The organism is Ochrobactrum sp. CGA5 (assembly GCF_006345815.1).
Classification (GTDB): domain Bacteria; phylum Pseudomonadota; class Alphaproteobacteria; order Rhizobiales; family Rhizobiaceae; genus Brucella.
Genome location: NZ_VCIG01000038.1, coordinates 502,735 through 560,405, shown reverse-complemented (window position 1 = coordinate 560,405; position 57,671 = coordinate 502,735). Strand labels below are relative to the sequence as shown.

The window sequence follows — 57,671 nt, the reverse complement described above, 5'->3', positions numbered from 1 at the left end:
AAAGTCCGGAAGAAGTCCTCGGCACAGTCTTCGAGGAAGTCGGCGGCTATAACGATCTTGTCCTCGTAAAGGATATTTCGTTCCATTCGCATTGCGAGCACCATATGGTGCCGATCATTGGCAAAGCCCATGTCGCCTATCTGCCTGACCACAAGGTGGTGGGTCTCTCCAAGATTGCACGTGTCGTCGATATTTTTGCGCGCCGTTTGCAGACACAGGAAAGCATCACCGCGCAGATCGCTGACAGCATCCAGCGCATTCTGAAGCCCCGGGGCGTCGCTGTCATGATCGAGGCTGAACATATGTGCATGGCCATGCGCGGTATCCGCAAGCAGGGTTCGACGACCATCACCACCACATTTACCGGCGAAATGCAGGTGAATGCGGAGGAACAGGTTCGCTTCATGACCTTGACCCGCAGATAAGCCGCAGACAATGAGCTTTTTTCCTGTCCAGACTTCCGACAAGAAGGCCATCGAAGAAGGCGCAGCATTCATGCCGCGTTTCGATACATCGGGGCTCATCACTGCTGTTGTTACCGATGCGCGTGATGGTGAATTGCTGATGGTGGCCCACATGAACGAGGAAGCGCTGCAGCTTACCCTCGAAACGGGAATTGCGCACTACTGGTCCCGTTCGCGGGACAAGCTCTGGAAGAAGGGCGAGACATCCGGCAACCTGCAAAGCGTGGTCGAACTACGTACTGACTGCGATCAGGACGCGCTCTGGCTGAAAGTGCGCGTCGCGGGCGATGGCCCGACCTGCCATACCGGTCGCCGCTCCTGCTTTTATCGGCAGGTATTGTCAGGCGATGGAAAAATATCGCTGACGCTGGACGAAGCGGACTGCGATCACGGGCATTAACCTGGCTCAAAAGGATTTGATGGCGCGAATATGAGTCGCGCCATCAATTCGCAGCATTTATTCTTTGGATACTATGTTTGGCTACTCTGAAGCGGTTCCTGTCAAACGGAACTGTCGGAATCGCTTTAGCTATTTGTTCTACGCATTTCCTGATGCAACCAGTTTTTGTCTTTTTGCCGGAGATGCTCGAAATCGAGACGAAGAGGTGTCCATCGTCATGCTTGCATGGGGGCAGAGGCGGAAGGCTGCGAACAACGACCTTGCACCGCCGACAGAAGAAATCATTGAAAAGCCAAACGTCAGGCGTGAGCCGCGCCGGATAGCCTTGGCGCTCGGAGGCGGAGCTGCGCGTGGTTGGGCGCACATCGGCGTTTTGCGCGCGTTGGACGAAGCCAATATCGATATCGAGATGATTGCCGGGACTTCTATCGGCGCGCTTGTCGGCGGCTGTTATCTGGCCGGTAAACTGGATGAACTGGAGGAATTCGCCCGTAGTCTTACCCGGCGGCGCATGTTCAATCTTCTCGACATCACATTTCGCGGCAGCGGGCTATTCGGCGGAATGAAGCTGGACGGTCGTCTACGTGAGCATCTGGACGGGCTGAGCATTGAGGAACTTGACCGTCCCTTCGTTGCTATCTGTACCGAATTGCGGACCGGTCATGAAATCTGGCTGTCAACAGGTCCGCTTATCGATGCCATGCGCGCATCCTATGCCCTGCCCGGTGTTTTCGAGCCTGTTCGCTGGCAGGAGCGTGTTCTGGTCGATGGAGCACTCGTCAATCCAGTGCCCGTATCCGTGTGCCGTGCTTATGAACAGCGTCTCGTTCTGGCGGTGAATCTGCATTACGATCAGTATGGACGCGCGGCGGTCATCAAACATGCGCAAACGCGCCAGGAAGGGCTTGCTGATGCCATTCATGGCGAGAAGGAAGCACGTCTCGGTATTACCGGCGTAATGATGGAAGCCTTCAACATCATCCAGGATCGTATCTCCCGCGCACGCATGGCCGGAGATCCACCGGACGTGACGCTCATGCCGATCGTGGGACAAATCGGGCTTGCCGATTTTCATCGCGCATCCGAAGCTATCGATGCCGGTTATGCAGAAACATTGAAGCGGCTTGAGGATATCAAGCGCTTGCAGGGCATCGCGGGCTAAATTTACTGGCTGGTGCGAATCCAAATGAATCGGATTCGTATATTTGCTCCCCGCACTTTTCTATTCCACCACAACGCTACCTCCAGACGATGTTTTCTGGAAAAGTTTTTGTTTTGCGGAAGCCTTTGAAAAAAGCCTGGAAAACCGGGGTTTCAACTATGTCATCAATGATTGCGTGCTGGCTTATTCACATTCTTTTCCAAAAAGATTGCCGGAAGATGCAGATGGGGCTTGTGCACCCCAAAGTGATTTGCTAAATGCCCACTCGCCGACGGAGTTCGGCTCCTACCACGGGCGGTCGTGGCGGAATTGGTAGACGCGCAGCGTTGAGGTCGCTGTGGGGCAACCCGTGGAAGTTCGAGTCTTCTCGACCGCACCATCTTCTTTCAAGGACAGTTTAAAATACTTTCCCCGTAAGGGGTTTTCGTTGTTTCTTGGTTTAAGATTTTCACTTTTCTCCGATGCATTACAAACGAAAACGCGCCCTTGGAAGAAGAGCGCGTCTGGTTGATGCTACCATTTCGATCAGCTTTTACCTATCTCCGAACGGATTGCATTGCTGTGCTCTCCGAGCTTAGGCGAACGCTTGTCGAGCTTCAATTCAGCATCGGAGAAGCGAATAGGCGTCCGCAAACCGGGAACCCCTTGGGGATCGATTTTCATGGCCCTCGCCTCAAATTGCGGGTCTGCGAATACGTCAGCCACCGTATTGATCGGACCGGCGGGCACGCCGATTCTGGCGAGTTCCGTCAGAAGATCGTCACGCTTCCAAGCTTGGGTCTTTTCTTCCAGAAGTGCCGACAATACCGCGCGATTGGCTACACGCGCCGAATTACTGACGAAACGTTCGTCGGCTGCGATGTCACCAATACCAAGCAACGAAGTCAGTTTTCCGAACTGCCCGTCGTTGCCGCAGGCTATGATGAAATAGCCGTCGGAAACGGGCAGCGTCTGATAGGGCGCGATATTCGGATGCGCATTTCCCATGCGCTTTGGCGAAACACCTGAGGCCAGAAAGTTCATCGCCTGATTGGCAAGGACCGCCGACATGCAATCGAAGAGCGCCATGTCGATATGCTGGCCAGTGCCGGTGCGTTCGCGCATTATAAGCGCGGACTGGATCGCAATCACGCTGTAAAGACCGGTGAAAATGTCCGCAAAAGCGACGCCGATTTTCTGCGGCTCACCGTCAGGTTCGCCAGTGAGATCCATGATTCCGCCCATACCCTGGATCATAAAATCATAGCCTGCCCGCTCGGCGTATGGGCCAGTATGGCCGAATCCTGTAATCGAGCAATAGATCAGACGTGGATTAATGGCCTTCAGGCTTTCATAGTCGAGACCATACTTGTCGAGCCCGCCAAGCTTGAAGTTTTCGATGACAACATCAGCCTCAGCCACAAGCTGGCGCACCAGTTCCCTACCCTCTTCTGTGCGGAAATCGGCCGTGATCGAGCGTTTGCCCCGATTGCAGGCGTGGAAATAGGCCGCGGACCGTTCGCCCTCCACATCGATGAATGGGGGGCCCCATTTGCGCGTATCGTCTCCTTCAGGACTTTCCACCTTGATGACATCGGCTCCAAGATCAGAAAGTGTTTGTCCTACCCATGGCCCGGCAAGAATGCGCGCCAGTTCTATAACTCTGAGACCATCGAGCGGCGTGTTCTGCATTTCCAGTAATCCCGTACAAATAAGAAAGAGGCCCGCCCGCGAACTGCGAACGGGCCTGAATGGAAGGCTTGGCGGTATAGCGATCAGAAGAAAGCCTGAATGCCGGTCTGGGCGCGGCCCAGGATCAGTGCATGAACGTCGTGCGTACCTTCATAGGTGTTCACCGTTTCCAGATTCTGCGCATGGCGCATGACGTGGTATTCGATCTGAATACCGTTGCCGCCGTGCATGTCGCGCGCCTGACGGGCAATATCGAGTGCCTTGCCGCAATTGTTGCGCTTGACGATGGAGATCATTTCGGGAGCCATCTTGCCTGCGTCGAACAGACGGCCAACGCGTAAGCTCGCCTGAAGGCCAAGAGCGATCTCAGTCTGCATGTCGGCTAGCTTCTTCTGATAAAGCTGCGTCCCAGCCAGCGGCTTGTCGAACTGCTTGCGGTCGAGGCCGTATTGACGGGCACGGAACCAGCAATCTTCTGCAGCGCCGAGCACGCCCCAGGAAATGCCATAACGGGCGCGATTGAGGCAGCCGAACGGACCCTTGAGGCCGGAGACATTCGGCAGAAGCGCATCTTCCGAAACCTCTACACCATCCATGACGATTTCGCCGGTGATCGATGCACGCAGCGAGAGCTTGCCGCCGATCTTCGGCGCGGAAAGGCCCTTCATGCCCTTTTCGAGCACGAAGCCGCGAATGGCGTTGTCGTGCGCGGCAGACTTGGCCCAGACGACAAACACGTCGGCGATTGGCGAATTCGATATCCACATCTTCGAGCCGCTGAGACGATAACCGCCGTCGATTTTTTCGGCGCGGGTCTTCATGCCTGCGGGATCGGAGCCTGCATCCGGCTCGGTCAGGCCGAAGCAGCCGATCAACTCACCGGAGACCAAGCCAGGAAGATATTTCTTGCGCTGTTCGTCTGAACCGTAGGCATAGATGGGGTACATCACGAGCGATGACTGCACGCTCATCATCGAACGATAACCGGAATCAACCCGCTCGACCTCACGCGCCACAAGACCATAGGCAACGTAACCGGCATTGGCCGCGCCATATTCTTCAGGAAGCGTCACGCCCAGAAGACCAGCCTGTCCCATCAGACGGAACAGTTCTGGATCGGTGGTCTCATCCAGATAAGCCTTTTCAATGCGTGGCAGCAAAACGTCCGTCGCGAAAGCCTTGGCCGAGTCTCGGATCATGCGTTCGTCTTCGGTCAGCTGGTCATCCAGCAGAAACGGGTCTTCCCAGCTAAAAGCCGCACGTGACATCAGTGTATTCTCCTCAATGAAAATTTGCAGGGAATATGAACTGTGCCGAAGTTCGGCGCAATCGACGTTTACTCATCGATCTATTCCATTTAGTAATGGATCATGACTTCTATTTCTCGCCGTCTGCTTCCCTCTACCAGCGCGCTTGCCGCCTTTGATGCGGTTGCGCGGCATGAGAGCTTTTCGGCTGCAGCCGAAGAACTATCGCTCACCCAAGGCGCAGTGAGCCGACAGATTGCAACACTGGAAGAGCAGCTCGGGACAGCACTGTTTGACCGTACCAGCCGTCAGGTGGTGCTATCCGATGCAGGACGGGCCTATCTGAAGACGGTGGGGCCGGCGCTCGCTTCTATCCGCGCTGCTTCACTGCAGATGATGTCGCAGATGCGAGGCTCCACGCTCAATCTCGCTTTCCTGCCGACATTCGGGACGCGCTGGCTGATACCGCGCATACCGCGTTTCGTGGCAAACTATCCCGATATTATCCTTAACTTTGCGACACGTATCGGACAATTCGATTTTGATCGCGAAGGACTGGATGCTGCAATCCATATCGGCCAGCCAGACTGGCCCAACGCCGATAGCGTTTTCCTGATGGATGAAACGGTGGCGCCTGTCTGCAGTCCCGCTTTTTTACAGCAGAATCCGGTTCAGACCCCAAACGATCTTCTGACGCTTCCCCTGTTCAACATGGCTTCACGCCCTGGCGCATGGGACCACTGGTTCAAAAGTCTCGATATCGCCGCCCCGGCCTCTCCGGGGATGCGTTTCGAGCAGTTCTCGAATGTATCGCAGGCCTGCATTGCAGGCCTCGGTGTTGCGCTGATGCCGTCGTTTCTCATTCGCTCCGAGATTGAAAGCGGTCAGCTTGTAGTCGCCTGCCCGCATACAGTCAAAAGCCCGAGCAGCTATTATTTTGTGACGCCGAAGTCCCGCTCGAACACTCCTGCGGTATCGGCTTTCCGGGATTGGCTGCTGATGGAAATAAAAAGCGAGAGTGCAACTCAACCCGCAACAAATCCTGCATAGCCGTCCTGCAGTGCCTTGCGCAGGATCGCCGAATAGTTGGCGAAGGACTGATGGTCTGGCCTAATCCGTCCGAACGACGGACCGGCGAACTGCCTCATGGGTACGAGCGCAAGCGGCGCCGAAACTGGCGTCAGGTGCGCACCTTGTCCAGCGCGCAAGGTCGTCAGTAGGCCAAACATTTCGCCTGTAATGCTTGGGCGGGACAGCACGGCCATACGATACTGGCCCGATGTATTCGTGACCAGATAAATATGTCCCGAAAGATGTGGAACGGAGACTGCTCCCTGTTGCGAGAACGAAACATCGGAACGTTCACACTCACGAAAATTGAGATGCCCAGCATCAAGATTCCAGCCAATTTCCGTGATGTAAGCGAAGATGGCCTTGTCCTCACCAAAGGACGGACGCAATGTCAGGTAATCGCCTTCGAGCCATGAAACAGAGGCCCGTGAATAGGCGCCGAGTTCCTCCGCTGCATGGCCATTACCATTCGTGGCAAACAGGGCGGGAGCTTCTACTGACTGCTCGCGCAGGGCGACGCCCATTGCCTGTTCAAGCCGGATAATCGTTGGGAGTGTGAAGGGTCTGTGGCCCGACAGCGCTTTTTCCAGGGTTGAAAGGCTGATCCGCGCTTCATCCGCTAGAAGCTGACGCGAAATGCGCCGTCGGGCTATTTCTTCACGTACCCGTACGGCAACGCGAGCATTGATCTGGTCGGGAAGTTGAGAGCCCTGATCGGACATGGCACATCCTGAATTGCGTACTTTTCTTCACAATTCCACACATATGCGTAACCGGCAAGGCGGTTTGCGGAAAGTGACGGCTGAAACTTGGCAAAGCTTACGCTGGAGTGGAAACAGTGGCTCCAGCGACAATGGCTCCAGTTCTTCGAGGTGAACAAGGAGCACATCATGTCACCCGCGATACATCTTACAAATCATAATAATAGCTGCCGGATACTCTCCCGCTTCTGTTCGTTCGTCTGGTTTTGCAACATGGCGTTTCTGCCAGCGCTGGCTGTCATTTTCTGTCTGTTGCAGATTGTGCAGGCTCGTGCTGAAACACCCACGTTGGTCACACCGAACGAGGTTCAATCCGGTAGTCTTTTGCTAGAGACAAGCGAAGCCGGGCGTTATGTCGAAGCGCCTCGGATCGCAACGGACATCAATCTCGATGTGAGCGGGCCGACGGCCCGGGCCCGGCTGACGCAGGCATTCGAGAACCCGACCGACGGTTTCGTTGAAGCCCTGTATGTTTTTCCATTGCCGGAAGAAAGTGCGGTCTATTCGCTGAAGATGGTTATCGGCGATCGTGTGATTGTCGCCGAAATCAAGGATAAGCAGGCCGCGCGCGAAATATATGAACAGGCGAAAAGCGAAGGAAAAAAGGCCACGCTGATCGAACAGCAGCGGCCCAACGTGTTTACCAATGCGGTTGCCAATATCGGCCCGCATGAGAAAGTCGTCATCCAGATCGAATATCAGCAGGCGGTGCGGCTTTCCGATGATCGTTTCTCGCTGCGTGTGCCATTGGTCGTCGCGCCACGTTACAATCCAGATAATGCCTCACCTGTTGTTCAGGAAGTCGAAATGAAAAGCGGCTGGGGTAAGTCGAGCGATACTGGCAAGCCTGATAGCTACAATGCACCGCTTGTGACGCCATTGACCCCACCGGCTGCCCTGCGAACCAATTCTGTGACCATCAAGGTCAATCTGAAGGCGGGCTTCCCGCTTGGAGAGGTCGAAAGCCTTTACCACAAGGTCAGGATCGACGCGACGAACGACACGACACGAGAAATCACGCTGGATGGAACGGCTGCTGCTGATCGCGATTTCGTTCTGGAATGGAGCGCCGTCGCCAGTGATGCACCGCAGGTCGGGCTGTTCCGCCAACATATCGGCAAGGACGATTATGTGCTTGCTTATGTTACGCCGCCGGCTGTTGCCAACGCAAAAAAGGCCCAGCGTGAGGTCATCTTCGTGATCGATAATTCCGGATCGATGGGCGGTACTTCCATTGAACAGGCAAAGGCCAGCCTGGATTATGCACTGTCGCATCTTCAGCCCGGAGATCGGTTCAATGTGGTCCGCTTTGATGACACATTGACCAAATTCTTCGAAGATCCTGTCGATGCCAATCAGCAGAATATCGCCTCCGCCCGCCGTTTCGTAACGAGCCTTGAAGCGCAAGGCGGTACGGAAATGCTGCCTGCCCTTCATGCAGCTCTTGATGACAGCCATCGGGGCAATGGATTGCGCCAGATCGTGTTTCTGACAGACGGTGAGATCAGCAATGAGCGGCAATTGCTGGATACCATTGCGGCACGCCGGGGGCGCTCGCGTATTTTCATGGTCGGCATCGGCTCCGCCCCGAATTCCTATCTGATGAACCGTGCGGCAGAACTTGGACGCGGAACCTATACCCATATCGGAACGGCGGCGGAAGTGAACGAACGCATGCGGGCTCTGTTCGACAAGCTTGAAAGCCCGGCTGTTACCGATCTGAAGGCCAATTTCTCGGAAAAGAATGTGAGCATGACACCCTCCCTTCTGCCCGATCTTTATCATGGTGAACCGCTTGTTATTGCTGCACGAATGGGCAAGGCAACCGGAAGTCTTGTTATCAAAGGCCAGATTGATGGCCGTCCGTGGAAAGTCAATCTGCCGCTCGACCAGGCAATGGATGCGGAAGGCATTTCAAAATTGTGGGCACGTCGCAAGATTGATGATGCGGAAGTAGAACTTACCCTTGGTAAAATTACTCAGGACGCAGCTGATGCGCGCATTCTTCGCCTTGCACTGGAGCATCATCTGGTCAGTCGATTGACGACCCTCGTGGCTGTCGACAAGACACCGTCGCGACCGGCCAATGCGCCGCTGACCAGCGCCGATATTCCACTGCAACTGCCTGCTGGGTGGGATTATGACACGCTGTTCGGTATCCGTGCAGATCGCAACGCCCAGGATAATGCAAGCATGGACATGAATGGGGTAAGCGACGCTGTTCGCAGTCATGAAAGCCCTGCCTCCCCATCGTCACAATCGCAGTCGATCCCGCTGCCGCAGACGGCAACGCCAGCGACACTGCTGCTTTTGCAAGGCTTGGGTTTGATGCTGGTTGGCCTGTTCGTCGTCTGGTTCTTCCGTCGCAAGGAGAGTGTGTGATGCCTATCAATCAGGTTGTTATGGGGAGCGCGCTGAAGCGCTCCCTTCTCCCCGCACTTGGCATTGTGCTTATTGCGATGGGGATGGCAATTGCCGGTCGGGGAATCTGGATTCATGCGAAAGCGCTTGCGGCACAGATTCTGCTTGAAAGTGCCTTCTCTGTAAGCATTCAAACGGGTACTCCGGTCAAACCCTGGTACTGGGCGGATACTTGGCCGGTCGCCCGTATCGCAGTTCCACGGCTCAATGAAACAACAATTGCCTTGAAAGGCGCAAGTGGACAGGCATTGGCTTTCGGTCCCGGTCATCTGGACAATACGCCGATGGCCGGCGAACGGGGAACGGCTGTCTATGCTGCGCATCGCGACACGCATTTCGCATTTCTGAAGAATATCGAGAAGAATGACCAGATACTCGTCACTCGCAGCGACGGAAAGACGGTTTCCTATCGCGTCAATCATATGGCCGTGATGCGGTGGGATGAGGCGAAAATCAATCCGGATAGCGAAGGCCGCCACCTCGTGCTGGCGACCTGCTATCCATTCGATGCAATCACTCCTGGTCCGCTTCGCTATCTGGTCTATGCGGATATGGAAACCGGCGGGTCAGGCGATTGATCGACTTGCGATCTCGTATGAATGCAGGCGTTTCTTGTGATCGTGGATCATGCCGGTCAGCATCAGCTCATCCGCACCGGTGCTTTCCGCAAAGGTCTTGATGCCCTTCGCCACAGTCTCCGGTCCACCGACCACGCGACATGACAGCATCTGGCGGACGAGCGCCTGCGCTGCCGGATCAAGCTGCTCCATATAGCCTTCGACTGGCGCGGGCAGCTTGCCAGGGCGACCGCTGCGCAGATTGACGAAAGCCTGTAGCTGCGAGGTGAAAAGGTAGTTCGCCTCTTCGTCCGTATCCGCTGCAATCACATTAAGGCCCAGCATTACATAAGGCTTCTGCATATATTCCGATGGCTCGAACCGCTCGCGATAAAGAGCGATGGCGCGTTCCATCTCTGCAGGCGCAAAGTGCGAGGCGAATGCGTAAGGCAATCCCAGCATGGCAGCAAGCTGCGCTCCGAACAGGCTGGAACCGAGAATCCAGACAGGCACATTCAACCCCTCGCCCGGCACGGCGCGCACGCGCTGGCCCGGTTCGGCGGGTTTGAAATAGTTCAGTAACTCGACCACATCTTGCGGAAACGCATTGGCATCGCTGTCGAGATTGCGACGAAGCGCATGAGCAGTAATCTGGTCAGTGCCCGGAGCGCGTCCTAGGCCTAGATCGATACGTCCCGGGAACAGCGAGGCCAGCGTGCCGAACTGTTCGGCGATAACCAGAGGAGCGTGATTGGGCAGCATGACGCCACCTGCGCCGACGCGAATAGTAGAGGTGCCATTGGCAACGTAGCCAATGACTACAGATGTCGCAGCACTGGCAATGCCCGGCATATTGTGGTGTTCGGCAAGCCAGTAGCGGTGGAAGCCGAGCTGCTCGGCATGTTGCGCAAGTTCCAGCGTGTTGTGCAGCGACTGTGCGGCATCGCTACCTTCGGGAACAGGCGAAAGATCGAGAACGGATAAGGGTATCATACTGGCTCATATGGGTTGCAACGCGGCGTTTGCAACGTTGGTAAAAATCAAAAAGGGCGACCTATTTCTAGGCCGCCCTTTGTTGATGGTTCAACGCAAGTTTCAGTGATGTTGCGCTGGAGCCGGTTCGCCATCGTCTTTCGGCGACGCAACATATTCGCCTTCCACATCCTTCTTGGCGATGAAGGTGTAGAACATCGGCACCACAAACAGGGTGAAAATCGTACCGATCACGATCCCGGTGAAGATCACCAAACCCATCGAGTAACGAGCGGCTGCACCGGCGCCGGTCGCAATAATGAGCGGCACAACGCCAAGTGCCATTGCGGCGGTGGTCATCAGGATCGGACGCAGGCGGGTTTCAGCCGCGACGACGATTGCATCACGACGTGAAAGACCATGCAGACGGCGTTGCTGGTTGGCGAATTCCACCATCAAAATGCCGTGCTTGGTAATCAGCCCGACAAGGGTAATGAGACCAACCTGCGTATAGATGTTGAGCGTACCAAGGCCGATATTCAGCGGTACAATGGCGCCAAAGATCGACAGCGGAACCGACATCATGATGATAAACGGATCGCGGAAACTCTCGAACTGCGCTGCAAGCACGAGATAAATCACAATGACTGCAAGGCCGAAGGCGATCAGGATCGTGTTGCCCTGCTCCACTTCCAGACGCGACTGGCCGGAATAATCCAGGAAGAAGCCTTCCGGCATCTTGGATTTGGCCAGATCGACCAGAGTTTGCAGGCCCTGCCCGGTTGTGACGCCCGGCAGCGGCAAGGCTGAAATCGTCGCCGAATTCAACTGGTTGAACTGTTCGATTGCCGCAGGTGATGCGTTCTGGTTGATCGTGATGACCGAAGACAGCGGGATCATCGAACCCGATATGCTGCGTACGTAGAAATCACCAAGCTTCTCAGGGTTCGAACGATATGCATCAGGCACCTGCGTGATGATGTCATAGCTGTTCGAATCGCGGTCGAACTTCGCAACCGATGCGCCGCCTGTCAGAAGACCAAGTGTCGAACCGATATCACTGATCTGCACGCCCAGCGTTGCCGCGCGGTCACGGTCGATTGTGATCGTGATCTGCGGTGCGTTGAAGGAGAGCGAGTTCTGCACGATAATGTACTGACCGGAGGCCTGCGCTTCGTTTTTGATTTCCTCTGCCAGTGCGAAGACTTGATCGGCCGGACCGGTCGATTGCAGAGCAATCGATATCGGTAGACCGCCGCCTGTTCCCGGTAAGGATGGAGGCGCAAAGATGAAGGCCTGGACGCCTGCAACCTTTGAGATACGTGCGGTCAGGTCTTCCTGAATCTGCTTCTGCGAGCGGGTACGCTCGTTCCAGTCATTCAGAACCCAAAGCGCGATACCCGACGTCGTGCCGCCGTCCATACCGACGATCTGGAAGCGGGTCTTCAGTTCGGGAAGATCCTTGGTCAGTTCGTCGATCTGTTCGGCGTAGAGATTGGTATAGGCCGAGGTAGCATATTGCGGAGCCTGGAACATCGAGAACAGCGCCCCGGAATCTTCTTCCGGTGCCAGTTCGCTTGACGTGTTCATGAACAGGAATCCCGTCAGCCCCATCAACGCTACAACGATCATCAGCGTGATGCCGCGATAGTTGAGCGAATTGGAAACGCGGCGGTGATACCACTTTTCGAAGCGCGAGAAGGTCCGGTCGATGAACTTCTGGAACCGCGTCTGGTCGCCATGCTTAAGCATGCGCGCGCACATCATCGGCGAAACCGTCAAGGCGGCAATACCAGAAATGACGACTGCGCCGGCCAGTGTGAAAGCGAATTCACGGAACAGGGCGCCAGTCAGTCCGCCCGTGAAGCCGAGCGGTGCAAACACGGCGGCCAGCGTGATCGTCATGGCGATGATCGAGCCGGTGATTTCCTTCATGCCCTTGAATGCGGCATCCATGGGCCGGAGGCCCTCCTCGATATGCCGGTGTATGTTCTCCAGAACCACGATGGCGTCATCGACCACCAGCCCGATGGCAAGAACCATGGCAAGCAGCGACAACAGATTGATCGAGAATCCAAGCGCATAGAGGAAAAAGCACACGCCGATCAGCGAGATCGGGATCGTGACAATCGGAATCAGAACCGAGCGGAAAGATCCAAGGAAGAAAATAATAACCAGAATGACGATAGCCACGGCTTCGCCGATAGTCGTGAAAACTTCCTTGATCGAAGAGCTGATCTGCTCGGTCGCATCATAGACGAGGACAAGTGACATACCTTCTGGCAGTGAAGCCTGAATAGACGGAAGCTCCTTGCGGACGGCAGCCGCCATGTCGATGGGGTTTGCGGCCGGTGTTGGGAAAACGCCAAGGAATGTACCCGCAGAACCATTGAACGAAACGATGGTGTCAGTGCTTTTCGCTGCCAGTTCGACCCGCGCTACGTCCCGCAGCCGAACGACATCGTCACCCGAAGCCTTGATCGGCATGGCACCGAAGGCTTCCGGGGTCTGCAAGGTGGACTTCAGTGTGATCGAAGACGCCACATATTCATTCTTCGTCGTGCCCGGAGCCGACAGGAAGTTCGAGGCTTTGATTGCTGCCAGGACTTCCGGCGCAGTTATCCGGCGGGCTGCAAGCTGGATCGGGTCCAGCCAGACGCGCATCGAGTAGACTTGTCCGCCCAGAATTTCGGCCTTTGCAACACCCTGAATGGTGGACATGCGTGGCTGGATAACGCGCTCCAGATATTCGGTGATCTGTTCGCTCGTCATGTTTGGGTTCTGCGCTGCCAGATACATGGTGGCGAAGTTCTGGCCGGTTCCCTTGACGATGACGGGGTCGTCGGATTCGTCCGGCAGATCGCCACGCACCTGATTGACCTTGGCGATGACTTCCGTGAGCGCCGCATCAGGATTTGCGCCGAGTTTCATCTGCACGGTAACCGTGCTCGACGAAGGACGGCTCGACGACGTTACATAGTCGATGTTTTCGGTAGTCGCGACTGCTTCGGCGATAGGTGCCGTGATGAATCCCTGGATAAGATCGGCACTCGCCCCGGCATAGTTCGTTGTGACTGTGATAACCGTTTCGTCGACCTTTGGATATTCGCGCACTGTCAGCTGCGCGATCCCCTGAAGGCCCAACAGAATGATCATGAGGGCGACCACCGTGGCAAGCACGGGGCGCCGGATGAAAATATCGGAAAAGCTCATCGGATCGCCTATTGCTTGTCAGCCGGTTGGCCGGCCGGGATCGGATTGACGGTATTGTCGATTTTCACTGGCACGCCAGGCGAAAGACGGTTCTGGCCTGCCGTGATGATGATATCGCCAGCCTTGAGGCCACTGGTCACTTCGACAAGACCGGCGTAGCGGCGTCCCAGCTTGATGAAGACCTGTTGCGCGACCTGCTTTTCGCCGTCTTCCGGCTTGGCATCGGCGGTCGTCGTCTCTGCGCCTTCCTGCTTCTGTTCCGGGCGGACCGCATATACGTAGTCACCATAAAGACTGGAAATAACCGTGGTCTGCGGCAGGGCGATTATGTTGCGTTCTTCAGGCAATTCAACGCGAACCTGTACGAATTGCCCTGGGGTCAGCTTGTGATCCGGATTCTGTACCTGGGCGCGCACCGAGACAAGACGGGTCGCAGGATCAATCTTTGGGTCGATACCGACAACTGTGCCAGTGAAATCGAGCGCATCCGCAGTTGAACCAACTTTGACAGTCTGTCCGAGATTTATCGATGACAGCGACTGTTCAGGAACAGTGAAATCGATACGCATCACGTCGGTGTCCTGTAGCGTGGCGATGACTGTGCCGGGCGTCAGATACTGACCGAGATCGACCTTGGAGATGCCGATGATGCCAGAGAATGGAGCCTTGACGGACTTCTGGGCCAGCGTTGCTCGCATCTTCTCCACAACAGCGACAGCGGCATTCGCAACCGATGCGGTCGTGTCGACGTTTGAGACGGCGCCGACGCCGCGTGTGCGCAGTGTATCGGCTCGCTTCAGGTTCTGTTTGGCAAGAACGGCTTCCGCTTCGGCTGCTGCGAGGTCTGCCTTTTGGATGCTGTCTTCGAGCTGAAGCAGTAGGTCGCCTTGTTTGACCTCTTGATTGGCCTTGAAGTTGATCTTCTGAACGATGCCGTCAAGCTGCACGGTGAGATCGACGCCATTGAGCGCATTGGCAGTACCGATGGCTTCCACACCCGGTTTCCAGACTCCGGGCTCCACCGTGACGGTCGAAACCGTCTGGGCGGGCTGCTGCATGTTTGCGAAAAAGTCTTTGATTGCCTGTGATCGGAACAGATTAAAGCCAACGAGGCCTCCAACGACGATCACCAGAAATATTATTGCCAGAATAAGGCGCTTGATCATTGCGGATACACTCCAGATGGCTCCCTGTTCGAACAGGGGTGGGGGATTGGCCGCGGCGCCTTCTTTCGCATTCACGCAAAGGTCGCGCGTATTTTACTTGTATGAAAGTGGCGAATAACTGTACCGTCTGGACGGTATTGTCAACACACGAACTGTCAGGAGACACCGGTAAGTTGCTAACAAAAAAGAAAGTCTCGTCGCGCGAACGTATTTTGCGCGCTGCTACCGAGCTTGCCCGTGAGATCGGACCCGCTCATCTCTCTCTCGATGCCGTAGCAGCCCGTGCGGGGCTTTCAAAAGGCGGACTGCTTTATTCCTTTCCGACAAAGGCCAAGCTGCTCGAAGCGGTGGTCGAAGAATATATGAAAGAGCACGAACGTGCCATGGAGGTTCAGGAAACACTCCAGAAAGGCGAAGAAAACCGTGTCGCGCGGGCTTTTCTCGATGTTTACCGGGTTCAGGCCGATGATGAGCCGCCAGCTTGCGGTGTCCTTGCCGCGCTTGCCGAAGATCCGGGTTTCATGGTGCCGGTTCGGCAGTATCACAGGGCTCTTCTTGATCGCATGATCAAGGACACAACCGATTCCCATACAGCGCTTATTGTCTATCTGGCCGTCGCAGGTCTCGAGTGCTCCAAATTGATGGAGTGTGAAATTCTGAACGAGGAGGAACAGCGCGCCGTTCTCGTCCGTTTGGAAAACATGCTGACAGAAAACTGACAGCAATGAAGGAAATGGAGCGCTAGACGCCCCATTGTTTTCGCTGTTTGCGAATCATAGGGGGACTATATCGCCTTTCGCCCACCCTTCCGAGGTTTCGGCGGAAAATTCGCGAAAGCGTCCGTCGGCAATCGATGCACGGATGCCCTTCATCAGATACTGATAATAAGCCAGGTTGTTCCAGGTCAGGAGCATGGCGCCGAGCGCTTCACCGGATTTCACCAGATGGTGCAGATAGGCGCGACTATAATCGCGCGATGCTGGGCAATCCGATTCCGGGTCGAGTGGACGATGATCGTCTGCATGTCGCGCATTGCGCAGGTTCACCTTGCCGAAGCGCGTGAACGCGAGGCCGTGGCGGCCTGCGCGCGTTGGCATCACGCAATCGAACATGTCGATCCCGCGCGCTACCGACTTCAGAATATCGTCCGGCGTACCGACACCCATCAGATAGCGCGGTTTTTCGGGCGGCAGGATCGGGCAGACAACTTCCAGCATGTCGAGCATAACGTGCTGTGGTTCGCCGACCGCAAGCCCGCCGACCGAATAGCCCTTGAGATCCATGGCCTTCAGCGCTTCAGCTGATTTCTCGCGCAACCGTGGGGCGTCGCCGCCTTGCACGATACCGAACATCGCCTTGCCCGGTTGTTTGCCGAACGCGACCTTGCAGCGCTCGGCCCAGCGCAGCGACAATTCCATCGCGCGTTCGGTGTTCTTTTCCGGTGACGGTAGCGCCACACATTCATCGAGCTGCATTTGGATATCGGAATCCAGCAGCCCCTGAATCTCAATAGACCGCTCCGGCGTCATTTCATAAGGCTTGCCATCGATATGCGAGCGGAATGTCACGCCGTTCTCGTCGAGTTTGCGCAGTTGCGCGAGCGACATGACCTGAAAACCACCAGAATCTGTCAGGATCGGGCCTTTCCAGCCTCCGAACTCATGCAAGCCGCCCAGTCGCGCCACACGCTCGGCACCCGGCCTCAGCATGAGGTGATAGGTATTGCCAAGGATGATATCGGCGCCAAGTTCTTTCACCTGCTCCATATACATGGCCTTGACCGTACCAGCCGTACCGACCGGCATAAAGGCAGGCGTACGCACCATGCCGCGTGGCATGGAAATTTCGCCCCGACGAGCAGAGCCGTCCGTTGCCAGTACTTTGAATTCGAAATTTTCGGTTGTCTTCAGGTTTTCCGGGTTCATGCGGTGTCTTTAGCTCTGTCGGCTCGCTCAAGCAAGCTGCCGTCACCATAGGAATAAAAGCGATAGCCATTGCTGATGGCATGGTCATAGGCGGCGCGCATCGTCTCAAGACCGCTGAAGGCTGATACCAGCATGAACAGCGTCGAGCGCGGCAAATGAAAATTAGTCATCAGCAAATCGACGGTACGGAACTTGTAACCCGGCGTGATGAAGATATCGGTCGCACCGGACCACGGACGAATGACGCCATCATCTCCCGCGGCGCTTTCGATCAGACGCAGCGAAGTCGTGCCAACACAGACGATTCTTCCGCCCCGCTCATGCACGGCATTGAGCGCATCGGCAGTCTTCTGCGACACATGACCGATTTCCGAATGCATCTTATGGTCGGTAGTATCGTCGGCCTTGACCGGTAAAAACGTTCCCGCCCCCACGTGCAGCGTTACGAAATGTTCTTCGACGCCCTTGGCCTTGATCTTTTCAAGGAGGTCCGGCGTGAAATGCAATCCGGCAGTGGGAGCCGCGACGGCCCCCTCCTCACGTGCGTAAACCGTCTGATAGTCCTTGCGGTCGCGCTCGTCTTCGGTGCGCTTCGATGCGATATAGGGCGGCAGCGGAATATGTCCTACCACCGCGATAGCCTCGTCAAGAACGGCGCCTGAAAGGTCGAACACAAGAAGCGCTTCGCCTGCATCGCCCTTTTCCGCCACGGTAGCGTCAAGTGTGCCAACGAAGCAGCTTGAACCGGAATGGCCGAAACGAATGCGGTCGCCTTGCTTCACACGCTTGCCCGGACGCAGAAAAGCCTTCCAGCGATCAGGCCCAGTGCGCATATGCAGTGTGGCGCTGACCTGTGAAATATTGCCGTCGCGCTCGCGCATGCCTTCAAGCTGCGCGGGAATGACTTTTGTGTCGTTGAACACTAGCGCATCGCCCGGCTGCAACAGATCGGGCAGTTCGAATACCTGTCGATCCTCGAATGGCAGGCCGGGACGAACACGCAACAGTCTGGCGTGGTCGCGTGGCTCGACCGGGCGCAAAGCAATGCTCTCTTCCGGCAAATCGAAATCGAAAAGATCAACACGCATGGAGAACCTCTAGAGCATTTCCAGCAAAAGTGTGAAACGGTTTTGCGTTCGGAAATGCGGTAAACGAATCACGGCCCCGGTATAGACCGGAGCCGTAATTTCTCAATGAATCGTCAGGATCAGATGTCGGCAGCGATGCGTGCTGTCACGATCATGTCTGGATCGGCAACAGGCTCTCCGCGCTTGATCTTGTCTACATTGTCCATGCCTTCGATGACCTGGCCCCAAACGCTATACTGGCGGTCGAGCCACGGAGCGTCGGCAAAGCAAATGAAGAACTGTGAATTGGCTGAATTCGGGTTGGCCGAACGGGCCATCGAAGCAGTACCGCGCTTGTGCGGCGTGTTGGAGAACTCAGCCTTCAGGTCTGGCTTATCAGAACCGCCCATGCCTGCACGCGAACCGTTGAAATTTGCGCCGCCAGTCTTGCCGAACTTCACGTCGCCAGTCTGGGCCATGAAGCCGTCGATCACGCGGTGGAACACGACGCCGTCATAAGCGCCTTCGCGGGCCAATTCCTTGACGCGCGCAACATGATCCGGCGCGAGGTCCGGGTAGAGTTCTAGAACGACATTGCCCTTGGTGGTTTCAAGAACGAGCGTGTTTTCTGGGTCTTTGTAAGCCATTGAGCCTCTCCTTGTATTCTACTTCTTATCGGCCTGAAGCGTTGCCTTGATGATCTTGTCGGGGCTTTCCACGGCGCCATTATCGGCTTCGCTCCCCTTCTTTATCTTGTCGACGACATCCATGCCGCTGACAACCTTGCCGACTACGGTGTATTGGCCGTTAAGGAACGCGCCGTCCGCAAACATGATGAAGAATTGCGAATTGGCCGAGTTCGGGTTCTGGCTGCGAGCCATGCCGACCGTGCCGCGCACGAAGGGTTCCTTCGAGAATTCTGCCGGAATATCCGGGTAGTCGGAACCGCCGGTGCCGACGCGCGAAGCGTCGAAGCCCTTGTCCATGTTGCCAAATTTCACATCGCCGGTCTGGGCCATAAAACCTGGAATCACGCGGTGGAAAGCAACGCCGTTGTAAGCGCCTTCGCTGACCAGTTTTTCAATCTGGGCGACGTGCTTTGGCGCGAGATCAGGGCGAAGCTGGATGGCAACATCGCCATTCTTTAGCTTGAGAACCATGGTGTTTTCGGCATTGGCGGCGAAAGCCGTCTGGACCGCGCCTTGCGACAGCGCGATAAAAGCAACAGCGGCAAGCGCCGAACGAATGAAAGACATAATCGAAAAACTCCCTGTGGTCAGGATTTGAATTTGGCGTTCAGGGCGGCCGCAACAGCCGCCGGAACGAAGGGCTTTATATCGCCGCCCATGGAGGCAATCTGGCGAACCAATGTGGCGGTAATCGTGCGCACTGCCGGATCTGCCGGAAGGAACACTGTCTGCAATTCCGGCGCCATGGTACCGTTCATGCCTGCCATCTGCATTTCATAGTCTAGATCGGTGCCGTCGCGCAAACCACGCACCATCAATTGAGCGGCATTTTCGCGTGCCGCATCAATGACCAGGCCGTCGAATGAAATGACCGAAACCCGACCTGAATCATCGCCCAATATGGCCTTGGAGCTTTCACCGATGAGCGTCACGCGCTCCTCGAAGGTGAAGAGCGGCTTTTTGCCGGGATGAACCCCAATCGCGACGATAACCTTGTCGGCAAGGCGCAGTGCACCTTTGAGGACATCCATATGGCCGTTTGTCACCGGGTCGAAGGAGCCCGCATAAATCGCGATTGTCATTTCTTCCAGCTATCCTTTTCTGACAGGATTTTCAACAAGAACCACTGCGATAAGAAAACAGAAACCAAGAAACCAGATGAACGCGTTATGACCAGCGATTTCACGACAAGTTCACAACCGATTTACCAAGATAGGTGCAAGGTTGGTGCAACCTTTTCGCTGTTGAAGCGTATATATGTCGAAAGGATAACACGATGATGATCTTTCTTCTGGCATTATCCATGATGGTCGCGATGGCCGCATCGGCAATCATACTGCTTCTCGAAGAAAATGAAGCCAAGCGTCAGCGCGTGCGTCAGGTAGCATTCGACATCAATACTTTGCGCAACATGCGTTCGCGCTGAGATGCAGGCAGTCGAGTTCACGCTCGAAGCGTTGGAGCTCGCTGTGAGATAGTTTCTGTGATCGCCAATTCCTCCAGTCTTGGCATCTGAAAAAGGCCGATGGTTCCCACCATCGGCCTTTTTCATTGTTGATAACAAAGAGCCCAGACTCTTTGGTTATTCCTAGGCTTCGGTCGACGGCGCTTCGCCTTCGGAAGCCGCATCGCCGCCATTGCCGTTTTCTTCGTCGCTATCCGCTTCGGATATGCGTTCGACCGAGACTACCTTTTCGCCGTCTGCGGTATTGAAGATTGTGACACCCTTCGTGGAACGTCCAGCAATACGAATACCGTCAACTGGAACACGAATGAGCTGTCCACCATCCGAAACAAGCAGAATCTGATCTCTTGCCTCGACCGGGAACAGAGCGACCAGCTTGCCGATCTCGTCGGTTTTCGACGTATCGGTTGCGCGGATACCCTTGCCACCACGGCCAGAAACGCGGAACTCATAGGATGAAGAACGCTTGCCGTAACCGTATTCGCTGACGGTTAGAACGGTTTCTTCACGGGCTTTAAGTTCCTGATAGCGTTCGTCGTTGAGTTCTGTTTCGGTTCCGACTTCTTCACCCACGACCACAATATCATCCGCGTCATCCGCGCCTTGCGCCCGTCGCTCGGCAATCGAACGCTTGAGATAGGCGGAGCGCTCGGAAGCGTCGGCATCGACATGATGCAGGATCGCCATGGAGATGACCTTGTCGCCATCGGCCAGATTGATACCGCGCACGCCGATCGAATTGCGGCCTGCGAAGACGCGCACATCGGTCACGGGGAAACGGATGCACTGGCCACCGGCGCAGGTCAGAAGCACGTCGTCGAATTCCGTACAGGTGTCGACCGAGAGGATTTCATCGCCCTCATCTTCGAGCTTCATCGCGATTTTGCCATTGCGGTTGACCTGAACGAAGTCCGACAGCTTGTTGCGACGAACCGTACCGCGCGTCGTAGAGAACATGACGTCGAGGTTTGCCCAGGATTCTTCATCCTCCGGCAGTGGCATGATGGTGGTAATGCGCTCCCCCTGCTGCAATGGCAGCATATTAATGAGCGCTTTGCCACGAGACTGCGGTGTGCCAACAGGCAGGCGCCAGACCTTCTCCTTGTAGACAATGCCACGTGAGGAGAAGAACAGAACCGGCGTATGCGTATTGGCGACGAACAGGCGAGTGACAAAATCCTCGTCCTTCGTTGCCATGCCGGAACGGCCTTTTCCGCCACGGCGCTGCGCGCGATAGGTCGTCAGCGGCACGCGCTTGATATAGCCTGCATGGCTGACGGTAACGACCATATCCTCACGAGCGATCAGGTCTTCGTCGTCCATTTCTGCACCACCGAAACCGATTTCGGTGCGGCGTGGCGTTGCAAACTCGTCGCGAACCGCAATCATCTCTTCCTTGACGATAGTCATCACGCGCAGGCGCGAACCGAGAATGTCGAGATAGTCGCGTATTTCCTCACCGATCTTGTTCAGCTCATCCGCCACTTCATCGCGGCCCAGCGCTGTCAGGCGCTGCAGACGCAGATCAAGAATGGCGCGCGCTTGTTCTTCGGAGAGATTGTAGGTGTTATCGTCGTTCAGCGTATGGCGCGGATCGTCGATAAGACGGATCAATGGGGCCACATCGACCGCTGGCCAGCGACGTTCCATCAACTGCTCGCGGGCTGTCGACGGATCAGGCGCGCGACGAATGAGTGCGATCACCTCATCGATATTGGCGACCGCAATCGCAAGACCAACCAAAACATGCGCGCGGTCGCGCGCCTTGTTGAGCAGGAACTTGGTACGGCGTGTCACCACCTCCTCGCGGAAGGCGACGAATGCGCGCAGCATATCAAGCAGATTGAGCTGTTCCGGCTTGCCCCCGTTCAGCGCCACCATGTTGCAGCCAAACGAGGTCTGCAGCGGCGTATAGCGGTAAAGCTGGTTCAGCACGACATCGGCAACGGCGTCACGCTTGAGTTCCACCACGACGCGATAGCCTTCGCGGTCGGATTCGTCACGCAGATCGGAAATGCCTTCGATGCGCTTGTCGCGCACCAGCTCGGCCATCTTTTCGATCATCGAAGCCTTATTCACCTGATACGGAATCTCGGTGATGATGATGGCTTCACGGTCACCGCGCATCGGCTCAATGGTGGCGCGTCCGCGCATAACCACCGAACCGCGTCCGGTCGTGTAGGCGGAGTTGATACCGGCACGTCCAAGGATAATGCCACCGGTTGGGAAATCCGGCCCCGGAATGATATCCATCAGTTCTGGAAGCTCGATGGCCGGGTTATCGATTAGCGCAATGCAACCGTCGATGATTTCACCAAGATTGTGCGGCGGAATATTGGTCGCCATGCCGACTGCAATACCGCCCGAACCGTTGACGAGCAGGTTCGGAAAGCGCGCAGGCATAACCACAGGTTCCTGCTCGCGGCCGTCATAGTTATCCTGAAAGTCGACCGTATCCTTGTCAATATCCGACAGGATAGACTCGGTAAGCTTTTCCAAACGGCATTCAGTATAACGCATCGCCGCTGGCGGATCACCGTCGATGGAGCCGAAATTGCCCTGCCCGTCGACAAGCGGATCGCGCATGGAAAAATCCTGCGCCATACGTACGAGGGCGTCATAAATGGAAGCGTCGCCATGCGGGTGATATTTACCCATGACCTCACCCACCACACCCGCCGACTTACGATAGGGGCGGTTATAGGCGAGGTTCATCTCGTTCATGGCGTGGAGAATGCGGCGATGCACGGGCTTTAGGCCGTCGCGCACATCGGGCAGCGCACGACTCACGATAACGCTCATCGCGTAATCGAGATAGGAACGCTGCATCTCCTCGATAATGGAAATCGGTTCGATACCGCTAGGGCCGCCGTTTGGGCCACCATTCATATCGTCGGAACCGGGTGGAGGCGTTTGATCTGACACTATTCAGATTTCTTTCTCAACAGAATCGATAAAGTCACTTTATAACGGAAACCAGCAGAAAACGCCAATTTCACGACCGTTTCGACGACCTATTTCCGTATTGTGATTCAATGACTTAAAAGATATTCACATAAAGATTGAGCCATGATGTTGCTCATACTGGCGCTTTGCGTCGACCATGGGCCGCCGATCGTCTACAATTCATGTATCCGATTGAGCATAACATGCCAACTAGAAGGGCGCGTGCAGCATGGGGTTCTACGATACGGTTTTCAGCGCGTTCGTCACCCTGCTTGTAACAATCGATCCGCCTGGACTGGCGCCGTTGTTTCTGGCGCTGACGCCGGGCATGGAGCGGCATCACCGCGGACAGGTGGCGCTGCGTGCCTCTATCATCGGCTTTATCGTGATGGCGCTGTTTGCCATTGCGGGCTTACAGATACTTGGCATGTTCGGCATTACCATAGGCGCGTTTCGCGTAGCAGGTGGCCTGTTGCTGTTCTGGATCGCTTTTGAAATGATTTTTGAGAAACGCACGGAGCGCAAGGAAAAGAGCGCCGAGGTTGCGATAACCAAGGACCATATCCGAAATATTGCGGCGTTCCCCCTCGCCATCCCGTTGATCGCCGGTCCGGGAGCGATTTCGGCTATCGTACTGACGTCGAATTCCTTTGAAGGCGTCGGGCCGAAAGCAGCCCTTCTCGGAGTTATCTTCGTCTGCCTGCTGATCACCTATCTCGTTCTGTTACTGGCGGAGCGCGTCGACCGGTTTCTCGGTGAAACCGGCCGTTCCATCCTGACTCGCCTTTTGGGCGTCATTCTGGCTGCGCTTGCCGTTCAGTTCGTTGCAGACGGCGTGAGATCGCTGATTACTGGTTAAGCCGATTTGTGCGCTTTCTTGCCGATCATGGCGTGACGAAGCTTGGACGAGAACCAGTCGATTACGGCGACGGCGATCAGGATCATGATGATCAGGAAGGAAACGTCCTGGAGGTTCAAAACCTTGATCTGTTCCGCCAGATGCGCACCAATGCCGCCTGCCCCGACGATGCCTATAATCGTCGCCGAACGGGTATTCGACTCGAAGAAATAAAGTACCTGACTGCCGATCAGCGGCAGTACCTGCGGCAAAACACCGAAGCGATAGCCGTGCAGCCTGCCGCCACCCGATGAGACCACGCCTTCGACAGGCTTCTTGTCGGCGCCTTCAATAGCTTCCGAAAACAACTTGCCGAACGCGCCGAAATCCGAACAGGCAATGGCGAGAATACCGGCAAACGGTCCAAGCCCCACAACCGAAACCCAGATCAGCGCCCAGATCAGTGTATCGACGCCGCGAATGGTGTCGAGGAAGCGGCGAATGCCGAAATGCAGGAACACATTCGGGATGATGTTCTTGGCGGCCAGAAAACCGAAGGGAAAAGCCAGGATCGCCGCGAGCAATGTGCCGAGATAAGCAATCGCCAGCGTTTCCATCATCGACCACAGATAGAGACTGAAACGTCCCCCGGACGATGGCGGCATCATCATCAACGCGAAATCACCGAGGCGACCGAGCCCGTTCAGAATGCGCAACAACGAAAAATCAAGCCAGTAGAAGGCGAACCAGACCGAAGCGATAATAGCGACGGTTAAAATAGCGACATTGCGCCATGTGCGCCCATTGCCGAACAGATTGGCATATTCGGCCCTCAATTCCTTTTCGTTGGCGTGCGCTTCTCGGGAGAGAGTTTGTGCAATATCGGTCATAGTTCTCTCCTCAACCAATACGGCCAAGCAGTGCGTGACGCACGCGCTGGGTGACAAGATCGATCACGAAGATCGTCACGATAATCAGAAGCAGGATCGCACTGACATCGCTGTAATAGAACTGACGTATGGATGTGAGCAATTCCTGCCCGATGCCGCCTGCCCCGACAAAACCCATGACTGAGGCACCACGCACGTTGACCTCAAAGCGCAGCAGGCCATAGGACGCAAAATTCGCCGCAACTTGCGGCAGCACCGCAAAGCGTATGACTTGCAGGCCGGAACCGCCCGACGCGCGGATAGCTTCCACAGGGCGCATGTCGATATTCTCGACAACTTCCGAGAACAGTTTGCCCAGCGCCCCTGCCGTGTGAAGCATGAGAGCCAGTACGCCGGCCATTGGCCCAAGCCCGAAGGCGATAACGAAAAGCAGCGCGAAGACAATTTCAGGCACCGTGCGTAGCAGTTCCAGCACGCGACGGACGATGAAGCGAACGGTCGAATTGGGAGCCATGTTGGATGAGGCTGCGAAAGAAGCAGCAAAAGCGACCCCAGCACCGATCAATGTCGCCAGATAGGCGATCAGCAGAGTCTCAAACAACATTTTGAGCCAGCCACCGAGATTCCAGTACCAGGCAGCGAGGTCACCCCAGAAATTGGCAATCGTCAAATCCGGCAAGATGCGACCAAGATAGCTTGTAAAGCGAAAGAGATTTTCGACCAGTGTGCCCGGCCGAACGTCGGCAACGACGGAGGCAGCAATGGCGACAACGACAAGCGCGAGGAGTAGCGCAATACCGTAGAGACGCCGTTTACCAACTTCTCTTCGATAATCGGCAAGCAGGCTTTTTGCTCCGTTGCCGTCGAGTAAGGATACCGTCATGCGAGATTCCCTAACAAAAATGCCCGAAGCTGGTTGGGCTTCGGGCATCTCGATTACTTTGCGGATTAGGACTTGCGAGCCTTGTCGTTGAACTTGAGCATCTCGATAATCGGCTCATATTCCTTGGCTTCGGTCGCTACGAATTCCTGATCCTTGCCATCGGAAAGGGCGTCAAAACCAGCCTTGTCCTTCTTAGGCATATCGAGGAAAGCCTGCTTGATATCGGCCTTGAGCTGGTCTGGCAGGGTGCTGAGAACAGCGAACGGGCCTTCTGGGAGGAAGTCCGACTTGAAGATGATACGGAAATCATCCTTTGTCATCGGCTTACCATTGGCATCTTTCAGAACGCCGCGGCTGACCATGCGGGTCAGGTTCGAATCGTCTTCCGAATTCCAGGAATTTGCAGCAGCGTCTGCGGTGCCCTGTGCGAGAGCGAGAACAGCGTTTTCATGGCTGCCAGCAAAGAAGTTCTTACCGAAGAATGTATCGACGCTATAGCCTTCGCGGTTGAGGAAGAAGCGCGGCGCATTGTTGCCGGAAGTGGAGTTCGGATCGACAAGAGCAATGGTCTTGCCTTTCAGGTCTTCCATGGTCTTGTACGGGCTGTCAGCGCGAACATAAACGACCGAGTAATAGCCGTTGACGCCGGTGTCGTGGCGCTGATTGACAAGTGGGGTGGTCTCAACACCGGTCATAACGGCGCGGGAATAAGATGCCGGGCCATAGAATGCGATCTGGATGTTACCGGCGCGCTGGCCTTCGATGACAGCAGCATAGTCGTTGGCGACGCGCAGCGTTACTTTGGTGCCGAGTTCCTTGCCGAGATAGGCAGCCAAAGGCGCATAACGGTCGGAAGTGGTCGAGGCGTTTTCAGCCGGAATAACACCCAGAACGATTTCAGGGTAGTCCTTGCTCCAGTCAGCAGCCTGAGCAGTGGAGGCCAGCATTGGCATGGTCAGCGTTGCGGTAAGCGCAGCAGCCGCCAGAAAGTTTCTACGGTTAAGCATAGGTATCTCCTGTTAATCCCCGATTTTGGAGCGTAATTTTCCGCTCAGGCGGAAAGCTGGCGCAGAACGGCTTCAGCCGACCGCGGAACTGGCATTGGCATTGGTTCTGCCTGCTGCTCATTGGTATTGATGACGTCAGCGGCTTCCATGCCGTAAAGGTCGCGCGCTGCCATTTCGGTCAGCATTGATGGCGTGCCACGGAAGACGATCTTGCCGGCAGACATGCCGACAAGGCGGTCGCAATAGCTGCGCGCAATATCAAGCGAGTGCAGATTGCAGAGAACCGTTATGCCGTAATCCCGATTGATGCGGCGCAGCGCGTCCATAACGCTGCGGGTGTTGCGCGGATCAAGCGACGCAATCGGCTCGTCGGCGAGAATGATACGTGGCTGCTGAACGAGCGCGCGGGCAATTGCCACGCGCTGCTGCTGCCCCCCCGAAAGCTCATCGGCACGATGTGCTGCAAGATGCGCAATGTCGAACTGTTGCAATGCGGAGAGAGCGATCAGACGCTCTTCATCACTCCAGATACGCAGAAGGGACTTTGGCGTCGATACATAGTTCAGACGTCCCATCAGAACATTGGTGAGAACATCAAGACGATCGACCAGATTGAAGTGCTGGAAAATCATCGCGCATTGCGCGCGCCAGTCGCGCAGTGCTGCTCCCTTGAGTCCGCTAACGTCGCGGCCATCCCAGTGAATTTTTCCCTCGGACGGCTCGACGAGCCGATTGATCATACGCAGAAGCGTTGACTTGCCAGCACCTGAGCGACCGATAATTCCTACAAACGTGCCCGGCTCGATTTCAAGGTCAACGCCCGAAACCGCGACCTTGTCATTATAGCGGCGCGTTATGTTTTTCAGTTGAAGCATGAATTCGTCTCCATTCATGCCCACTCTGAATTGCTTCCATGACACTGCAATGAAAGCATAATGACGTTTGTGTAAATTTACACATCGCTGGAGAAAATTCGACTAAACCGCTGATTTAACAGCTATTCCTTCCAGGTGGTAAAGGAAAGCCTCTGTGGAGGCACGGACGTCACCGGAATTGTCAATTGTGACAACGTCCCCGGCACTGTTATCGAAGTTCACTTCACGTGCCAGCCGCAAGGCAATTTCTTCCCGGCTTTCACGACCACGCAATGCAAGCCGTTCAGCGAGAACGTCTGGTCGGGCCGTTATGACGACCACAGAACGCGACGTATAGAGCCTGCGGATATCGCCCAGAACCCGGCGTGAAACGTTGGCGATCACCACCGTACCGTTGGCGATTTCATCTTCAACCGATTTCGGCAGCCCGTAGTTCAAGCCATGCGCCTGCCAGTGCAGGGCGAAAGCTCCCTCACTTGCCGCTTTTGCAAATGTCGCTTCATCCAGACTGTCATGATCTTCCGTTCCTGACATTTGCGGGCGGGTGATGATCCGACGTACAAAATGAAAGCGCGTGTCGCCTGAAAGAGCGGCACGCGCTGCATCCATGATCGTATCCTTGCCGGCCCCACTGGGGCCAACGACAGCGACGAAACAGCCTTTCGGCGACATGTATTGCATCTGCATCACAGCACCCGCTCGCCTTCACGCCAGACGGTGCGGACAACCGGTATGGCACCTTTTGGACGTACGCGAACCAGATCGGCGCGCTTGCCGATAGCGATTTCTCCGCGATCATCCATGGCCATTGCGTCAGCAGGATTCTTGGTCACAAGGCGGATCGCATCCGGCAACGCAATCGGGCGTTCGCCGGAAGCCAGGCCAAATGCCGACTGAATGAGACTGAAAGGGATATAATCCGACGAGAGTATATCGAGACTTCCATTGTCCACCAGATCACGCGCCGCGATATTGCCGGAATGCGAACCGCCGCGAACGATATTCGGCGCGCCCATCAGGATCGAGAGACCTGCGCCTTTCGAGGCATTGGCGGCTTCCATCGTGGTTGGGAATTCGGCGATCCGCACGCCATGGTCGAGCGATTCATCAACATGCGCACTGGTCGCATCGTCATGGCTCGCAAGGACAATGCCGCGCTTCGCAGCCAGTTCGGCAATAGCACGGCGATGTTTGGCCGAGTAGACATCCGAATCCGCCATACGCTTTTCACAATGCACCCGGAACTCCTCATCCGTGAGCTTCATCTTACGCATGTAATAGCTGCGATAGGTCTCGAGATCAACGAATTGACGCTGTCCCGGCGCATGATCCATCAGCGAAGCGAGTTTGACGCGGTCATCGCCTGCGAAAAGCTCAAATGTTTCAAGGCAATCCACCGAGGAAACTTCGCAGCGCAGATGCAGGAAGTGGTCTGCACGCAAGCGATTTTCGCGAACGCCACTTTCGATGGCATCCGCAAGCATCCGCATATCCTTGCCGACAAAATCGCGGTCATAGTCGGAACCGACGCGCATGGCATCGAAGACCGTCGTGATGCCGGATGCTGCGACCTGTGCATCATGGGCCTGAACCGCTGCGTCGACATTCCAGCGCACTTTCGGACGCGGTGCATAATGGCTTTCGAGCTGGTCAGTGTGCAACTCGATCAAACCCGGAATGACATAATCGCCTTCCATGTCATCGCCACCATTGCTGTTGCCCTGGTCAATTGCCGCAATTGTACCGTCGCGGACGAGGATGGAACCGGAAACAATCTCGTCAGCGAGCACGATGTGCGCATTTTTCAGAACGATTTCATTAGCCATTTGATAGCTCTTTCATGACCGCATTCGTATTGGCGGCCGTTTCATATTTCGAGAGGAAGGCTTCGATGTCGAGCGCGCGGAAATCATCAAGCGCTGCCCGCAGGCGATCATGGCTCCAGTCCCACCAGGTCAGCCGGTCGAGACGATTACCGGTCGCAGCGTCGAAGCGTTCGCGAATGAGACGCGCAGGCACGCCGCCCACGATCGTATAGGGCGCTACGTCCCGGCTCACTACGGCTCCGGCGCCGACAACCGCACCATTGCCGACCGTCACGCCCGGCAGGATTGTCGAGCCATGGCCAAGCCAGGTGTCGTGACCGATTTTCACGGCATTGCCACGACGCCAATCGAAAAACTCCGTCTCATCCTTCTCTTCGGGCCAATAATCACCGGCGCGGTAGGTGAAATGATGCAGGGTCGGACGCCATGTCGGGTGGTTTGTGGCGTTGATGCGCACGTGGCTCGCGATATTGGAAAATTTGCCGATCTCCGCACACCAGATCTCGCAATCGATGCCGAGATAGGAATAATCTTCCAGCACGGTTTCTGAAACGCGGCTGCGCTCACCAATCTCCGTATAGCGGCCGAGTGTGCATCCGCTGACAATAGCAGTATCGTGGATAAGCGGTTCCACCGAGAGTTTGGTCATACCAGCCCCCTTGGAGAGAAAGCCGTTACGTCAATAATCCGGTCGGCGACTTCCGTTCGCACGTCTTCATCGTGGAAAATGCCGAGCATGGCGACGCCTTGCTCTTTCTTGGTTTTGATGAGATCGACCACGACCGCGCGGTTCTTCGCATCGAGCGAGGCCGTCGGTTCGTCAAGCAGCAATACCGGGTGATCCGTGATAAAACCGCGTGCGATGTTAACGCGCTGCTGCTCACCACCGGAGAACGTAGCAGGTGGCAGGGTCCACAGTCTCTCCGGCAGATTGAGCTGCGCCAGAAGTTCGCGAGCACGGTTCAGTGCCACGTCGTGATCGACGCCGCGTGCGACCAATGGTTCCGCAACCACGTCGATTGCTGCGACGCGCGGCAGCGTCCGCAGGAACTGGCTGACATAGCCAATCGTGTCGCGACGCACCGCCAGCACTTCCCGCGGGTGGGCGGTGGCAAGATCGACAACCGTGTCGGCGTGGCGGATCAGGATCGAGCCACCATTGACCGCATAATTTCCGTAGACCATTTTCAGGATCGAGCTTTTGCCCGCGCCTGATGGGCCACCGAGCACTGCGCACTCACCGGAATGCAATTCAAAATTTACGCCGCGAACGACTGGAAGTTCGATGCCGCCTTGCAGATGCATGACAAAGGTTTTTATGACATCTGTGACGGCAAGCGGGGCTGATGTTTGCAACATAGATAATTCCACCTCGCGCATGAAGTTCAGTTGATTTACAAACAACATGCAATAACTAGCTGTTTTAACTCGTCTAAACCTGCAGAATTGATGAGACGAGCAGTTGCGTATATGGCGCTTGTGGGTCGTCCAGCACGCGGTCGGTCAGGCCCTGCTCGACAATATGGCCGTCTTTCATGACCATGATACGATGAGACAGAAGCCGGGCTACGGCGAGATCGTGGGTAACAATAATCACCGACAGGCCGAGATCGCTGACGAGACTGCGCAGAAGATCGAGAAGACGCGCCTGAACGGACACATCGAGCCCACCGGTCGGCTCATCCATGAAGACGAGACGCGGAGCGGTCACTAGGTTGCGGGCAATCTGCAAGCGTTGGCGCATGCCGCCAGAAAAAGCGCGAGGCTGATCGTCGATACGATCGGATGCAATTTCGACACGTCCCAGCCAATCGGTGGCCGTCGAACGGATATTGCCGTAATGGCGTTCACCAACTGCCATCAGGCGTTCGCCGACATTGGCACCGGCCGAAACCGTCATGCGCAAGCCATCCGCCGGGTTCTGATGAACAAAACCCCAGTCGGTCCTCATAAGGAATCGGCGCTCCGCCTCCCCGATCTTGTACAGATCGCGGAATTCACCGTCACGCATGCGGTATTCGACCGTGCCTGAGGTCGGTTGCAGACGGGTTGCCAGACTGTTCAGGAGCGTCGTCTTGCCGGAACCGGATTCTCCAACAATAGCCAGCACTTCGCCCGGCCACAGATTGAAGGAAATATCTGCGCAGCCACGGCGATTTCCGTAGAATTTCGACAGGCTGTTCACTCTCAGCAGAGGTTGCTCGTTGATTTCAATGCTCATTTCTGGGCTCCCTTGGCTGCGGCCCCATTGTTCGCTGCCAGATGGCCGAAATGGCCTTTGGCCTGCCGGTCTTCGCAAAAATCTGTGTCGGAGCAGACGAACATTGAGCCGCCGCGGTCATCCAGCACGACTTCGTCGAGATAGACGCCTTGCGCACCGCAGAGCGCACAGGGTTCCTTGAACTTCTGCACTTCAAATGGATGATCCTGGAAGTCGAGGCTCACCACCTGCGTGTAAGGCGGGACGGCATAGATGCGCTTTTCGCGACCGGCGCCGAACAGTTGCAATGCCGGAGACATGTGCATTTTCGGATTGTCGAATTTCGGCGTCGGCGACGGTGCCATGACATAGCGACCTTCGATCATCACCGGATAATCATAGGTCTTGGCGATATGGCCGTGACGCGCGATGTCTTCGTAAAGCTTCACGTGCATGAGGCCATATTCGGCCAGCGCGTGCATCTTGCGGGTCTCGGTCTCGCGCGGTTCCAGAAAACGCAGGGGTTCCGGGATCGGCACCTGGTAGACGATCACCTGCCCTTCGGTCAGAGGATATTCCGGGATGCGATGGCGGGTCTGGATGATGGTCGCCTCGCCCGTATGGGTGGTCACGGCAACATTGGCTGTCTTCTGGAAGAAAGCGCGAATAGAGACGGCATTGGTTGTGTCGTCGGCACCCTGATCGATGACCTTCAGCACATCATCCGGCCCGATGATCGAGGCTGTTACCTGCACGCCGCCTGTACCCCAGCCATAAGGCATCGGCATTTCACGGCTGGCAAAAGGCACCTGATAGCCGGGAACGGCAATGGCTTTCAGGATGGCGCGGCGGATCATCCGCTTGGTCTGCTCATCCAGATAGGCGAAGTTGTAATTGGCCAGATCGCTCATTCTGCGGCCTCCTTTGCCAAACGTTCAGTCTGGATGTGGGCTTGGTCATATTCGGCGCGCATGCGACGAATGAAATCGAGTTCAGCCTGGAAATCCACATAGTGCGGGAGTTTCAGATGTTCGACGAAACCGGTGGACTGCACGTTGTCTGAATGGGAGATCACGAACTCCTCATCCTGTGCAGGTGCGGTCACATCCGTCTCGAACTCACGAACACGCAGTGCGCGGTCGCAGAGCGACATCGACATGGCCTTGCGCTCGCTCTGGCCGAAGACCAGCCCATAACCGCGTGTGAATTGCGGCGGCTGCTTGGCCGACCCCTTGAACTGGTTGACCATCTGGCATTCGGTCAGTTGCACGCGACCAAGTGAAACGGCAAAGCCGAGTTCCGGCACGTCGAACTCGACATCCACTTCGCCAATGCGGATTTCACCGACGAACGGATGCGTATTGCCATAGCCGCGCTGAGTGGAATAACCGAGTGCCAGCAGAAAGCCTTCGTCACCGCGCGCCAGCGCCTGAAGACGCAGGTCGCGCTCCATCGGAAATGTCCAAGGTTCACGGGTGAGGTCGCCCGGTTCGTGACCTTCCGGCAGCGAACCATCATCCTCAATCATTCCGTTGGCACCGAGAATATCGGTTACACGCGGGGTTTCCTGGATTTCAGCTTCACGCAATTCCGGCTCTGGCACCGTCACATCACCAGCCAACTCAGGATCAAGAAGACGATGGGTGTAATCGAAGGTCGGACCAAGTAGCTGGCCACCGGGCAGATCCTTATAGGTCGCCGAAATGCGACGCTCGATCAACATTTTCGCCGTTTCCATCGGCCGGGAATAACCAAAGCGCGGCAAGGTGGTACGATAGGCGCGCACCAGAAAGATTGCTTCGATCAGATCTCCACGCGACTGACGAACGGCAAGTGCAGCCAACTCGCGATCATAGAGCGAACCTTCTGCCATCACGCGATCAACCGCCAGCGCGAGCTGCTCGACAATCTGATCGAGACGAAGCGCCGGAACCGAACGATCACCGCGACGGCGATCATCGAGAAGACGGTGGGCATTGCGGATGGCCGTTTCGCCACCCTTCACTGCAACATACATGATCAGCCCTCCAGAGCAGAAATTCTGGTTGTACGGGGAAGTGCTGCGATAGCGCCGTCGCTAACCAGAACAAAGTCAACGCCAAGCGGATACTGCGCACCATTCTTGCGCCATTGTTCAATGAAGTCCTGTGGGAGGCCTTCGACGTGAAGAACACGTTCACCGTCAATGCCGGGGCCCTTCAGTACGAGACCCTGCCCTTTCTTCATTGACGCAACAGCCAGCACAATGGTGGTGGAACGATCAGGAAACTCGGCATTACCTTGTGAAAACTCCGCCAGAGACGGGAGCAGCGACACATCGCTTACCAGAGCGAATTGTGCGGAATCGGCATTTTCGACAAGCGGCGCGCCGGTATGGAACGTAAGCCAGGCGGTGGCGATTTCGTTGGCCGTTATGGCCGCATCGCACCAGAGCGTCGTATCGTGATCGAGCAGGGTTGCCGCGATGCCCCCCAGTTCTGGCGTCAGCGGTTGAGGCGGCGTCGCTGCATGGGCCAGCGGATAGATGCGTCCAGGATTGGCCATGGCGTGCATGACGGCATGAAAAACCGAATGCGCATCCGTCACCGGATTAGCCAGACCGCCTTCAAATGCTGGAGAAGAAGGAAGCATCAATTGTCTCCCCGAACCATTGTAAAGAAATCAACCTTGGTAGCAGCGGCTTCGCCGCGCAGCGTGGCGTCGGCATCGTCGTGCCGTTTGCGCAGGACACTCAGCACCTGCGTTTCCACCGCGTCACGGCGGCGATCATCCAGCCAAAGCGCATCGAAGAGAGCGGCAAGGCGCGCCTTTTCCTGATCGCGGCCAAGCGCATAAGAGTGACCGACCGAACCGTCGGAAAGTCGCACAGTAGCGCGAGTCACTGTCGCCTCGCCGACATTGAAGGCTGAGCCGCCGCCGCCGATGCGGCCTCGCAGCATCACAAGGCCGGTTTCCGGCCCGCGCAAAACCTCAAACTCCGGCTTGTCGGGCCATGCCTGCCAGAAGGCCTGCAATTCTTCGCTGCTTGCGCGCGCAAGAACCGCCATGCTTGCTTGCCGTGCGGTCTGTATTGCATCCGGCGCCTTTCCGCTTTCAGTGGCAGAACCCGCTCCGCCTCTCTTCGTACTTTGCTCCGTACCGTACATTAGCTTCCCTGCTCTCAGATTCTGTTGACTCTGATTTTCAAGTTGTCTAGTTATATAGACATTTATACAATATCAGAATGAGTACACCCTGCCAATGACAGGACTATGACAGTTGATGACAAAGACCAGGCGAATTGAGAGAAACAGCGGCGTGGCAATCTGGCGGCAGATTGCGGACGAGATACGCGGCGACATTATGGTAGGGAAACTTCAGTCCGGGGCGCGCATGCCTGCTGAGATGGAACTTGCTGACAGGTTTGGGGTTAATCGCCATACCGTGCGCAGCGCCATTGCCGCCTTAACACAGGAAGGCGTGTTGCGTGCCGAGCAAGGTCGCGGCACCTTTGTCGCCAATGCGAAGCGTCTCACCTACCAGATCGGACGTCGCACCCGTATTTCTCAGTCGCTGGCAACGCAGGTGCGCGAAATGCATGGGATTTTGTTGGCATCAAGCACCGAAGCCGCGACCCGGGAGATCGCAGCCGCGCTTGAATTGCATGCTGGCAACGAAGTGATCCGGCTCGAAACGATGCACAACGCCGATGGCTACCCAATATCGATAGCGACTCATTGGATTGATGCCATGCGCTTTCCTTCCTTTGTGCAGGATTATGCGGAAAGCGGGTCAATTACAGCTGCTTTCAAAGCTGTCGGCATCGCCGACTATCTGCGAAAGTCCACAGTCATATCGGCCCGTCATGCCGACCCTGAAGACCTGAGAAATCTGAAATTGTCTCCCGGTGCCATCGTGCTTACGGCCCGAGCGGTGAATATTGATACGGAAGGAAGGCCGATCCAGTACTCGTTGACCCGCTTCTCGGCGGATCGCATGGAGTTCTCCATAGAGAACGACGAGAGCAATTAAGCGAGTTATATCATCCCATCATTAAGGTGCGGGATCAAATCAGATCGTGGCTTGACTTGATTGATATATCCGTTATTCTGGATATATGGAAAACGAAACAGCAATCACAGCCTTGGCTGCTCTCGCCCAACCGACGAGGCTCGATACTTTTCGGTTGCTTGTCAAAGAAGAACCGGCTGGCATACCTGCTGGCGAATTGGCGCGTATGTTGGACATACCGCAAAATACAATGTCTGCACATCTGGCTACGCTCTCGCGGGCTGGCCTGGTGAAAGGCGAGCGGCAAAGCCGCTCGATCATTTACCGCGCTGATCTGGATCGGTTTCGCGAACTGACACTTTTCTTGATCAAGGATTGTTGCGGTGGCAGCGCCGAACTGTGCGCGCCTCTCATTCAAAGCCTTACACCTTGCTGTCAGCCCAAGGCGACTACAGCAAACTGATAACCGCTGGCTGGTGATGCCAGCCCATTTCAACGGATGGAAAAATGATGGATCGGTTTTACCAGACGCTCCGGCGGCTGCGCGGACAGTTACGCTCACATGAGATCAAAGCCTTGACACGCAACATGCGAAGAGCCGCGGAGAAACTCTGATGTCTGTTTTTGAAAGGTATCTGACCGTCTGGGTCGCCCTCTGCATTGTTGCGGGCGTCGCGCTTGGGCATTTTTTTCCGACGATATTTCACGCTATCGGCTCTGCCGAGGTTGCCAGGGTAAATATTCCTGTCGCGCTTCTCATCTGGCTGATGATTATTCCCATGCTTTTGAAAATCGACTTTGCGGCATTACGGCAAGTCGGGCAGCACTGGCGGGGAATTGGGGTTACACTGTTTATCAACTGGGCTGTTAAGCCGTTCTCAATGGCGCTTCTTGCGTGGCTGTTTATAGGCTGGCTTTTCCGCCCCAACTTGCCCGCAGAGCAAATCGATTCTTACATTGCAGGTCTCATTATCCTTGCTGCAGCGCCATGCACTGCTATGGTTTTCGTATGGTCCAGCCTGACAAAAGGAGAACCGCACTTCACGTTGTCCCAGGTCGCATTGAATGACGCCATCATGGTGGTGGCCTTTGCGCCGATTGTCGGCCTTTTACTCGGGCTTTCGGCAATCACCGTTCCCTGGGATACGCTTGTCCTGTCCGTTGTCCTCTATATCGTCATTCCGGTCATCCTCGCGCAGCTCATTCGGCGCAGCCTTCTGGCAACGGGGGGACAAAGTGCGCTTAATAAGCTATTGAAAACGCTGCAACCAATTTCTCTGGTCGCGCTTCTTGCTACCCTCGTCCTGCTTTTCGGTTTCCAGGGTGAGCAGATCATCGCCCAGCCGCTCATTATTGCAATGCTTGCGGTGCCGATCCTCATTCAGGTCTATTTCAATTCTGGACTGGCCTATCTTCTCAACCGCTGGTCGGGTGAAACACACAGTGTTGCCGGACCATCGGCCTTGATAGGCGCGTCGAATTTCTTTGAACTAGCCGTCGCCGCTGCGATCAGCCTTTTCGGATTTTCATCCGGCGCGGCCCTCGCCACCGTGGTCGGCGTTCTGGTGGAAGTGCCAGTTATGCTTTCTGTTGTCTGGATCGTGAACCGCTCCAGAGACTGGTATGAACGCGGCACAGATCAAAAGCCCGCAACACAGACAGGAAACTCCCAATGAGCGTCACCATTTTTCACAACCCGAAATGCGGCACTTCACGCAATACGCTGGCGATGATCCGAGCCAGCGGCGAAGAACCCGTCATTGTCGAGTATGTGCAAAATCCACCCACGCGGGAGCGTCTGGTCGGCCTCCTTGCAGCAATGAACCTGACTCCGCGTGAACTGCTGCGCGAGAAGGGCACGCCCTATGGCGAACTCGGCCTGTCCGATCCGAAATGGACCGACGACCAGCTGATCGATTTCATGATGGCTCATCCAATTCTCATCAACCGGCCGATCGTCGAAACGCCTCGCGGCACAAGGCTGTGCCGTCCATCCGAACTGGTTCTGCCGCTTCTGGATAACCCTGTTGCTTCGTTCACCAAAGAAGACGGCGAACAGGTCACATCTGGAGAGAGGACATGATTGACGCAGACTTGCCGAATCTGGACCAGGAATCCTTTCTTCTCCCGGATTATGATGCTCTTCGCGCACCTTTCCCTGAACATAAGCCTCGTATTTTGCTGCTCTACGGATCGTTGCGCGACCGTTCCTATAGTCGTTTCCTGACGCTGGAGGCTCAAAGATTACTCGATGAGATGGGAGCGGAAACGCGCATTTTTCATGCCAATGGACTGCCCTTGCCGGATGATGGTACGCCGGACCACCCCAAGGTTCAGGAACTGCGCGAGGCAATGCTTTGGTCGGAAGGCCAGGTCTGGACAAGCCCTGAACGCCATGGCGCGATGAGTGCCGTCATGAAGTCGCAGATTGACTGGATTCCGTTACCCGGCGGCGCTGTCCGTCCAACGCAAGGGCGTACGCTGGCCCTGATGCAAGTTTCCGGCGGTTCGCAAAGCTTCAATGCTGTCAATCAGATGCGCATTCTGGGCCGGTGGATGCGGATGATTACCATTCCCAATCAGTCATCGGTTGCAAAGGCTTGGCAGGAATTCGATGATGCAGGCCGTATGAAGCCCTCATCTTTCTACGATCGCGTGGTCGATGTCATGGAAGAACTGATGAAATTTACCCTGCTGACACGGGGGATTTCAGAGCATCTGACAAATCGCTACAGCGAACGGAAAGAAGCCGCTGCCCAGCTCGAAAAGCGTGTTTCTCTAAAATCTATCTGACATTCAAGCTGGCTTTTCGCAGGTACGAACCATGGCATTTCCGGCGATCCAAATGGCAGAATATCAGCAAGATGAAAAACGAAAAGGCGCTGTTTTACAGCGCCTTATCTTAATCTTCTGATATACTGAGCTATGACGGTTCTCAGAACGGAATTTCGTCGTCCAGATCGCGTGAGAAACCACCGCTGCTGCCGCCGCCCGAAGACGGGCCTGACGAACCAAAATCACCGCCGCCACCGGAATAATCGGACATCTGGTTACGGTTGCCGCCACCGCCGCCGAATGAGCGGCCTTCACCGCCACCTTCACCACGGCTGTCGAGCATCTGCAGTTCGCCGCGAAATTTCTGCAACACGACTTCCGTCGAGTAACGGTCATTACCGTTCTGATCCTGCCATTTGCGGGTCTGGAGTGCGCCTTCGATATAAACCTTTGCGCCCTTCTTCAGATACTGTTCTGCGACCTTGGCGAGGTTTTCATTAAAAATAACGACACTGTGCCATTCGGTGCGATCCTTGCGTTCGCCGGTCTGACGGTCACGCCAGCTTTCAGACGTTGCGATGCGCAGATTGGCAACCACATCGCCCGAATTCAGACGACGAATTTCTGGATCGGCACCAAGGTTGCCGACCAGAATGACTTTATTGACGCTACCAGCCATCGAAAAACTACTCCGGGTCTTGCATGCACACTCTTTCCGCACGACTTCGCACAGACATGAGGCACGTTCCAAATGAAAGATCAGGCGCAATGGTGCGCCATCAGCAGAAACTCATAGGTTCACCTTAACAGGACTGGCTCAAAGCGTGCTCAATCGTGGTCAGTGAATTTGTCAATGTCCACAGAGTTTATGTTCTTGTTTTGTTCAAAAAACAACCTCTAACTTAAAAAAGCCATGCGCTTGCCGCAATTATGGGGGGCGTTTTGCACCGTTTCCTGTGCTGAAAGTGCAATCCACCTCAATTCGGGGGCTGAAACTGCATCTGCCTTAATCTAGAAACAACCTTAGCGGTCTTCCTCATGAAGCCCCCCTGAAGCATTGGCGTCCGTGCTTCGCTAGCCGGTCCACCTTCCAAGGAAAAGCCCTGCCGCTCACTGTGTCTTTGGCGCGCAGGGCTTGGGGTTTGAGCGATGCTCATGTGTCGACAATAATTCGTCGGCAGATTTTTTCGGATCACAAAGGCGCACGGCCATTTGCATTCCGCGCAAATTCAAATTGTCGGCAATCACACTTTCGATCAACGAGGCATCATTCCTTGCGAAAAGATGCTGCCGCGACCGAAACGGATTGTGCTTTCATCTTTGTGAAAGCTAGGCAACGTAGTCAGGTGGACTCATGCTCCTTTACCTCCCTACTGGATATCCCGCCTCCTGCGGACCTCTTGCCGATGCCGTGTCATCCCACCGCGGCACCTCTCCGCTATCAGCGAGTTAGGACAGTCTGCTCCTGTCAGGAGTGACAGTCAACGCTCTTGCGTTCACATTTCTTATCGCCTATCAGAAGGCTGGTTGTTCGATATTTGTTCTAATGATAAGAGTGCACCGATGAATGACTGGAACCCCCTTCTTGTTGGAGGGTTTCACCCCATATTAGAGACCGGGCCGACGTGTTTTATCATGCAGTGCCCGTTTATCCATTGCATCATGAGCAGGCAGGACGCGGAATGAGCGATCAGAAATTCATTTCCATACGTGGCGCACGCGAACACAATCTGAAAAATGTCGATCTCGATCTGCCCCGCGACAAGCTGATTGTGATGACAGGGCTTTCCGGCTCGGGCAAATCCTCGCTTGCCTTTGATACGATCTATGCGGAAGGCCAGCGCCGTTATGTTGAAAGCCTTTCGGCCTACGCACGCCAGTTCCTTGAGATGATGCAGAAGCCGGATGTCGACCAGATCGACGGCCTGTCCCCCGCTATTTCCATCGAGCAGAAGACGACAAGCCGCAATCCGCGCTCGACGGTCGGCACTGTCACCGAAATTTACGACTATATGCGCCTGCTCTTTGCGCGCGTCGGCGTACCCTATTCGCCGGCGACTGGCCTTCCCATTGAAAGCCAGACTGTCAGCCAGATGGTCGATCGTGTCATGGCGCTTGAGGAAGGCACACGCCTTTATATCCTCGCGCCCATCGTTCGCGGACGCAAGGGTGAGTACAAGAAGGAACTGGCCGAGCTTCAGAAAAAGGGCTTTCAGCGCGTGAAGGTGGACGGCACCTTCTATGAAATCGCCGATGTTCCCGCGCTCGACAAGAAGTACAAGCACGATATCGATGTTGTGGTCGACCGTGTGGTGGTGCGTCCTGACCTGTCGACCCGCCTCGCCGACAGCCTTGAAACCTGCCTCAAGCTTGCCGAAGGCCTGGCCGTTGCCGAATTTGCGGACAAGCCCCTGCCACCCGAAGAAACGGCGGAGGGCGGTTCGGCCAACAAGTCGGCCAACGAAACGCATGAGCGCATCCTGTTTTCGGAGAAGTTTGCCTGCCCGGTTTCCGGTTTCACGATTCCCGAAATCGAACCGCGCTTGTTTTCGTTCAATAATCCGTTCGGTGCCTGCCCAACCTGCGACGGTCTCGGCACGCAGCAAGCCATTGATCCGAACCTGATCATTCCAGACGAAACGGCAGTTTTGAAGGACGGCGCGATTGCTCCGTGGGCGCGATCCTCTTCGCCCTATTACAATCAGACGCTGGAAGCGCTTGGTAAAGTCTATGGTTTCAAGATCGGTGCACGTTGGGCCGATCTTTCGGAAGAAGCCCAGCAGGCCATTCTTTATGGCACCAAAGGCAAGGAAATCACCTTCCAGTATGATGACGGCTTGCGCTCCTATCAGACGACGAAGCCTTTTGAAGGCGTGATTCCCAATCTGGAGCGACGCTGGAAAGAGACCGACTCTGCCTGGTCACGTGAAGATATCGAGCGTTTCATGGCCTCGACGCCCTGCCCCGCTTGTAACGGCTATCGTTTGAAACCGGAAGCGCTCGCGGTCAAGGTCGGCATGAAGCATATCGGTGAAATTACCGAAATGTCGATCCGCAAGTCCGATGCCTGGTTCCGCGACATTGATGGCAGCTTCAACGACAAGCAGCGCGAAATTGCCGCCCGCATCCTCAAGGAAATCCGTGAGCGCCTGCAATTCCTCAACGACGTTGGTCTCGATTACCTGACGCTGGCGCGCAATTCCGGCACATTGTCAGGCGGCGAAAGCCAGCGTATCCGTCTTGCCTCGCAGATCGGCTCCGGCCTGACCGGCGTGCTCTACGTGCTGGATGAACCATCCATCGGCCTGCATCAGCGTGACAATGCCCGCCTGCTCGACACGCTGCGCCATCTGCGTGATCTCGGCAATACGGTTATCGTGGTTGAACACGATGAAGATGCGATCCTGACCGCCGATTATGTGGTCGATATTGGCCCGGCGGCTGGCGTCCATGGCGGCAAGATCATTGCTCAAGGGTCGCCACAGGATGTTATGTCCAATTCCCAATCGCTAACCGGCAAGTATCTGTCGGGCGCGATGGAGGTTGCAGTTCCGGCGGAACGACGCAAGATTGAGAAAACCAAGCGCATCCGGGTGGTGGGTGCGCGCGGCAACAACCTGAAAAATGTCTCGGCGGATATTCCTCTTGGAACCTTCACCGCCGTCACCGGCGTTTCAGGCGGCGGCAAGTCCACTTTCCTGATCGAAACTCTTTTCAAGGCCGCTTCACGCCGCATCATGGGGTCGCGTGAGCATCCGGCAGAGCATGACCGTATCGAAGGGTTGGAATTCCTCGATAAGGTGATCGATATCGACCAGTCGCCGATTGGCCGCACTCCGCGTTCCAACCCGGCAACCTATACCGGTGCCTTCACCCCAATCCGCGACTGGTTCGCGGGCCTGCCGGAAGCCAAGGCACGCGGCTATCAGCCGGGCCGCTTCTCGTTCAACGTGAAGGGCGGGCGCTGCGAGGCCTGCCAGGGCGACGGCGTCATCAAGATCGAGATGCACTTCCTGCCGGATGTCTATGTGACGTGCGACGTCTGCCACGGCAAACGCTACAACCGCGAAACGCTCGAAGTCCTGTTCAAGGGCAAGTCCATCGCCGATGTGCTGGATATGACTGTCGAGGAAGGCGCGGAGTTCTTCTCCGCCGTGCCTGCGGTGCGAGACAAGCTTGAAACACTCGTGAAGGTCGGTCTTGGCTATATCAAGGTTGGCCAGCAGGCGACGACGCTTTCGGGTGGTGAGGCGCAGCGCGTGAAGCTTGCCAAGGAACTGTCGCGCCGCGCAACGGGCCGCACGCTCTATATTCTGGATGAGCCGACAACCGGCCTGCATTTCCATGACGTGGCGAAGCTTTTGGAAGTGCTGCACGAGCTGGTCGAACAGGGCAACACGGTCGTGGTGATCGAGCACAATCTGGAAGTCATCAAGACTGCCGATTGGGTGATCGACCTTGGGCCGGAAGGCGGCGATGGCGGCGGCGAAATCGTCGCCGTGGGCCGTCCAGAAGACATTGTGAAGGAGAAGCGCTCTTACACTGGCCACTTCCTCAAGGAATTGCTGGAACGTCGCCCCAAGCGTAGTTCAGAGGCGGCTGAATAAAGCATTGGCAACGAGAATTATTGGAAGCCGGGCCTAGACCCGGCTTCTTTCTATTTAAGCCGATTTGATCGGTATCGGTCGACCATCCATAAGTGAAGGATTTGCGCGGCAATTGTTACGGTAAACGCCGCCCCGTAGGCGATCTTCCGATTGGTAAGGCCATCAAGTCACAACATATCGCGGCAGTCTAGAAGCACTCACCGACCTTTCAAACGAAAAAAGCCCGGATGAACCGGGCCTTCTCGATAGCCATTCGCGACCATGCCGCGATGGCTCGAAATTTATCGTCACGATCCGTTCGAAGAGCTTTCACTCTCCAGATCATGATTAACCGTTTACGGCGTCCTTCAGGCCCTTGCCAGCCGAAAACTTCGGCACGTTGCGAGCCGGGATAGCAACTTCCTTGCCGGTCGATGGGTTGCGGCCGGTCGAGGCAGCGCGATGCGACACGGAGAAAACGCCGAAGCCAGGCAGGCGGACTTCTTCACCAGCCTTCAGGGCGCCGGTGACAGCAGCGAGTACGGCGTCAACAGCAGTACCGGCATCAGCCTTCGTCAAACCGCCCTTTTCCGCAACTGCGGCAACCAATTCGTTCTTGTTCATTGGCATTTCCTTTCTTTATCTACCGGAACGGATAACGTGACCGGATTGGTCGGAGTTTATTCAAATCGTTTCACAAACCAAGCCTGTCAACACGAAAAAACCCCGGAAAACCGGGGTTAAACACAGAAATGCCGGGCAAATCGCCCGGCATTTCGATTGTTGGTCCTGATAGACAGCTTCCGGCACGACTATCCGACTGAATCAGAATCGCCTGCCGGAAGTTCATTTCAGCGCATCGCCAATAAGCAAACTCTTTCGAACGTTTGCCGGAAATGCCTTAATGGGCCATCGAGGCGCCAGCTTCTTCCTCGACCGAAGGGACCGGTGTCGCATTTGCGGGCTCCGTCCATTCAATCGGCTCGGGCTCGCGAACCAGAGCGTGCTTGAGCACCTCACCCACGCGAGACACTGGAACGATCTCAAGATTGTTCTTCACATTGTCCGGAATATCCGCCAGATCCTTGGCGTTTTCTTCCGGGATCAGAACCTTCTTGATGCCGCCGCGCAGTGCCGCGAGGAGCTTTTCCTTGAGGCCGCCGATCGGCAGGACGCGACCGCGCAGGGTGACCTCCCCGGTCATTGCGATGTCCTTGCGAACCGGGATGCCGGTCAGCACGGAGACAATCGCCGTGACCATGGCGATGCCGGCGGACGGACCGTCCTTTGGTGTAGCACCTTCCGGCACGTGCACGTGGATGTCGCGCTTGTCGAACAGCGGAGGCTCGATGCCGAAATCAATTGCCCTGCTACGGACATATGATGCCGCCGCAGAGATCGATTCTTTCATCACGTCGCGGAGATTACCCGTGACCGTCATGCGGCCCTTGCCGGGCATCATGACGCCTTCAATGGTCAACAATTCACCGCCAACTTCCGTCCAGGCAAGGCCTGTCACGACGCCAACCTGATCTTCACCGTCGATCTGGCCAAAACGGAACCGCTCGACACCCAGATAGTCGGAGAGGTTTTTATCGGTGACTTTCACCGACTTCTTCTTCGACTTCAGGATTTCGGTTACGGCCTTACGTGCCAGGGTCATCAGTTCTCGTTCGAGGCTACGCACGCCTGCTTCCCGCGTGTAAAGGCGTATAACATTGCGCAGAGCATCGTCCGTGACCGAAAACTCCTTCGGCTGCAGGGCGTGATCCTTGATCGCCTTCGGCAGCAGGTGCCGCTTGGCGATTTCGAGCTTTTCATCCTCGGTGTAGCCGGCAATACGGATGACTTCCATGCGATCCAGCAATGGACCGGGGATGTTCAACGTATTGGCCGTCGTCACGAACATGACGTTCGACAGATCATATTCGACCTCAAGGTAGTGATCCATGAAGGTCGAGTTCTGTTCAGGGTCCAGCACCTCGAGCATGGCCGAGGACGGATCGCCGCGGAAGTCCTGACCCATCTTGTCGATTTCATCGAGTAGGAAGAGCGGATTGGACTTCTTTGCCTTCTTCATGGACTGGATGACCTTGCCGGGCATCGAGCCAATATAGGTGCGGCGGTGACCGCGGATTTCAGCCTCGTCGCGCACACCACCAAGCGACATACGGACATATTCGCGTCCGGTAGCCTTGGCAATCGAGCGGGCAAGCGAGGTCTTACCTACGCCGGGAGGCCCGACGAGGCAGAGTATCGGGCCCTTGATCTTGCTCGAGCGGGCCTGCACTGCGAGATATTCGACGATGCGCTCCTTGACCTTGTCGAGACCAAAATGCTCGTCATCGAGTACTTCTTCGGCAAAGTTCAGGTCCTGCTTGATCTTCGACTTCTTGCCCCAGGGGATGGACAGCAGCCAGTCGAGATAGTTGCGAACGACCGTCGCTTCGGCGGACATTGGGCTCATGCTGCGCAGCTTCTTGAGCTCCGCCTGGGCCTTTTCGCGGGCTTCCTTGGAAAGCTTGGTCTTGTTGATGCGTTCTTCGAGTTCAGCCGCTTCATCGCGGCCATCCTCGCCATCACCAAGCTCCTTCTGGATCGCCTTCATCTGCTCGTTGAGATAGTATTCGCGCTGCGTCTTCTCCATCTGGCGCTTGACGCGGCTGCGGATACGTTTCTCAACCTGAAGAACCGAAATTTCCGCTTCCATGAAGGAAAGTGCCTTCTCAAGGCGCTCGCGCACCGAGAGGATCGACAGCATTTCCTGCTTTTCGGGAATCTTGATCGCGAGATGCGAGGCAACCGTGTCGGCAAGCTTCGAATAATCGTCGATCTGGCTGGCCGCACCAACCACTTCCGGCGAAATCTTCTTGTTCAGCTTGACGTAGTTTTCGAAGTCGGAAACCACCGAGCGGGCAAGCGCCTCAATCTCGACAGCATCTTCCTCAGGCTCCGGCAAAGCCGCAGCATAGGCCTCGTGATAGTCTTCGCGGTCGGTAAACTTGGAAACCTTGGCGCGCGCCGTGCCTTCGACCAGCACCTTGACGGTGCCGTCCGGTAGCTTCAAAAGCTGCAATACATTGGCAATCGTACCGATTTCGTAAATCGCATCCGGTGCCGGATCGTCATCGGCGGCGTTCTTCTGGGTAGCAAGCAGAATCTGCTTGTCCACGCCCATCACTTCCTCCAGCGCGCGAATGGACTTTTCGCGGCCGACAAAGAGCGGAACGATCATATGGGGGAAAACGACGATGTCACGCAACGGCAAAACGGCATAAAGCCCGTCCGCACCGCCCGCTTCAGAACCACCCAATGGGGTTTTCTGTTCAATACCCGTCATAACTCAAGTCCTTTCTCAGGTCTTTCGACCTGACTGCCACATCCGCGCCCCCTTTCGTCATGAGGCAGGTCACGAATGTGCTTCGGTCCATACTTGGAGAGCCGACCCCGGCAATTCAATAGCCTGTAGCGGGATGGCTTTCATAGAATCGTCATCTATCCTGCGCTGTACCGTGAATTAGTACAATATCCAGCTTAGGCTGTACCCTGATTGCTGCGCCTGCAATAATGACAGGATAAGCCCTGCGCAAGTTTAACACATGAAAAAGGCCGCTTGCGCGGCCTTTTTATGGATTAGTCGCTACCGCTTAAGCGGAAACATTACCCTTTTCGTCCTGTCGCTCGGCATAGATATAGAGCGGACGGGCGCTGCCATCCACTACATCGCCAGAAATGACCACTTCCTGTACGCCTTCCAGCGTCGGAAGCTCGAACATCGTATCAAGCAGGATCTTTTCCATGATCGAGCGCAGGCCGCGCGCACCCGTCTTGCGCTCGACTGCCTTGTTGGCAATCGCCCGCAGGGCGTCATCGTGGAAGCTCAATTCAACATTTTCCATATCGAACAGGCGTTGATATTGCTTCACAAGCGCATTCTTCGGCTCGGTCAGAATCTGCACTAGAGCATCAACATCGAGGTCTTCAAGCGTTGCAATCACCGGCAGACGACCGACGAATTCGGGAATGAGGCCGAATTTCAGAAGATCTTCCGGCTCCAGTTCCTTGAAGACATCACCGATACGGCGCTCGTCGACCGAACGAACGGTCGCGCCAAAGCCGATGGACGTCTTCTCGCCACGTGCGGAAATGATCTTGTCGAGACCGGCAAAAGCGCCGCCGCAAATGAACAGGATGTTTGTCGTGTCCACCTGCAGGAATTCCTGCTGTGGATGCTTTCGGCCACCTTGCGGCGGCACGGAAGCGACGGTGCCTTCCATGATCTTCAGCAGCGCCTGCTGGACACCCTCGCCCGACACGTCGCGCGTGATGGACGGGTTATCCGACTTGCGGCTGATCTTGTCGACTTCGTCGATATAGACAATGCCGCGCTGCGCGCGTTCCACGTTGTAATCGGCGGCCTGAAGCAGCTTCAGGATGATGTTCTCCACATCTTCACCGACATAACCGGCTTCCGTCAGTGTCGTCGCATCAGCCATGGTGAACGGCACATCAATGATGCGTGCGAGTGTCTGGGCAAGATAGGTCTTACCGCAACCCGTCGGACCGACGAGTAGAATGTTCGACTTCGCAAGCTCGATATCGCTGCTCTTGGACTGATGGGCGAGACGCTTGTAGTGATTGTGTACCGCAACCGACAGAACGCGCTTGGCATCCTTCTGGCCGATGACGTAATCGTCAAGAACGGCCATGATTTCCTGCGGCGTAGGCACGCCCTCGCGTGACTTCACCATCGAGGATTTGTTTTCCTCGCGGATGATGTCCATGCAGAGTTCGACGCATTCGTCGCAGATGAAAACGGTCGGGCCTGCAATCAGCTTGCGCACTTCATGCTGGCTTTTGCCGCAGAACGAGCAATAAAGCGTATTCTTGGAATCGCCGCCGCTGTTGCTGACTTTGCTCATCGCAGTTTCCTTTCAATTGACCGAAATGAACCTTGGGCGTTCACCTCAATCGTTTCTTCCAGTTCAGACCCAGTGCTGGAGAAGAAACGCGCCTCCCGCATGTAGCAACGGCAGCAGATACGCGCTGCCTTTCATCTAGGGTCTGTAGTCTCAGGATTCCTGTCACCGTATGGCTCCCCGACCGAAGAAGCCATTTGGCGACTTTTGCAGAAGCTGCACCGCTGAACAATTGAAAAATATGCTCCCGGCAAAGATTCGGCATAATCTGACCAAGTTTAGCGCCCCGAAACCCAACAGATGCTTAACGCGGCGCGTTAACCATCACGTAGTTGCAAGAATTGGGCCCCTTTTGTGGCAAGGGCGCTAAAAACAGATGCAAGCCGGAGATTCCGGTTCTTACTTCGATTCGTCCGCGCCCACGTCGCGCGATTCGACAACCTTGTCGATAAGGCCGAATTCAAGCGCTTCATGCGCCGTCATGAAATGGTCGCGGTCGAGCGTGCGTTCGATCGTATCGTAATCGCGGCCCGTATGCTTGACGTAAACCTCGTTGAGACGGCGCTTCATCTTGATGATGTCCTGCGCATGGCGCTCGATATCCGACGCCTGACCCTGGAATCCGCCCGATGGTTGGTGGACCATGATACGAGCATTCGGCAGCGCATAACGCTGGCCTGTGGCTCCCGCAGTCAGAAGCAGCGAACCCATCGAAGCAGCCTGGCCCATGCAAAGCGTGGAAACAGGCGGACGGATAAACTGCATCGTATCATAGATCGCCATGCCGGAGGTTACGACGCCGCCAGGTGAGTTGATGTACATGTTGATCTCTTTCTTCGGGTTTTCCGCCTCGAGAAAGAGAAGCTGCGCACAAACCAGCATCGACATTCCGTCTTCTACCGGCCCGTTCACGAAAATGATGCGCTCCTTGAGGAGGCGCGAAAAAATATCATAGGCCCGTTCGCCACGGTTGGTTTGCTCAACCACCATCGGGACGAGGTTCATGACGGTTTCGATCGGATCTCTCATTATGGGCCTCTGGATATATTTATGGCGAAGTGAATAGTTTTGAATCGTGAGTGTTCCATACATAGGGCGTTGCGCCCCTGTTTCGCAAGTGGCGCAACGCTGCCCGCTTCACTCCCAATCCGACTCCGGCTTTTCTGGGCGAATGCCGCGCTTCTCGTCTAGTGTTTTGCGCGCCACTTCTGTCAACCGCGCCTTGATGCGAACAGAGCCATCTTCCAGATTCTCGCGTTCGATATTGCTGCCATGCTGGTAAATCCAGTCGAGAAGATGAAGCTCGAAGGGAGACAGAACGACATCGACCGAACCGAGCGAACCCGCTATCCGTGTTTCGATAAGCGAAAGCAACCTGTCAACGCCTTCACCAGTGATGGCAGATAGTGGGATAGGACGCCCTCCCTCGCTGCCGGCAGCGGCAAGGCGCATGGCGGCTTCGCGCCCGCTTTCGTCGAGATTATCGATCTTGTTCCAGATTTCGACAACGCGCTTGCGATCCTGCGGTTCAATGCCCAACCCGGCAAGAATGCTTTCGACGTCTTCAGCCTGGGCTGCATTGTCAGGATCGGAAATGTCGCGGACATGCAGGATAAGATCAGCTTCCACCACCTCTTCGAGAGTAGCCCGAAACGCAGCGACGAGATGGTGCGGCAGGTTCGAGATGAAGCCGACCGTATCCGACAGGATAACCGTTTCACCGTGTGGAAGGCGAATCCGGCGCAACGTCGGATCAAGCGTGGCGAAGAGCATGTCTTCCGCCAGCACCTCCGCCCCCGTCATGCGATTGAAGAGCGTCGATTTCCCGGCATTGGTGTAGCCGACAAGCGCTACAATCGGATGCGGCACCTTGCGCCGCTTCTGGCGATGCAGCGTGCGGGTCCGCACCACTGTTTCAAGCTCCCGCTTGATCTTCAGAATCTTTTCCTGCAGCAAGCGACGGTCGGCTTCGATCTGGGTTTCACCCGGGCCTCCGAGAAAGCCACCGCCACCGCGCTGACGCTCAAGGTGGGTCCAGCTTCTGACCAGGCGGCCCTTCTGATAGTTCAGATGTGCCAGTTCAACCTGCAAGGCACCTTCCTTGGTCCGCGCGCGCTCACCGAAAATTTCGAGAATGAGACCGGTCCGGTCGATGACCTTGACGTTCCATTCCTTCTCCAGATTGCGTTGCTGCACCGGTGTCAGGGCATGATCGACAATGACCAGCCCAATGGCCTTTTCCTTGACGGTTTCGGCAATGGACTCCACCTTTCCCGCACCCAGCAAAGTCGCGGGCCGTGGATTGGCAACGATCGCAATTTCTGCATGTTCGATTTCAAGATTGATCGCCTTAGCAAGCCCGACGGCCTCCTCAAGACGTGCGTCATTAGAACGCTGAAATTCGGGGCGAACCCCGTCTTCCACCGACGTGCCAGTACTATACCGCTCTGGCAGGACGGGAACGATGACCGCTGCCCTTGTGGGCTCTGGTTCTGAAAACTCGAAAGCCTTGTCTGCATCGGCAGATGTCGGCTTGTTATCCTTGAATTTGGACAAATAAGTTCACTCCGGGACGCGGAAACTGTCGTGGGTGCATATTGGCTGAGAACATCAGGTCAATGCACTATCTGACACTGCAGATAAGTCGCCGCTAAAGCTGTTTCAAATGAAAGACGCCCCGGATTGTTTTAAAATGACGAACCGGACAGGCAGAGCGTGTTCGGTTATCATCAACGGAAACAAAACTGGAGCGAAACAATTCAATGCTCACGCTCCAGTGGAATTCGGATAGCGTCAGGCCTCTTCGCCTTCGAACATCTGCACAGGCTGGCTTGGCATGATCGTCGAAATCGCATGCTTATAGACGAGCTGCGAATGACCGTCACGGCGCAGAAGCACGCAGAAATTATCAAACGACGTTACAATGCCGGTCAGTTTCACGCCATTGATAAGAAAAATCGTCAGGGAAATTTTCTGCTTACGTACAGAATTCAGAAAAAGGTCTTGTAGATTTTGCGATCGTTCAGCCATTGTTTTTATTCCTTTAATCGATCAGCAGCCAGCTCGCGATGTGTTAAACGAACACGCGCATGCACATAAATCAAGCACCGGAGCGTGCAAAACCGGTGCCCGACTGCAATTGCTGTGGAAAGACAACTGCTTCGCTATTTAGCTTCGGTTAACAGGATGGGAATCTTTGCGCAACCGTCAATTTCATTAGCCGCTCGGCAAATTCCGACAGGCCTGCTGATTTCGTTATCTCCATCGGCCACGACAAGCTGTTCATTTTGTTGCGATTCAAGCAGCGGCCGCACCCTGTCCATAGCCCACATATAAAAACTACCTGGCTGAAGCGATACGACTTCCTTGTGCTTTTTGTGTATATGAAAGCCTATAAAGTCCGGATGCCTGATCGGCTCGAGACCAAAGGCCGGGTCGTAGATACGTGTAGCGTCCTTGCCAACCCAGTAATAGAAGTTTTCCCGAGGGGCCGCGTTCCTGAATATCCCGTATTTGCGAGCCAGACGCGAAATGCCATCATTGCCAAAGACCGTGATGCCGATGGAAGCGGGCGTCACTTCCTTACCGATCAGACGGTAGTAGAGCGGGCGCAATTTTCCTCTGCGTATGCCGAGCCAGCTCGGCAACGGACAGGTCGCCGTTACGTAATCTTCAAATTCGTGAATAATCGGATGATCATGCGGAAGATAAAGCGCGGACACGCCGACACGAAAACGATTCTCGCGCGCAAGATATGGTTTGCTCGGATCAGGATGAAACTGCTTTAGAAGATAGACATCCGTATCGAGCCAGACACCCTGCTTGTGTTTCATCAGCATGATGCGGAAAATATCGCTGAATTGAACAATAGTCCGTTTGGATCGAAAATTCGGATAGGCTGGGTCCAGCCGTTTGAAGGCCATTTCGGGCAAAATGCTGTTGGCGTCATGCAGTTCAACGCCTGCCGGCACGTTCTCGATCGGGGCGTAAGCGAATAGCTTTACCCGCTGACCGGTCATCACCATCGATGCCAGACAAATGCAATCAACATCGCGCAAACGCGCCCCGTACCAGAACGTACAGATATCCATGTCAGCCCCTGAGCCCGTATTTAGGCAGTAGCTAACACAAAACCGTGTTCAGAAGAACTCCAGACTGACGCGGAACATCTGTTCAACATGTTTTACGGCATCCGATGTTGCGAAAATGACGACGCGGTCCTTCGGCTTGATGCGCACATCCCCATTCGGACGGATCACCTGCCCATCGCGATAAATCGCCCCGATTCGCAAACCTTCCGGCAAGTCGAGATCGCGCAACGGCGCCCCCACGAGCGAAGACGTTTCCAGAGCCTCGGCTTCGATCAATTCAGCCTTGTCGCGATAAACGCTGTAGACCGCGCGGATGCGGCCCCGGCGTACATGTTGCAAAATTTTGGAGATCGTGACTGCCTTCGGATTGATGTAGGCGTCAATTCCAACCATGTGGGTGAAATCCTGATAGGCGACAGTATTAAGTAGGGCCATGTTGGACTTGCAGCCCAGGCGCTTGGCCATGATGCTCGAGAGAATATTGACATGATCGTGATTGGTGAGTGCGACCATCAGGTCTGCATCCTGGATGTCGGCTTCCTGAAGCAGATTCTGATCAAGCGCACTGCCATGTAGAACCATGGTCCGTTTGAGCTGATCTGCTATTGCAAATGCTCGCTCATGCTCGCTTTCGATCATCTTGACGCGCGTATGCCAATTGCGCGCCTCAATGGCCTTCGCGACGTAAAGACCAATATTGCCACCGCCGGCGATAACGATGCGGCTGGCTTCCGGTTTCTCGTGTCCGAACAGGCCCAATGTGCGACGGACCTGTTCGCGCGTCGTTACCACATAAGCGAGGTCTCCGGCATTCAGCTCGTCAGAAGAACGTGGGATGAACAGGCTGTCATTACGCACCACACCGACGACGGTTGCGGCAAGATCCGGGAACAGGTCAGTTAGCTGCTTCAGCGGCGTATTGATGACCGGACATTCCTCCAGACATTCAATAGCGAGGCCGATGATCTTGTCATCGGCAAAGCGCAGCACGTCTGTCGCGCCCTGCAAAGCGATACGTCGCAGGACCACTTCGCCCACTTCAAGTTCCGGCGAGATAATCACGTCGATTGGCAGGTTTTCGCGCAGGAACAAATCCTGATACTCGGCCTTGAGATAGGACTGGGCGCGAATACGGGCGATCTTGGTCGGCACGTTGAAAACCGAATGGGCCACCTGACAAGCCACCATATTGACCTCATCGGACAACGTGACAGCAATGATCATATCCGCTTCGTCAGCACCAGCCGCCGCGAGCACGTCGGGCTGCGAACCATGCCCGACGAATCCACGCACATCCAGCGTATCACGCACAATCTCGATATGGCGTGCAGATGTGTCGATAACAGAGACATCATTTTCTTCGGCGGCAAGCCGTTCGGCGATGCCATATCCGACCTGTCCTGCTCCACAAACGATTACCCGCATGACTGCTCCGTCTCACACACTGAACGACTTATACCCCGAGAGACTTCAGTTTGCGATGCAGCGCCGACCGCTCCATACCAACAAACTCTGCGGTGCGTGAAATATTGCCGCCGAAGCGATTGATCTGGGCGATCAGATATTCCTTTTCGAAACGCTCGCGCGCCTCGCGCAACGGGAGCGCCATGATGTGCTGATCGGATTCCGTTGGTGCTCGGGGCAGCGTGTCGCCGATTTCAGTCGGTAAAAGATCGGCCGTCACTGGCGCCTCGGGATCGTCGCTGCGCGCCAGAATCATCAGGCGTTCGACATTATTGCGAAGCTGCCGAAGATTACCCGGCCAGCTATGTGCCTGCAAAACGGCCATGGCGTCGGCGCCGATTTTTCGCGGTTTGATGCCTGCCTGTTCGGCGATCTGCTTCATGAAGTAATCGACCAGGGTCGGAATATCCTCGCGGCGAGCTGCCAGCGGCGGCACCTGCACCGGAACCACCGAAAGCCGGTGAAACAGATCTTCACGGAACGTGCCTTCTGCAATCATGCCTTCAAGGTTCTGCGCCGTCGAAGAGATGATGCGCACATCGACCTTCACCCGCTTGGTGCCGCCAACGCGCTCGAACTGCTGGTCGACGAGCACACGCAGTATCTTGTTCTGCGTCTCGCGCGGCATATCCGCGACTTCATCGAGATAGAGAATGCCACCATGGGCTTCTTCAAGAGCGCCCACCTTGCGCTCACCGCCATCCATTTCCGTACCGAAAAGCTCGATTTCCATACGTTCCGGCGTGATCGTCGCGGCATTGACCGTAACAAACGGTCCGCTGGCGCGACTCGACTGCGCATGGATGGCGCGCGCGGCAAGTTCCTTGCCTGCCCCTGATGGACCGGTAATCATAATGCGGCTGTTGGTCGGCGCCACACGCTCAATAGTCTGGCGCAACTGGTTCATTGCCAAGGACGCGCCGATCAGTTCCAGATGGTCGCCGCTACGCTTGCGAAGATTGGAAACCTCACGCTTCAGCTTTGAGGTTTCGAGCGCCCGTTCGGCGACCAGGATAAGGCGGTCGGCCTTGAACGGCTTTTCAATGAAATCGTAGGCCCCGCGCCGGATCGCCGAAACCGCCGTTTCAATATTGCCATGACCGGAAATCATCACCACCGGCAATTCGGGATGCTGCGTCTTGATTTCATCAAGCAACGCCAAACCGTCCAGTCGGCTGCCTTGCAGCCAGATATCCAGAAATACCAGTCGAGGAACGCGATCATTGATCGCCGCGAGCGCGCTGTCGGCGTCGAAAGCCGTGCGGGTTTCATGGCCTTCATCGCTTAGAATGCCTGCAACAAGTTCCCGGATATCCGCTTCGTCATCAACAACAAGAATATCGGCAGCCATATCAAATCACCTGTCCAGCTATGTTCTTTTGGTCATTTTCCGCATTGGTACCAGCTTTGCTGGCAGATTCCGCATTTACGCCAGCCTCGCTGGCAGGCGCTTGGGGGAAGACCATGCGTATCATCGCGCCTCGCCCTCCGTGGAAGTCCGAAGGCGCGTCATGCAATTCCAGATGTCCGCCATGATCCTCGACGATCTTGCGGACAATCGCGAGACCAAGGCCGGTGCCCTTTTCGCGCGTTGTCATATAAGGTTCGAGCAGCTTCTGCCGGTCGTCACCCGGTAGGCCCTTGCCATTGTCGATGACATCGACGATCAGTTGCCCGTCCGCCTGATAGGAACGGATGAGGATATGCCCCCCTTCCCGATCTTCCTTGGGCAGTCCGTCAATAGCTTCGCTAGCATTCTTGATGACATTGCCAAACGCCTGCCCGATCAGGCGGCTATCGAAGGAACCAACCAGCTTTTCCGTACCAAAATCGTTCTGGAAGCGAATATCGCTGCGGCTGACTTCGATCAGGAATGATGCTTCGCGCAAGGCCTCGCGCATATCCATAAGCCGCATTTCGGGCTTCGGCATACGGGCAAAAGCGGAGAATTCATCCACCATGCGCCCGATATCGCCCACCTGGCGGATGATAGTATCCGTGCACTGGTCGAAAACCTCGCGGTCCTCGGTAATCACCTTGCCGTAACGGCGGCGAATGCGCTCGGCTGAAAGCTGGATCGGCGTGAGCGGATTCTTGATCTCATGCGCGATACGGCGGGCAACATCTGCCCAAGCGGACGAACGCTGCGCCTGAACCAGATCAGTAATATCATCCACTGTCACCACGTAGGAGTGATCTTCGGATTCCGTATCCTCGACCGTTACCTGCACGTTGAAGGTGCGGGCCACGCCGCCACGGGTCATGCTGACCTGCTCGCGGTGCACGGCGCGCCCTGTTGAGCGGGCGACCTCGAAAGCCTGCCCGATTTCTGGCGCAATGCTGGTAAGGTTCTTGCCGACAGCGTCTTCCGATGTAACGCCGAACATATGTTCGGCGGAACGGTTGAGAATGGAAACGCAGCCATCCGTTTCGATACCGATAACGCCCGCCGTCACGCCGGAAAGCACAGCCTCGGAGAAGCGACGACGCTCGTCGATCTGGTCCTTCGCAGAAAGCAGCTCGTTACGCTGGCTCTTAAGTTCTGCCACCATGTTGTTGAAAGTACCGGACAATGCGCCGACGTCGCCATCAGAAGTGCGCACCGGCACCGATACGTCGAGATTGCCTGCGGCAACGTCGTCCGACGCCCCGATCAAAAGCCGGATCGGTCGAACCAGCCTGTCGGCAACGGCAATGCCGGTCCAGATCGCTGAAAGCAGTACGATCAGTGTCAGCCCGAAATAGAGCAGCGCGAATGCAATCTGCGTCGGGATACGGTTCGCATCCATCTCTTGGTAGCGCTTCGTGTTGGCTTCCATGAGGCGCATGGCGTCAAGAATCTGCGAATCCACGGCACGAACCGTATAGAGATAGACATCGGGTATCTCCCGCATCTTGATGATTGCGCCAACGAAATTACTGTTCCCGGGAGGAATAATGACCGGCTTGCCGTCCGGTGCGGTCTTCAGTGCATCTTCGGTCGGTGGTGGCAGACGATTCTCGACACCGGTATCACTTTTAACGACGACGTCACCATTCTCACGCACCAGGAACGCTCCGAGCAGACCGCGGCCACGTGTCTGCAGCGTCATCAACTGAATAAAGCCGCCACGATCAAGACTGTAAATGGTGCGCTGCGCATCGAGATCCTGCAACATCGAATAGGAAGTGCTCTGGAGGTTGAGCGCGGTTTCGCGAATATAGGCGGTGGTCAGGCTTTGCGATGAACTGACAATGTCGCGTGTATTGGTATCGAACCAGCGGTCGAGGCCAAGATTGAGCGTAACGGAGGCAACGATGGCGACCACGATGGCAGGAACAGCCGCGATCAGCGAAAATAGCGCGACGATGCGCACATGCAGACGCGAAGCGGCCTTTCCAAGCCGACGTGCCATGACAATGCGATAAACTTCACGACAGATCAGCAGAATGAGAAACAGAATCAGCGCAACATTGATGATGACCAATGCTAGCGTGACGGTTCGGTCAGGCGTGATCGGGGTAATGCCAATGAGAATGGCAAAGGAAATCGACGCTGCGATCAGCGCTGAAACAACAGTGATAATGCCCGGCAGCGCCAGAAGCCTGCGCCCCTCGCCGCCTTGCGATGATTGTTTCTCGCCGTTCATGTCCGCCGTCAGATTCGCCGTGTTCATGTTAACCGTGTTACCCAATAGCGTTGCATCTATGCAACGCAATGTGGCGAAAATGCAACGTTATTCTGCACGTTATCGTTGATGCGGCATGCAGAAAATCGCTTTCACCGTATAAGTTCTAAGCAAAACCCAGCAACGGAGGGCTTTCAGGCGTATGCAGGACAACACGTTGGGATTCTATAATTCAAATGCGACCGTCTATGCAGCCGATGGTAACACACCCAACCCGAAGCTGTTCGGCTTCCTGAAACGCTGTAAGCCCGGTGGCCGAATTCTTGAATTGGGAACGGGTTCGGGAACTGATGCCCGTGCGATTCTCGACGCGGGATTTCAGCTCGATGCAACAGATGGTCCGCCGAACTGGCTGCAATCGCCTCAGAGCGACTAGGACAGCCAGTCAGAAGAATGATGTTCGACGAACTTTCTGCGGTCGAGGAGTATGACGGTATTTATGCTTGCGCATCACTGACCCAT

Annotated in this window: 52 protein-coding genes, 1 tRNA gene and 2 pseudogenes (2 of these 55 only partly in view); 18 read left to right on the top strand and 37 right to left on the bottom strand. The window is 55.7% G+C overall.

Going from position 1 to position 57,671, the window contains the following annotated elements:
* The 4 genes from folE to FJQ48_RS15800 form a co-directional block, all read left to right on the top strand.
* On the top strand, positions 1 to 425 hold the 3' portion of the coding sequence (gene folE, locus FJQ48_RS15815) for a GTP cyclohydrolase I FolE (RefSeq protein ID WP_139975918.1). The gene continues 217 nt to the left of window position 1, outside the view; only the last 425 of its 642 coding nucleotides appear in the window; its start codon lies off the left edge, out of view; the stop codon is at positions 423 to 425.
* A 10-nt stretch (positions 426 to 435) separates the two neighbouring features.
* Positions 436 to 864, top strand: coding sequence for a phosphoribosyl-AMP cyclohydrolase (gene hisI, locus FJQ48_RS15810; protein ID WP_139975917.1), 429 nt, complete (start codon positions 436 to 438; stop codon positions 862 to 864).
* A gap of 217 nt (positions 865 to 1,081) precedes the next feature.
* The gene (locus tag FJQ48_RS15805) at positions 1,082 to 2,026 is read left to right on the top strand and encodes a patatin family protein (RefSeq protein WP_139976316.1); all 945 of its coding nucleotides are present in this window, start codon (positions 1,082 to 1,084) and stop codon (positions 2,024 to 2,026) included.
* Between the two features lie 294 nt (positions 2,027 to 2,320).
* A tRNA-Leu gene (locus tag FJQ48_RS15800) sits at positions 2,321 to 2,405 on the top strand.
* A gap of 146 nt (positions 2,406 to 2,551) precedes the next feature.
* On the opposite strand, the gene FJQ48_RS15795 is transcribed toward FJQ48_RS15800, so the two are convergent.
* Both FJQ48_RS15795 and FJQ48_RS15790 read right to left on the bottom strand, forming a co-directional pair.
* Positions 2,552 to 3,697: a CaiB/BaiF CoA-transferase family protein gene (locus tag FJQ48_RS15795; protein ID WP_139975916.1), complete on the bottom strand. Its 1,146-nt coding sequence runs from the start codon at positions 3,695 to 3,697 to the stop codon at positions 2,552 to 2,554.
* Between the two features lie 83 nt (positions 3,698 to 3,780).
* Positions 3,781 to 4,965 carry an acyl-CoA dehydrogenase gene (locus FJQ48_RS15790; protein WP_180350222.1) on the bottom strand — a complete coding sequence of 395 codons (1,185 nt, stop codon included), beginning with the start codon at positions 4,963 to 4,965 and terminating at the stop codon, positions 3,781 to 3,783.
* A gap of 102 nt (positions 4,966 to 5,067) precedes the next feature.
* Between FJQ48_RS15790 and FJQ48_RS15785 the strand changes: the two genes are divergently transcribed.
* The gene (locus FJQ48_RS15785) at positions 5,068 to 5,994 is read left to right on the top strand and encodes a LysR family transcriptional regulator (protein ID WP_139975914.1); all 927 of its coding nucleotides are present in this window, start codon (positions 5,068 to 5,070) and stop codon (positions 5,992 to 5,994) included.
* Here FJQ48_RS15785 and FJQ48_RS15780 read toward each other — a convergent pair.
* Positions 5,970 to 6,737 carry a helix-turn-helix transcriptional regulator gene (locus FJQ48_RS15780; protein WP_139975913.1) on the bottom strand — a complete coding sequence of 256 codons (768 nt, stop codon included), beginning with the start codon at positions 6,735 to 6,737 and terminating at the stop codon, positions 5,970 to 5,972. The two genes, FJQ48_RS15785 and FJQ48_RS15780, sit on opposite strands and share 25 nt — an antisense overlap.
* 252 nt (positions 6,738 to 6,989) lie before the next feature.
* Between FJQ48_RS15780 and FJQ48_RS15775 the strand changes: the two genes are divergently transcribed.
* Positions 6,990 to 9,158: a marine proteobacterial sortase target protein gene (locus FJQ48_RS15775; protein WP_247870400.1), complete on the top strand. Its 2,169-nt coding sequence runs from the start codon at positions 6,990 to 6,992 to the stop codon at positions 9,156 to 9,158.
* Positions 9,158 to 9,775 (top strand): class GN sortase, encoded by a 618-nt coding sequence (locus tag FJQ48_RS15770; protein ID WP_139975911.1) that lies wholly within the window; start codon positions 9,158 to 9,160, stop codon positions 9,773 to 9,775. Before FJQ48_RS15775 ends, FJQ48_RS15770 begins: the two co-directional genes overlap by 1 nt.
* Here FJQ48_RS15770 and FJQ48_RS15765 read toward each other — a convergent pair.
* The 3 genes from FJQ48_RS15765 to FJQ48_RS15750 form a co-directional block, all read right to left on the bottom strand.
* Positions 9,764 to 10,747 carry an LLM class flavin-dependent oxidoreductase gene (locus tag FJQ48_RS15765; RefSeq protein WP_139975910.1) on the bottom strand — a complete coding sequence of 328 codons (984 nt, stop codon included), beginning with the start codon at positions 10,745 to 10,747 and terminating at the stop codon, positions 9,764 to 9,766. The two genes, FJQ48_RS15770 and FJQ48_RS15765, sit on opposite strands and share 12 nt — an antisense overlap.
* Positions 10,748 to 10,849: 102 nt before the next feature.
* Entirely contained in the window at positions 10,850 to 13,939 is a 3,090-nt protein-coding gene (locus FJQ48_RS15755) for an efflux RND transporter permease subunit (protein ID WP_139975909.1), read from the bottom strand.
* Between the two features lie 8 nt (positions 13,940 to 13,947).
* Positions 13,948 to 15,105 (bottom strand): efflux RND transporter periplasmic adaptor subunit, encoded by a 1,158-nt coding sequence (locus FJQ48_RS15750; RefSeq protein ID WP_139975908.1) that lies wholly within the window; start codon positions 15,103 to 15,105, stop codon positions 13,948 to 13,950.
* A 173-nt stretch (positions 15,106 to 15,278) separates the two neighbouring features.
* Here FJQ48_RS15750 and FJQ48_RS15745 point away from each other — a divergent pair, with 173 nt between their 5' ends.
* Positions 15,279 to 15,824, top strand: a complete 546-nt coding sequence (locus tag FJQ48_RS15745; protein ID WP_139975907.1) for a TetR/AcrR family transcriptional regulator — start codon at positions 15,279 to 15,281, stop codon at positions 15,822 to 15,824.
* Positions 15,825 to 15,878: 54 nt separating this feature from the next.
* Here FJQ48_RS15745 and tgt read toward each other — a convergent pair whose 3' ends face one another.
* From tgt to coaD, 5 genes are all read right to left on the bottom strand, one after another.
* Positions 15,879 to 17,030, bottom strand: a complete 1,152-nt coding sequence (gene tgt, locus FJQ48_RS15740; protein WP_139975906.1) for a tRNA guanosine(34) transglycosylase Tgt — start codon at positions 17,028 to 17,030, stop codon at positions 15,879 to 15,881.
* Positions 17,027 to 18,118 (bottom strand): tRNA preQ1(34) S-adenosylmethionine ribosyltransferase-isomerase QueA, encoded by a 1,092-nt coding sequence (gene queA, locus FJQ48_RS15735; protein ID WP_139975905.1) that lies wholly within the window; start codon positions 18,116 to 18,118, stop codon positions 17,027 to 17,029. Before queA ends, tgt begins: the two co-directional genes overlap by 4 nt.
* 119 nt (positions 18,119 to 18,237) lie before the next feature.
* The gene (locus tag FJQ48_RS15730; protein WP_139975904.1) at positions 18,238 to 18,744 is read right to left on the bottom strand and encodes a peptidylprolyl isomerase; all 507 of its coding nucleotides are present in this window, start codon (positions 18,742 to 18,744) and stop codon (positions 18,238 to 18,240) included.
* An 18-nt stretch (positions 18,745 to 18,762) separates the two neighbouring features.
* The gene (locus FJQ48_RS15725) at positions 18,763 to 19,353 is read right to left on the bottom strand and encodes a peptidylprolyl isomerase (protein WP_139975903.1); all 591 of its coding nucleotides are present in this window, start codon (positions 19,351 to 19,353) and stop codon (positions 18,763 to 18,765) included.
* A 20-nt stretch (positions 19,354 to 19,373) separates the two neighbouring features.
* Positions 19,374 to 19,868, bottom strand: coding sequence for a pantetheine-phosphate adenylyltransferase (gene coaD, locus FJQ48_RS15720; protein ID WP_139975902.1), 495 nt, complete (start codon positions 19,866 to 19,868; stop codon positions 19,374 to 19,376).
* 194 nt (positions 19,869 to 20,062) lie between these two features.
* On the opposite strand from coaD, the gene FJQ48_RS22465 reads away from it, so the two are divergent.
* A complete protein-coding gene (locus FJQ48_RS22465; RefSeq protein ID WP_176073998.1) occupies positions 20,063 to 20,212 on the top strand; it encodes a hypothetical protein in 150 nt (49 codons plus the stop codon).
* A 162-nt stretch (positions 20,213 to 20,374) separates the two neighbouring features.
* Here the strand turns inward: FJQ48_RS22465 and gyrA are convergent, their stop codons facing one another.
* Entirely contained in the window at positions 20,375 to 23,140 is a 2,766-nt protein-coding gene (gene gyrA, locus FJQ48_RS15710) for a DNA gyrase subunit A (RefSeq protein ID WP_139976315.1), read from the bottom strand.
* Positions 23,141 to 23,426: 286 nt separating this feature from the next.
* On the opposite strand from gyrA, the gene FJQ48_RS15705 reads away from it, so the two are divergent.
* Entirely contained in the window at positions 23,427 to 24,056 is a 630-nt protein-coding gene (locus FJQ48_RS15705; RefSeq protein ID WP_139975900.1) for a MarC family protein, read from the top strand.
* On the opposite strand, the gene phnE (FJQ48_RS15700) is transcribed toward FJQ48_RS15705, so the two are convergent.
* The 13 genes from phnE (FJQ48_RS15700) to phnG form a co-directional block, all read right to left on the bottom strand.
* Positions 24,053 to 24,925, bottom strand: a complete 873-nt coding sequence (phnE, locus tag FJQ48_RS15700) for a phosphonate ABC transporter, permease protein PhnE (protein ID WP_139975899.1) — start codon at positions 24,923 to 24,925, stop codon at positions 24,053 to 24,055. The genes FJQ48_RS15705 and phnE (FJQ48_RS15700) overlap by 4 nt on opposite strands.
* Positions 24,926 to 24,935: 10 nt before the next feature.
* Complete coding sequence (gene phnE / locus FJQ48_RS15695; protein WP_139975898.1) at positions 24,936 to 25,808, bottom strand: phosphonate ABC transporter, permease protein PhnE; 873 nt, start codon at positions 25,806 to 25,808, stop codon at positions 24,936 to 24,938.
* A 65-nt stretch (positions 25,809 to 25,873) separates the two neighbouring features.
* Positions 25,874 to 26,815 carry a phosphonate ABC transporter substrate-binding protein gene (phnD, locus tag FJQ48_RS15690; RefSeq protein WP_139975897.1) on the bottom strand — a complete coding sequence of 314 codons (942 nt, stop codon included), beginning with the start codon at positions 26,813 to 26,815 and terminating at the stop codon, positions 25,874 to 25,876.
* A gap of 44 nt (positions 26,816 to 26,859) precedes the next feature.
* Entirely contained in the window at positions 26,860 to 27,690 is an 831-nt protein-coding gene (gene phnC, locus FJQ48_RS15685; RefSeq protein WP_139975896.1) for a phosphonate ABC transporter ATP-binding protein, read from the bottom strand.
* Between the two features lie 102 nt (positions 27,691 to 27,792).
* Positions 27,793 to 28,371 carry a phosphonate metabolism protein/1,5-bisphosphokinase (PRPP-forming) PhnN gene (gene phnN / locus FJQ48_RS15680; RefSeq protein ID WP_139976314.1) on the bottom strand — a complete coding sequence of 193 codons (579 nt, stop codon included), beginning with the start codon at positions 28,369 to 28,371 and terminating at the stop codon, positions 27,793 to 27,795.
* Positions 28,372 to 28,376: 5 nt separating this feature from the next.
* Positions 28,377 to 29,516: an alpha-D-ribose 1-methylphosphonate 5-triphosphate diphosphatase gene (locus FJQ48_RS15675; RefSeq protein ID WP_139975895.1), complete on the bottom strand. Its 1,140-nt coding sequence runs from the start codon at positions 29,514 to 29,516 to the stop codon at positions 28,377 to 28,379.
* Positions 29,509 to 30,165, bottom strand: coding sequence for a DapH/DapD/GlmU-related protein (locus tag FJQ48_RS15670; protein ID WP_139975894.1), 657 nt, complete (start codon positions 30,163 to 30,165; stop codon positions 29,509 to 29,511). Before FJQ48_RS15670 ends, FJQ48_RS15675 begins: the two co-directional genes overlap by 8 nt.
* Complete coding sequence (phnL, locus tag FJQ48_RS15665; RefSeq protein WP_139975893.1) at positions 30,162 to 30,875, bottom strand: phosphonate C-P lyase system protein PhnL; 714 nt, start codon at positions 30,873 to 30,875, stop codon at positions 30,162 to 30,164. The genes FJQ48_RS15670 and phnL overlap by 4 nt, the downstream gene beginning before the upstream one ends.
* A gap of 73 nt (positions 30,876 to 30,948) precedes the next feature.
* Positions 30,949 to 31,725 carry a phosphonate C-P lyase system protein PhnK gene (phnK, locus tag FJQ48_RS15660; protein ID WP_139976313.1) on the bottom strand — a complete coding sequence of 259 codons (777 nt, stop codon included), beginning with the start codon at positions 31,723 to 31,725 and terminating at the stop codon, positions 30,949 to 30,951.
* Positions 31,726 to 31,733: 8 nt separating this feature from the next.
* Positions 31,734 to 32,627, bottom strand: a complete 894-nt coding sequence (locus FJQ48_RS15655; RefSeq protein ID WP_139975892.1) for an alpha-D-ribose 1-methylphosphonate 5-phosphate C-P-lyase PhnJ — start codon at positions 32,625 to 32,627, stop codon at positions 31,734 to 31,736.
* Positions 32,624 to 33,733 (bottom strand): carbon-phosphorus lyase complex subunit PhnI, encoded by a 1,110-nt coding sequence (locus FJQ48_RS15650; protein ID WP_139975891.1) that lies wholly within the window; start codon positions 33,731 to 33,733, stop codon positions 32,624 to 32,626. Before FJQ48_RS15650 ends, FJQ48_RS15655 begins: the two co-directional genes overlap by 4 nt.
* 2 nt (positions 33,734 to 33,735) lie before the next feature.
* A complete protein-coding gene (gene phnH, locus FJQ48_RS15645; RefSeq protein ID WP_139975890.1) occupies positions 33,736 to 34,347 on the bottom strand; it encodes a phosphonate C-P lyase system protein PhnH in 612 nt (203 codons plus the stop codon).
* Entirely contained in the window at positions 34,347 to 34,763 is a 417-nt protein-coding gene (gene phnG / locus FJQ48_RS15640) for a phosphonate C-P lyase system protein PhnG (RefSeq protein WP_247870399.1), read from the bottom strand. The genes phnH and phnG overlap by 1 nt, the downstream gene beginning before the upstream one ends.
* A 211-nt stretch (positions 34,764 to 34,974) precedes the next feature.
* Here phnG and phnF point away from each other — a divergent pair, with 211 nt between their 5' ends.
* The 5 genes from phnF (at position 34,975) to arsH (ending at position 38,499) form a co-directional block, all read left to right on the top strand.
* Positions 34,975 to 35,727 (top strand): phosphonate metabolism transcriptional regulator PhnF, encoded by a 753-nt coding sequence (phnF, locus tag FJQ48_RS15635; protein WP_180350221.1) that lies wholly within the window; start codon positions 34,975 to 34,977, stop codon positions 35,725 to 35,727.
* 85 nt (positions 35,728 to 35,812) lie between these two features.
* On the top strand, positions 35,813 to 36,169 hold the full coding sequence (locus FJQ48_RS15630; protein ID WP_139975887.1) for a metalloregulator ArsR/SmtB family transcription factor: 357 nt from the start codon (positions 35,813 to 35,815) through the stop codon (positions 36,167 to 36,169).
* 151 nt (positions 36,170 to 36,320) lie between these two features.
* On the top strand, positions 36,321 to 37,382 hold the full coding sequence (gene arsB / locus FJQ48_RS15625; protein ID WP_139975886.1) for an ACR3 family arsenite efflux transporter: 1,062 nt from the start codon (positions 36,321 to 36,323) through the stop codon (positions 37,380 to 37,382).
* Complete coding sequence (gene arsC / locus FJQ48_RS15620) at positions 37,379 to 37,789, top strand: arsenate reductase (glutaredoxin) (RefSeq protein ID WP_139975885.1); 411 nt, start codon at positions 37,379 to 37,381, stop codon at positions 37,787 to 37,789. Before arsB ends, arsC begins: the two co-directional genes overlap by 4 nt.
* Positions 37,786 to 38,499, top strand: a complete 714-nt coding sequence (gene arsH / locus FJQ48_RS15615) for an arsenical resistance protein ArsH (RefSeq protein WP_139975884.1) — start codon at positions 37,786 to 37,788, stop codon at positions 38,497 to 38,499. Before arsC ends, arsH begins: the two co-directional genes overlap by 4 nt.
* Positions 38,500 to 38,641: 142 nt before the next feature.
* Here the strand turns inward: arsH and ssb are convergent, their stop codons facing one another.
* Positions 38,642 to 39,160, bottom strand: a complete 519-nt coding sequence (ssb, locus tag FJQ48_RS15610; RefSeq protein ID WP_139975883.1) for a single-stranded DNA-binding protein — start codon at positions 39,158 to 39,160, stop codon at positions 38,642 to 38,644.
* 1,003 nt (positions 39,161 to 40,163) lie between these two features.
* Between ssb and uvrA the strand changes: the two genes are divergently transcribed.
* The gene (gene uvrA, locus FJQ48_RS15605; protein ID WP_139975882.1) at positions 40,164 to 43,088 is read left to right on the top strand and encodes an excinuclease ABC subunit UvrA; all 2,925 of its coding nucleotides are present in this window, start codon (positions 40,164 to 40,166) and stop codon (positions 43,086 to 43,088) included.
* Between the two features lie 327 nt (positions 43,089 to 43,415).
* On the opposite strand, the gene FJQ48_RS15600 is transcribed toward uvrA, so the two are convergent.
* The 11 genes and pseudogenes from FJQ48_RS15600 to FJQ48_RS15555 all read right to left on the bottom strand — a co-directional run bounded on the left by FJQ48_RS15600 (position 43,416) and on the right by FJQ48_RS15555 (position 57,197).
* Positions 43,416 to 43,691 (bottom strand): HU family DNA-binding protein, encoded by a 276-nt coding sequence (locus tag FJQ48_RS15600; RefSeq protein ID WP_006470422.1) that lies wholly within the window; start codon positions 43,689 to 43,691, stop codon positions 43,416 to 43,418.
* A 277-nt stretch (positions 43,692 to 43,968) separates the two neighbouring features.
* Entirely contained in the window at positions 43,969 to 46,407 is a 2,439-nt protein-coding gene (gene lon, locus FJQ48_RS15595; RefSeq protein WP_139975881.1) for an endopeptidase La, read from the bottom strand.
* Positions 46,408 to 46,714: 307 nt separating this feature from the next.
* Positions 46,715 to 47,989 carry an ATP-dependent Clp protease ATP-binding subunit ClpX gene (gene clpX, locus FJQ48_RS15590; protein ID WP_139975880.1) on the bottom strand — a complete coding sequence of 425 codons (1,275 nt, stop codon included), beginning with the start codon at positions 47,987 to 47,989 and terminating at the stop codon, positions 46,715 to 46,717.
* 396 nt (positions 47,990 to 48,385) lie between these two features.
* On the bottom strand, positions 48,386 to 49,015 hold the full coding sequence (locus FJQ48_RS15585; RefSeq protein ID WP_139975879.1) for an ATP-dependent Clp protease proteolytic subunit: 630 nt from the start codon (positions 49,013 to 49,015) through the stop codon (positions 48,386 to 48,388).
* A gap of 108 nt (positions 49,016 to 49,123) precedes the next feature.
* Entirely contained in the window at positions 49,124 to 50,542 is a 1,419-nt protein-coding gene (hflX, locus tag FJQ48_RS15580; protein ID WP_139975878.1) for a GTPase HflX, read from the bottom strand.
* A 237-nt stretch (positions 50,543 to 50,779) separates the two neighbouring features.
* Positions 50,780 to 51,016 carry an RNA chaperone Hfq gene (gene hfq / locus FJQ48_RS15575; protein WP_002964239.1) on the bottom strand — a complete coding sequence of 79 codons (237 nt, stop codon included), beginning with the start codon at positions 51,014 to 51,016 and terminating at the stop codon, positions 50,780 to 50,782.
* Positions 51,017 to 51,021: 5 nt separating this feature from the next.
* A pseudogene (locus tag FJQ48_RS22460) lies at positions 51,022 to 51,258 on the bottom strand (hypothetical protein).
* A pseudogene (locus FJQ48_RS15570) lies at positions 51,250 to 52,077 on the bottom strand (glycosyltransferase); the annotation flags it as partial. The pseudogenes FJQ48_RS22460 and FJQ48_RS15570, both read right to left, overlap by 9 nt.
* 48 nt (positions 52,078 to 52,125) lie before the next feature.
* Entirely contained in the window at positions 52,126 to 53,502 is a 1,377-nt protein-coding gene (gene trkA, locus FJQ48_RS15565) for a Trk system potassium transporter TrkA (protein ID WP_139975877.1), read from the bottom strand.
* A 28-nt stretch (positions 53,503 to 53,530) separates the two neighbouring features.
* Positions 53,531 to 54,892, bottom strand: coding sequence for a sigma-54 dependent transcriptional regulator (locus FJQ48_RS15560; protein ID WP_139975876.1), 1,362 nt, complete (start codon positions 54,890 to 54,892; stop codon positions 53,531 to 53,533).
* 1 nt (position 54,893) lies between these two features.
* On the bottom strand, positions 54,894 to 57,197 hold the full coding sequence (locus FJQ48_RS15555) for a PAS domain-containing sensor histidine kinase (RefSeq protein WP_247870398.1): 2,304 nt from the start codon (positions 57,195 to 57,197) through the stop codon (positions 54,894 to 54,896).
* A gap of 154 nt (positions 57,198 to 57,351) precedes the next feature.
* On the opposite strand from FJQ48_RS15555, the gene FJQ48_RS22775 reads away from it, so the two are divergent.
* Positions 57,352 to 57,585 (top strand): class I SAM-dependent methyltransferase, encoded by a 234-nt coding sequence (locus tag FJQ48_RS22775; RefSeq protein WP_247870397.1) that lies wholly within the window; start codon positions 57,352 to 57,354, stop codon positions 57,583 to 57,585.
* Between the two features lie 17 nt (positions 57,586 to 57,602).
* Positions 57,603 to 57,671: the start of a hypothetical protein gene (locus tag FJQ48_RS22770; protein WP_247870396.1), read on the top strand. 264 nt of this gene lie beyond the right edge of the window; only the first 69 of its 333 coding nucleotides appear in the window; it begins with the start codon at positions 57,603 to 57,605; its stop codon lies off the right edge, out of view.

Coding starts and splice junctions, on each gene's coding strand:
- FJQ48_RS15805 (WP_139976316.1), top strand. CDS start 1,082: ATGCTTGCATGGGGGCAGAGGCGGAAGGCTGCGAACAACGACCTTGCA.
- FJQ48_RS15780 (WP_139975913.1), bottom strand. CDS start 6,737: ATGTCCGATCAGGGCTCTCAACTTCCCGACCAGATCAATGCTCGCGTT.
- phnE (WP_139975898.1), bottom strand. CDS start 25,808: ATGACGGTATCCTTACTCGACGGCAACGGAGCAAAAAGCCTGCTTGCC.
- FJQ48_RS15770 (WP_139975911.1), top strand. CDS start 9,158: ATGCCTATCAATCAGGTTGTTATGGGGAGCGCGCTGAAGCGCTCCCTT.
- FJQ48_RS15775 (WP_247870400.1), top strand. CDS start 6,990: ATGGCGTTTCTGCCAGCGCTGGCTGTCATTTTCTGTCTGTTGCAGATT.
- FJQ48_RS15785 (WP_139975914.1), top strand. CDS start 5,068: ATGACTTCTATTTCTCGCCGTCTGCTTCCCTCTACCAGCGCGCTTGCC.
- phnE (WP_139975899.1), bottom strand. CDS start 24,925: ATGACCGATATTGCACAAACTCTCTCCCGAGAAGCGCACGCCAACGAA.
- arsC (WP_139975885.1), top strand. CDS start 37,379: ATGAGCGTCACCATTTTTCACAACCCGAAATGCGGCACTTCACGCAAT.
- arsB (WP_139975886.1), top strand. CDS start 36,321: ATGTCTGTTTTTGAAAGGTATCTGACCGTCTGGGTCGCCCTCTGCATT.
- FJQ48_RS15600 (WP_006470422.1), bottom strand. CDS start 43,691: ATGAACAAGAACGAATTGGTTGCCGCAGTTGCGGAAAAGGGCGGTTTG.
- FJQ48_RS15730 (WP_139975904.1), bottom strand. CDS start 18,744: ATGGCTTACAAAGACCCAGAAAACACGCTCGTTCTTGAAACCACCAAG.
- ssb (WP_139975883.1), bottom strand. CDS start 39,160: ATGGCTGGTAGCGTCAATAAAGTCATTCTGGTCGGCAACCTTGGTGCC.
- FJQ48_RS15705 (WP_139975900.1), top strand. CDS start 23,427: ATGGGGTTCTACGATACGGTTTTCAGCGCGTTCGTCACCCTGCTTGTA.
- phnL (WP_139975893.1), bottom strand. CDS start 30,875: ATGTTGCAAACATCAGCCCCGCTTGCCGTCACAGATGTCATAAAAACC.
- phnG (WP_247870399.1), bottom strand. CDS start 34,763: ATGGCGGTTCTTGCGCGCGCAAGCAGCGAAGAATTGCAGGCCTTCTGG.
- FJQ48_RS15670 (WP_139975894.1), bottom strand. CDS start 30,165: ATGACCAAACTCTCGGTGGAACCGCTTATCCACGATACTGCTATTGTC.
- FJQ48_RS15655 (WP_139975892.1), bottom strand. CDS start 32,627: ATGAGCGATCTGGCCAATTACAACTTCGCCTATCTGGATGAGCAGACC.
- FJQ48_RS22465 (WP_176073998.1), top strand. CDS start 20,063: ATGATGATCTTTCTTCTGGCATTATCCATGATGGTCGCGATGGCCGCA.
- FJQ48_RS15790 (WP_180350222.1), bottom strand. CDS start 4,965: ATGTCACGTGCGGCTTTTAGCTGGGAAGACCCGTTTCTGCTGGATGAC.
- FJQ48_RS15755 (WP_139975909.1), bottom strand. CDS start 13,939: ATGAGCTTTTCCGATATTTTCATCCGGCGCCCCGTGCTTGCCACGGTG.
- uvrA (WP_139975882.1), top strand. CDS start 40,164: ATGAGCGATCAGAAATTCATTTCCATACGTGGCGCACGCGAACACAAT.
- coaD (WP_139975902.1), bottom strand. CDS start 19,868: ATGACAATCGCGATTTATGCGGGCTCCTTCGACCCGGTGACAAACGGC.
- FJQ48_RS15750 (WP_139975908.1), bottom strand. CDS start 15,105: ATGATCAAGCGCCTTATTCTGGCAATAATATTTCTGGTGATCGTCGTT.
- FJQ48_RS15585 (WP_139975879.1), bottom strand. CDS start 49,015: ATGAGAGATCCGATCGAAACCGTCATGAACCTCGTCCCGATGGTGGTT.
- FJQ48_RS15650 (WP_139975891.1), bottom strand. CDS start 33,733: ATGTATGTTGCAGTGAAGGGTGGCGAAACGGCCATCCGCAATGCCCAC.
- phnN (WP_139976314.1), bottom strand. CDS start 28,371: ATGCAATACATGTCGCCGAAAGGCTGTTTCGTCGCTGTCGTTGGCCCC.
- clpX (WP_139975880.1), bottom strand. CDS start 47,989: ATGAGCAAAGTCAGCAACAGCGGCGGCGATTCCAAGAATACGCTTTAT.
- FJQ48_RS15765 (WP_139975910.1), bottom strand. CDS start 10,747: ATGATACCCTTATCCGTTCTCGATCTTTCGCCTGTTCCCGAAGGTAGC.
- queA (WP_139975905.1), bottom strand. CDS start 18,118: ATGCGTGTTGATCTTTTCGATTTCGATTTGCCGGAAGAGAGCATTGCT.
- phnH (WP_139975890.1), bottom strand. CDS start 34,347: ATGCTTCCTTCTTCTCCAGCATTTGAAGGCGGTCTGGCTAATCCGGTG.
- FJQ48_RS15675 (WP_139975895.1), bottom strand. CDS start 29,516: ATGGCTAATGAAATCGTTCTGAAAAATGCGCACATCGTGCTCGCTGAC.
- lon (WP_139975881.1), bottom strand. CDS start 46,407: ATGACGGGTATTGAACAGAAAACCCCATTGGGTGGTTCTGAAGCGGGC.
- gyrA (WP_139976315.1), bottom strand. CDS start 23,140: ATGAATGGTGGCCCAAACGGCGGCCCTAGCGGTATCGAACCGATTTCC.
- phnD (WP_139975897.1), bottom strand. CDS start 26,815: ATGCTTAACCGTAGAAACTTTCTGGCGGCTGCTGCGCTTACCGCAACG.
- FJQ48_RS15795 (WP_139975916.1), bottom strand. CDS start 3,697: ATGCAGAACACGCCGCTCGATGGTCTCAGAGTTATAGAACTGGCGCGC.
- arsH (WP_139975884.1), top strand. CDS start 37,786: ATGATTGACGCAGACTTGCCGAATCTGGACCAGGAATCCTTTCTTCTC.
- phnC (WP_139975896.1), bottom strand. CDS start 27,690: ATGCTTCAACTGAAAAACATAACGCGCCGCTATAATGACAAGGTCGCG.
- hisI (WP_139975917.1), top strand. CDS start 436: ATGAGCTTTTTTCCTGTCCAGACTTCCGACAAGAAGGCCATCGAAGAA.
- FJQ48_RS15630 (WP_139975887.1), top strand. CDS start 35,813: ATGGAAAACGAAACAGCAATCACAGCCTTGGCTGCTCTCGCCCAACCG.
- hfq (WP_002964239.1), bottom strand. CDS start 51,016: ATGGCTGAACGATCGCAAAATCTACAAGACCTTTTTCTGAATTCTGTA.
- FJQ48_RS15725 (WP_139975903.1), bottom strand. CDS start 19,353: ATGTCTTTCATTCGTTCGGCGCTTGCCGCTGTTGCTTTTATCGCGCTG.
- trkA (WP_139975877.1), bottom strand. CDS start 53,502: ATGCGGGTAATCGTTTGTGGAGCAGGACAGGTCGGATATGGCATCGCC.
- FJQ48_RS15560 (WP_139975876.1), bottom strand. CDS start 54,892: ATGGCTGCCGATATTCTTGTTGTTGATGACGAAGCGGATATCCGGGAA.
- tgt (WP_139975906.1), bottom strand. CDS start 17,030: ATGAACCCGGAAAACCTGAAGACAACCGAAAATTTCGAATTCAAAGTA.
- FJQ48_RS15555 (WP_247870398.1), bottom strand. CDS start 57,197: ATGAACACGGCGAATCTGACGGCGGACATGAACGGCGAGAAACAATCA.
- FJQ48_RS22775 (WP_247870397.1), top strand. CDS start 57,352: ATGCAGGACAACACGTTGGGATTCTATAATTCAAATGCGACCGTCTAT.